Here is a 57,671-nt window from a genome sequence, read left to right as displayed (position 1 = left end):
CGATCCGGACCTCGGCCTGGATCGCGGCGACCATCGGGGCCAGGTGGGCGTCGAGCAGCGAGGCCCGGAGCACCTGGAGCAGTTCCGCCTCGTCCGCGACGACCCGCACCTCGGGCAGCCCGGCGAGCGCCAGCGGGTCGCTCGGCAGCACCGCGACCGTGGTCGAGCGGCGCAGGCCCATGGTGAGCAGCGGTCGGTGGTCCTCGAAGTGGATCAGCACGTCGGCCGGGTCGAGCAGCGGCACCCGTCGGGCCGAGGCCCAGCCGAGCGCCACGGGCAGCGCCGTCCAGTAGCTGTACGACTTCCAGGCCAGCGCGGCGCAGGCGTGCGGGGTGCCGCCCCAGCGCGAGCTGGCCGAGCGCAGGAACTCCGGCAGGAGGGTGCCGTCGACCAGGGTGGTCGCCGGGCGCCAGCCGTACTCGTCGTGCACCAGCAGGCCGGGCGCGAGACCGGGCACGTCGTCGGTGCCGAACATCGCGCGCATGGCGGCGGTGACCGGGGCCAGCGGCGCGGCGGCAATGTCGCGCTTCGGCATCACCGCTGTCACTGGACTCACCCACCCCGTCGTCGCCGTCAGCGGGCAACCCGCCCGTCGCTGAGCTAAGGCTAGCCTAACCACATCTCGCGAGATAAGGGAAGGCTCGCCTGCGTCGGATCCGGAGGGGCCGGTCACTCCGCCCGTGCGGCGTACTACCCGGTCATCGGGGCGGAAAACTCGCCCCAGTATCGACAGTCATCGCTACCTGTCAAGGCTCGCGTCGGCAAGGTGTCAGTTCCGTGTGCGCGTCGCCACAGAACGTGAAACTGATGCTCCCGGCCACGAGGAAGCTGATGACCTCACCGCTCGATCGGGCTGCCGACTCCTTCGCCGCCGAGATCGCCCGGCACCGTACGGGGCGGGGGCTGTCCAAGAAACAGCTCGCCACCCTGATGGGCTTCGACCCGTCGTACGTCAGCCACGTCGAGGGGCGCCGGCACCGCCCCACCGAGGACTTCGCGCGCCGCGCCGAGGCCGTACTGGAAGCCGGCGGCGCGATCTGGCAGCGCTTCAAGGAGTACGACGAGCTGCGGCACGCCCGGGCCGAGCGGGCCCACCGGGACCCACCCGTACCCGGGCAGTGGATGCCGCCCGGCACCGGACTGATCGTCGAGCGGGAACTCGCCACCCTCACCCACCTCGGCGACGCCTACCGCTGCGTCATCCGGCGCGAGCTGTACAACGCCGGCACCGAGCCGGTCACCCGCTACCTGGTGCGGATCGCCGTCGACCGCTACCCCAACGACCCGGGGCGCTCCAACCTGCACCACCGCGAACACCCGCTGACCTTCGCCGAGCTGCGGCTGCGGGCGTACCGGGAGGACGGGGACGAGCGGGAGGCGATGCACTGGCGGGCCAAGCACGACCGCGACGCCTTCAAGGAGCTGTGGCTGCTCTTCGAGAACGCCGACCGGCGCTTCCCCCTCTACCCGGGGGACCGGGCCACCATCGAGTACGCGTACTGCGTCGGGCACGACAAGTGGGGCCCCTGGTTCCAGCGGGCGGTCCGGCTGCCCACCCGGCAGATGGCCGTACGCCTGGACCTTCCGGCTGCGGTCGACCCGCAGGTGTGGGGCGCGGAGACCTCGCTCTCGGCGGAGGAGGGCCCGCTGCGCACGCCCGTGACCAGGCGCGAGGACGACGACCGGGTGATCTTCGACTGGGCGACCGAGGACCCGCCGCTCAACGCGCGGTACCGGTTGCAGTGGCGGTTCCGCGGCCGGCCCGACGCCGAGCCCGAGGAGGCCGGGCGGATCCGGCCCAGCGACCGGATGCGCGGCATCGGCATCGTGCAGCGCGGCGCCGACCTGCTCCGCCAGCCGGCCCGCCCGTTCGACCTGCCCCGCGAGGAACGGGAGGCCCGGGACGTCGCCGACCGCCTCGCGGCGACCCTGGTCCGCCTCGACGAACTGCACCCGTTCCGCAAGGGCGTGGGCATCGCCGCCCCGCAGCTCGGCCTAGGCCGGGCGGTGGCGGTGGTCCGGCCCCCCGACCGGTCGGCCGACCCCGTCGTGCTGCTCAACCCGCGCGTCGTCGACGCCTCTCCCGACAGCGACGAGCAGTACGAGGGGTGCCTCTCCTTCTTCGACCACCGTGGCCTGGTGCCCCGGCCGCTCCGGCTCGACGTGGAGCACGCCCAGTACGACGGCAGCCGGATCATCACCTCGTTCGAGTTCGGCATGGCCCGGCTCGTCGCCCACGAGATCGACCACTTGGAGGGGCGGCTCTACGTCGACCGGATGGCGCCGGGGGTGCCGCTGGTACCGGTCGAGGAGTACCGCGAGACCGGCCGGCCCTGGCGCTACTGACCTGCACGCCCACCCGTCCCGGCGGCACGACCACGTCCGTCCGGGTGGGAAGGACGGCCGGGCGGACGTGGTCGTGCGGGGCGGTGCCGGTCCGCCCGCTTGGGGGACCGGGGCGCGTGCCCCAGGGGGCAGGAGCACGCGCCCCGGTATGGGGGGAGGAACGCTTCTAGAGGTTGCCGAAGGTGTCGTAGCGGGTGTTCTCCGGCGGGACGCCGTCCTCGGCGAGCACCCGCAGGGTGGCCCGGACCATGCGGGCGGAACCGGAGACGTAACAGTCGTGCGCCGTCCACGGGCCGTACCGGCTGACCACGTCGGGGATGTCACCCAGTTCGCCGTCGAAGTCGGGGTCCTCGCTGCACGCCGGAGTGACCGACAGCCACGGGTGCGCGGCCACCAACTCCTGGAGCCCGGCCAGGCCGTACAGGTCCGCCGCCGTACGGGCGCCGTAGAAGACGTGCACCCAGCGGGTCCGGTTGTAGCCGGCCAGCTCCTCCACCAGCGCCTTGATCGGAGCCAGGCCGACGCCGCCCGCCACGCAGAGGATGTCCCGCTCCGAGGAGCGGTCCAGGGTCATCGACCCCATCGGCGCCGCCACCCGGAGCAGATCGCCGGGCTTGACCCGGCGGACCAGCGCCCCGGACACCCAGCCGGCGCCCTCCGGCGTACGGACGTGGAACTCCAGCAGGTTGTCGTCGTTCGGGGCGTTCGCCACCGAGTAGGTGCGCCACACCCGGGGGAGGTGGCGGGGCACCTCCACGCTCACGTACTGGCCGGCCCGCCACGACAGCGGATGCTGCAACGCCCGGCAGGTCAGCACCGCCGTGTCCCTGCCGTACCGCTCGTGGGTCAGCACCTCCGCGTGCCAGAACGGCGGGTTGTCGTCGGCCGCCGCCCCGGCCAGCATCTTCTCCGTGATCGCCGCGTACGCGTCCCGCCACGCCTGGTCGTACTCCAGGTTCCAGCCGTCGCCGGCGACACTGCGCAGCGCGTCCAGCAGCGCGACGCCCATGGTCTCGTAGTGCGCCGCCTCGACGTGGTACTTGCGGTGGTCCCGGCCCAGCGAGCGCAGGTACTCGTCGAAGCTCTCCGGGTCGCCGACCGTCTGGGCGGCGGTGACGATCGCCTCCAGGATCCGGTCGCCCTGCCCGGTCATCTCCACCGGGAAGAGCTTGCGCAGCTCGGGGTCGAGCAGGAAGAGCCGGGCGTAGAAGTGACCGCTCAGCCGCTCCCGGTGCTCCTCGACCAGGGTCCAGCTCTCCTTCAGCAGCCTTGCGAAGTCGTCCACGAGGCGCGCTCCTTCTCCTGACGGCGGATCGGGCACCCATAGAATGTCCACGGAGCGTGTCGACCGGTCGCACAGAATGTGCGATCGGCTCGTGAGGCTCGTTCGGGCGGTGCCGCCGGCCGGTGCCGCCGGCCCTCGGCGTCGGGCAGAGTGGTGCGGTGACCGTTGAGCTGCAACGCCCGGCGACCCGCCGGATGCTCGGCACCGAGACGCTGCTCGTGCTCGGCCTCTCGCTCGGCCAGTCCGCCGTCTACGCGACGGTGTCGATCGTGGCGAAGCTGACCGCCGACGGGCCGCTGTCGAAGCAGACCGCCGCGCTCAACACCTCGGTGTCACCCCGGCCGTGGCTGGACCTGACGTACCAGCTGCTCGGGATCGTCTTCGCGCTGCTGCCGGTGCTGCTCGCCGTACACCTGCTGGCGCGGGACCCCGGCGATCCGGCCCGGACGCTCGGCCTGGACGCCCGGCGGCCCGGTCAGGACCTGGCCCGCGGCGCCGGCCTGGCCGCGCTGATCGGCCTGCCCGGCCTGGCGCTGTTCTGGGCGGCGGCCCAACTCGGCGTCAACGCCACCCTGGTGCCGGCCGCGCTGCCCGACCTCTGGTGGACGGTGCCGGTGCTGATCCTCGCCGCCGTGCAGAACTCGGTGCTGGAGGAGGTGATCGTCGTCGGCTACCTGACGACCCGGCTGCGCCAGCTCCAGTGGCGGGTCGGCGCGATCGTGGCGACGAGCGCCCTGCTGCGCGGCTCGTACCACCTCTATCAGGGCTTCGGCGCCTTCCTCGGCAACGTGGTGATGGGCGTCGTGTTCAGCCTCTTCTACCTGCGCACCCGCCGGGTCATGCCGCTGGTCGTCGCGCACACGCTGCTCGACATCGTCGCCTTCCTCGGCTACGCCCTGCTGCCCAGGGAATGGTTCGACTGGCTCTGACGCCCGCCAGCCCCTCCCCCCTCCGCGGCTTCGTCCCCTCCGCGGCCTCATCCCCGCCGGGACCGCCGTCGGGTGTCCCCTCCGCGGCCCCCGTCGGGGTGCCGCCCCGGTAGATCTTGGTGGGAAAGTGCCCCTCTGGGGGCCATTTCTCACCAAGATCTACCAGCGGCCCGCGTCTATCCCCGCCGCGTTTGCTCAGCCGAGCGCAGGTTGCCGGCGATCAGCGGGGCGTGGGTCGCCGGTAGGCGGTCATCGCGCGGGCGGCGAGCCGCTCGGCCGCCGCCGCGTCCCCGGCCGCGGCCACGAGCACCGCCGCGCCGGGCAGCAGCCGGGACGCCACCCGCAGCGCCAGCCAGCCGCCCGCCTGGGCGGCCAGCGGCGCCGCCAGCCGCCACGCCGCCTCCGCCGCCCGGGGCCAGCCCGCCTCGTCGGGCGCGTCCGCCGCCCCGGCCGCCGCCAACGCGGCCCGCGCGCTCTCCGCGTCCGGGTGCACGCGGGTCAGCACCAGCAGCTCCACCGCCCGGTCCGGATGCGCCGGGTCCCGGCCGTACGCCGCCGCCAGGTGCAGCACCAGGTTGGCCTGTGCCCACAGCACGGCCGCCAGCTCGGCCACCGGCGCGAAGAGCCCCGCCAGCGCGGCGGTCGCCCCGCCCACCCCGGCCTGCCGGACGAACCGCCGGGTCGCCAGCCGCGCCAAGCCGTCCGCTCCCGCATCGGGGTACGCGTCGCGCAGCCGCTGCGCCCAGTCGCGGGCCCGCGGCCCGAACGCCTCGACGGCGGCCAGGGCCAGCAACTCCGGCGCGAACGCGGGATGCTCCACCACCCGCGCGGCGGCCAGCCGAAGGACCGTTTCCGGCGTACGCCCCGGCGGTGTCCCCGCCGCCCCGTCACCGGCGTGCCGCTCGACCACCTGCGGGGGCGCGGCGGTCGGGTCCTGGACGGGGTCCTGGACCGGGGCCTCGGCAGCGACCGTCGCCGGGGTGAGCGTCGCCGGGGCGGCCTTCTTCGCGGGCGTCGCCTTCCGGGCAGGCTCGGCCATCGCGGCCGGTGTGGCCTTCTTCGTGGCCGTCGCCTTCCTCACGGGCGCGGCCTTCCTCACGGGCGCGGCCTTCTTCACGGGCGCGGCCTTCCGGGCCGCTGTGGTCTTCCGAGGGGGCGCGCCCTTCGTCGTCGCCGGGGGCGCCGCGCCTTCCGCCGTCCCCGGCTCTGTGGCCTCCGCCGCCGTCGTGGCCGGCTCTGCGGCCTCCTTCGCCGCCGTCCCCGGTACTGCGGCCTTCTTCGCCGCTCCCGGCTCGGCGGCCTCCGCCGGCGTCGTCACGTCGGCCTGGTCTGCCGCCTTCTTTGCCGTAGGCGGTCGCGTTGGCGCGGCCTTCTTCGCGACCGCCCTCTTCCCGGGCGCCTTGCGGGTGGGGGCGGCGTCACCGCCAGAGGTCTGCGTGCCGGAGGCGGGCGGGCCGGCAGCGGTGGGGGATCCCGGCTGATCGCCGGTAGCGGCGGACGCGCCGCCGCCGGTGTGCGCGACGTCACTCCCGCCGGTCTCGTCCGCCTGGCCGGGCCGCTCTTGTGGCGTCCGTGCGGCCGTGCGGTCGGCCTGGTCAGGCTGCTCTTGTGGCGCCTGCTCGGCCGTGCGGTCGGCTTGGTCGGGCCGCTCCCGTGGCGCTTGTTCGGCCGCGCGTCCCGACTGACGGGGCAGCGGCGGATCGGCCGAGGGCGGTTGGAAGAGCACCGCAGGCGCCGGCTTCGCCCGCCGGGGGCGCTTCCCGGAATCCTCCGGCCCGGCCGGCTCCGGCGGCGCGGGGGGCGGACTGAAGGTCGCCTTCGGGGAACGTCGGCGCGCTCCCTCAGCAGGCTCTCGGCGGGTCGGCTCGCGCGGCGGCTGCTCCTGCATATCGATGGAGCGTAGTCCTGATCACGCCCGTGCACAGCAGGGAAAGCCGAGGCCGGGGGGAGTCCCGGCCTGGTTCGGGACAGCCCGTTGCGCCGGCGGAGGGGCGGACCGGGGAAGTCGCTTTGCTCCTGATGGGTGAGGCCCTGTATCCTCGGGCGCGGTGGTCTGCAGGGCCACCAGGGAGACTTCGCCTAGTCTGGTCTATGGCGCCGCACTGCTAATGCGGTTGGGGTCTTAAAGCCCCTCCCGGGTTCGAATCCCGGAGTCTCCGCGCGAAAGCCGGGTGTGTAGACTGGCCAAGCACCGAGCGCCCGTAGCTCAACGGATAGAGCATCTGACTACGGATCAGAAGGTTAGGGGTTCGAGTCCCTTCGGGCGCACAGTAGTTGAGCAGGGCAAACGCCTCGTCGGAGATCATCCGGCGGGGCGTTTTCGTGCACCCATGGGTGCACACCCTGCTGTCAACTCTGGCCAACCGTTACAGAGAGTTGCCCGAGGCGAGCTCTAGTGACGGGTTGGCGCGCCTTGGCCGTAGGATTTGGGGCGGTGGCCGCAGCGCAGCGGAGCCCCTGCCTTCGGATCTTGAGGCATCCCCCGGCGGCCTACCCCAAGCGCCTCTCTCGACCCACTCGACGCGGGCTGAGGAAGCCGGTGCGGTGCCGCTGCTGTCGCTGCAACGTCCACATCAGTCCATGTACTGCCATCGCTCCTGCAGCCCAACCGGCTAGACGTGCCGTTTCCGGTACCGGATGATTGATATCCGACATCCGAACCGCTCTCCGTGTGACGAGACGTGTTTACTCAGCGACCCAGCTGTGATGTGCTGCCACGACAACTCTCCCGGCGGCAACTTTCCAGGAGCTCCAGTGAGCGGTTCAACCAGCGTCTTCGATGCCTCGGCTTCGGCCATCGGCTACCTCTACCAACTCCGATACGCCCTCTTGGCCGGGCTCAACGAATTCGGGAACGACGCAAGCTGGAGTGTGTCGGTCGAGGTGGTTGACGACGTAGAGATCGTCGCTCCCGGCGAGAGTAGACGTTGGCAACTGAAGCATCGAGCCGGCGGTACCCGGCTCACGGATGGCAGCACCGATCTATGGAAAACGCTCCGGATCTGGAGCGAAGGGGTCAGCGACGGCTCGCTGGACCCCGCCCGTACTCGGCTACTACTGCTGACAACCTCGGAGATTCCCGACGACTCGGTGGCTCACCATCTACAGCCGGGTCCGAGCCGAGATGTCCGAAGAGCACGCGAACTGCTCGAAGCGGCGGCCGCGAAGTCGACATCCGATGCAAAGAAGAAGAGCATCGAGGCGTACTGCGGCTTGAGGGACGATCAACGACAGGCGTTGCTCTCCGCCGTCACCGTCCTCGGTGAGGGTCCCAGCATCGAGGACGTGCATCGGGATCTCCTCCAAGTCTGCCACTTCGCTGTCGGCAAGCAGGCGGCCGAATCGCTACTCAACCGCTTAGAAGGATGGTTCATACAGCGGTGCATCGAGACCATGCGGGTCGAGGTTGCGCTGCCTATCTCCGGTAGCGAGATTGATGAGAAGTTCAGTGAGTTGCGCGGCCAGTTCCGACCCTACAACCTCCCGATCGATGACGACATCGCAGAAATGACCGCGACTCGGGACGAGTACCGCGACCATACGTTCATCCGACAACTCGACTTGATCGGAGTTGGCAATCGTCGGATCGAACTTGCGGTACGGGACTACCTGCGGGCGTCCACACAGCGTTCCCGTTGGTCGCGCGAAAACTTGCTTCTTCCAGGCGAGATCGGATCTTACGAGCGGCGGTTGCGCGAGGAATGGGAGACGCACTTCGCCGTTATGCATGACGATCTCGGCGAGGAAGCGGCGGAAGAAACGAAGATCGCGGCGGCGAAGCAGATTTACGGTTGGGTGGAGACCGAATTCCGCAGGAACATCCGGCCGGAATGCCACGACCCCTTCATCTGCAAAGGTTCTTTCCATATCCTTGCGGATGACCAGCGCGTGGGATGGCACCCGGACTTCGAAGCGCGCCTTCTGGCCATCCTGGAGCCTGTGGGTGGTGCGGTGAATGCCAGCGCTTGATCTCTTGAGCCGGGAAGAACGCAATCTGTACAATCCGGCCTTCGCCGGACTCCTGATTGCCCGTGCTGTGCAGGGGCATGAGCAGGAGCACCGCTCAGGCTGTCACGTCCTTCTCGCCGTTCTAGCTCCCGTCATGGCCCTCACTGCGCCCCTTCGGACCGCGCTGCCGAAAAGTATTTCTGCGACGACGGTTAATTGGATCGAGCGTGAATCCGCAGCCAGGGTCCACCTCCAACAGGCTGCGCCTTTGCTTGGCCCACTTGTGAAGGAAGGGCTCTTGCTTGGCTTGCGGGCCGACGTGCTCGTATTGGAAGAGCAGCACTTTCTCCGTTCGACCCAGCGAGTTCCCAAGAGGATCTCCGGTGATACTCCGGAAGTTGCCCAGATCCAGAGAGCTAGCTTCTTCCTTGGCCGGTGGCTGCCCAAGGCTGGCGACCTTCATACGATTTTTACACTGCTTGGAGTCCGTCCTTGAGCTTCCAGATCAGGCATGTCGTTGTGTACGGTAGTGGCGAGCGACTGCGCAAGGTGACGTTCGAGCTCGGACAGCTAAATATCATCACGGGATCCTCCCGTAGGGGCAAAAGCGCGATCTTGACAATCATCGACTACTGCCTCGGCAGCCGTGGATATCCGGTCAAGGCGGGAGTGACGAGAGATAATTCTAGAGGTTTCGGTCTTATGATCGTGAGCGGTGACCGGGCAATGTATATCGCCCGGCCCGTGCCGGAGCGCTTGCACAAAACCGCCGAAAGTATGCACATCAGTGTTGTCTCCGATCAGGAGTCCATACCAGCATTCGATGACCTAGACTTCAACACGAACGTCGACACGGCCAAGCAGATCATCGGTGATCTGTGTGGCATCGACCGTTCGCTGCGCCTTCCAATGCCTGGCACCACCGGCCCGCTGTCTCCGAGTATCCGGCACGCGCTGTTCTTTGTCATGCAGGAACAGAACGAGATCGCTAACCAGGACGTCCTGTTCCACACTCAAGGGGATGAGCATCGCCCCAATGCAATTCGAGCTGTCATTCCCTACTTCTTGGGGGCCGTCGATACCGAGTACGCCAGCCTCACGATTAGACTACGTACCCTGAAGCGAGAGCTCCTCGCACTGCGACGGGCCCTCGATGAACGCGCGGCAGCCCTTGGTGCCACCGGCCAGGCTCGTGCGCTCCTCGCGGAGGCAGCGGCAGTTGGACTGCTCGATGAGCTGCCGCCGCAGGGACTCAACGAAGGCGAAGCTGTCGGGACGCTGCGGTCGATCTCACTCGTCGATGTCCGGTCCATTGGGCAACCGAAGGCCCAAGGCGATCAAATCACGGCACTCAACCAGCAGCGTGGGGAGCTGCGGGACCGGCTCGCCAGCTTGAACATCCAACTGACCAGGCTTCGCCGTGCAGCGAACGAGAACGACGATTTTGCGTCCGAGGCCGGCGAGCAGCGCACTCGCCTTGCGTCGCTTGGCTTCTTCGGAAACGAGGTTGGTCCTCCAGCCGGCTGCCCGGTGTGCGGTAACGACGCTCCCGGCACCGAGGATGTCTGGGCTGACATGCGCCGCGAGTTGGTGAGGCTTGACGGGGAAATCGCTGCAATTCGAACGGACACTCCCAAGATCGATCAGATGGTGGCGCTGCTGGCCGAAGAGATCCAAGAGGTCACGCATCTGCTGCGAGTCAACAAGGCTGAGATCGATGAACTGGAGGCCGGGGTTCAGGCCATCCAGAGGCTCCGCGACGCCGAGACCCGCATCGCGTTGGTTCAAGGCCGGATCGGCTTCTATCTGGAGATGCTCGACCGGCGTGGCCAGCAGCCGCCGATCCAGGACCGCACCGCCGAGATCGAGACCCAGATCGCCGAGATCGAGGCAAGGTTGGATGAAAACGGAAACCCCGACCTGCTCGCATCCTTTCTGGCGCGCATCAGCCAGAACTTGTGGGAGAAGGCCCAGCGCCTTGGAATTGAGCACTCGGCATGGCCGGTCCGCTTGGACCTCCGGCGTCTCACCGTCGTTGCCGACACCCGCAACGGCGCAGTGCCACTGGACGAGATGGGCAGCGGCGAAAACTATGTCGGCTACCACGTTGCAACCTTCCTGGCCTTGCACGAGTGGTTCGCGACGGAGAGACGACCTGTGCCTAGAGTTTTGATCATGGACCAGCCGTCGCAAGTCTGGTTTCCTTCGGACTACGCCGGTGACGGCTCGCACGTGCTGCCCGACGACGATCGAGAGGCGCTCGTCCGCATCTATCAGGCCGTCATGGAAACCATCGCGCGTCCCGAGGTGGATCTCCAAGTCATCGTCATGGAGCATGCCGACCTTGAGGAGCAATGGTTCAGCGACGCGGTCAGGTATCGATGGCGGGCTGACGGCGAGGCGCTGATTCCCGCGGATTGGATCGAGGAGGACTAGCGACCCATCCGGCTGCACGGCCTGCGATCGTCGCGAAGACGCGGGCGAGAGGACTGGGTTCTCTAGCAGAAATCGATCTTGCACCCATGGGTGCACCTTGAGGTCGGGAAGCGTGTTCCTGCGTCACGTTCCGTAGAACCTGCTACATACCGAACCCGGGCAAAACCGCATAACCCCAGGTCAGGAGCGCCTTCCCTCGCTGACTACGGATCAGAAGGTTAGGGGTTCGAGTCCCTTCGGGCGCACTTCACGACCAAGGCCGTGACCAGCGGAAACGCCGGTCACGGCCTTGATTGCTTCTGCGGGTTGGGGCAGAGCCTCCCAGGAGTTGGATGTCGCGGTTGACCTGGTCTTGCGCAGGGGGGCGAGCGGGGGTCGGGACGACAGGGCCGGGTCAGAGCGCCGGGGACAGGTGCAGGAGACGGTTGGGCGAGCCGACCCCCGGGTTGATCACGACCGGGTTGGCGACGCTGAACAGGTAGCTGGCCACCTGGGCCGGTGTCCAGGTCGGGTTGTTGCTGAGCACCCGAGCGGCGACGCCGGCGACGAGCGGTGCGGCGTGCGAGGTGCCGCTGATCGTCTGGGTCGCGGTGGTCGAGTTCCACCAGGCAGACGTGATGCGATCGCCTGGAGCGAAGATGTCCAGGCAAGGGCCGAAGTTCGACCAGCTTGCCCGGCTGTCGTTCGTCAACGTCGCGCCCACGGTCAGCGCGGCCGGCACCGACGCGGGTGAGACGGTGCAGGCGCTCACGTTCGAGTTGCCGGCCGGGACCGTTACCGTGATGCCGTCGGCGACCGCGTTCGTCACTGCGGTGTTGAGCGCGACGGTGGGGCTGGTCAGCACGCCGATGTTCGCCACGGCCGGTTGCCCGGCGAGGTGGTTGGCGATCATCCAGTTGATTCCGTTGATCAACATCGACAGCGTGCTCGGCAGGGCGCAGTCGAACACCTTGACCGCGACCGGCACGACGTTCTTGGCCGCCCCGTGGGTCGTCCCGCCGACGGTGCCGGCGACGTGGGTGCCGTGCCCGCTGCAGTCGTTGGCCGGGAGCATGCCGTCGACGGCGTCGTAGCCGTACACCGCCTGGCCGCCGAAGTCGGCATGGCCGATCTGGATCCCGCTGTCCACGATGTACGCCCGGACGCCGGTTCCGACACTTGTGAAGTTGTAGGTACCACTGAGTCCCAGCGGTGCGTCGATCCGGTCGAGGTTCCACGGCGCGTTCGTCTGGGTGGTGGCCAAGCTGGTCAGACGGTCCTGCTCCACGACCGCCACCGCCGGGTCGGCGGCCAGCCGGCGGGCCACCAACTCGGAGGTCCGTACGGAGAAGCCGTTCAGCGCGTCGCGCCAGACCTGGTCCGGGCGGAAGCCGTACCGGTCGGCGAGGCGGGACACGCCAGCCTGCCGATCGGCGACCGTACCGCCGCTGTCCTTGAGGGTGACCACGTAGCCGCCGGGCACGGGGGTGGCGTTGCCGGCGCCGAGGATCTCGCCGGTCGCCCCGGAACGCGCCTCGGTGGCGGGTGTCGCAGTGGCCGGTCCGGCAGCCACGGTGAGGAGCATGACCGTGGTGGCGAGCGTGGCCATGGCGGCCGTTCCGGCTCGACGTTCGCGGGCGAAGATCGTGTGGCGGTGGAGTCTCATCTCCCAGCCTCCCTCTGTTCCGGCCATTCCGGCGGGCGTACGACGCGCCGATTGAATCGTCCGAACGGTTTTGCCGGATCGTACAGTCGATAGATGGCTGCATTCCATCGCGGAATTCATGAATCCAATCGACGGCAGTCTTTTTCGGCGTGGAGTGAGAAGAGTTCTGACTCGATGTATCAGGGCTGCTTCCGGGGCCTCGACTGCGGCTGCTGCTGTCTGCGGGCCGCGGGTAACCTCGTCCTGGGCGCGGCCACGATCAGCCCAGCACCCCGCGCGTCAACCGGGTCACCGCCTGGTCAGCCTCGTCAGGACGCCCACGAGCGTGACCAGGGCGATGACCTGCGTGACGGCCACCGCAGTCGTCAGACTTGCTGGCGAAAGCTCGTACAGGAATCCGGCTGCGGCACCGCCGGCCAGCGCCCCTGCGCCCTGCACCGCGGCGAACACCCCGTACGCGGTCGCTCTGCGTTCCCGTGGCACGAGATCGGCGACCAGCGCCTTGACTGTGGAGTCCTGCACACCCACGGCGGCACCCCACAGCAGGACTCCCGCCGCTGCCAGCGGCAGGCCACCGGCGAACAGCAGGCCGGGCACGGCGGCGATCAGCGCCGGAAGCGCGATCAGCACCCGTGGGCCGGTCCGGTCGTAGAGAGCGCCGGTGAGGAGGGCGGCGAGCGCGCCGGCGGCCATCGCCGCCGCGTACATCAGCGGCACCGTCGCGGTCGCGACGACGCCCGCGCGAACGAGGTGGAAGCCGATCAGCCCGAAGGTCACCAGGCCCGCTGTGCACAGCGCCATCGCCGCCGCGAACCAGTGGAACATCGCCGGCAACGTCGTACGCCGCGCCGCACGGGTGGCCGGCGGGTCGGATGACGCCGAGGGGGTGCCGCCGGCCGGTGCGTTGCTCGCCGCCGGCACGTCGGTACGCGCCCGAACGGCGAGCAGCAACAGCATCGCGACGACGCCGGGCAGGGCAAGGACGGCCAGCGCCGGCCAGAGGGTCCCCGCCGCCATCGCGACGACCGCGGCGACGAGCAGCGGGCCGGCGAATGCGCCGACCTGGTCGAGTGCCTTGTGGACGCCCAGCCCTCGACCCAACCCGACGCGGCTGGCGGCGTCGGCCAACAGCGCCGACTTGGCCGGACTGCGGACCGCCTTGCCTAGCCGTTCGGCGAGGATCAACGCGGCGGCGACGGCCAGACCAGCGCCGCCCAACAGCGGCGTGAAGGCGAGCAGCGGTACGCAGACCGCGGTCAGGCCGTACCCGAAGAGGGTCAACGACCAGTACCGGCGGGTCCGGTCCGCAAGCGGCCCGGACACCAGCCGCAGCAGCAGCGCCGCCGCCTCACCGGCGCCGGTGACCAGCCCGACGACGACAGCGGACGCGCCCAGTGCGGCCAGCAGCGGCCCGTACACCGAGCGGGCACCTTCGTACACCATGTCGGCGGCCAGGCTCACCACGCCGAACCCGACGACGACCCGCCACGCCGACCTGTCGCCTGTGCCCACACCTGTCCGGGACAGCAGCGGGCTGCGGATCAGCGTCCGCTTGCCTGCGGCGCCACCAGCGGCATCCACTCCAGCGGCGTGATCCCCACCATCCACGTCCGAACGCACCTCGGCATTATCCGCAGCGGGTGGCGGCAGGAAGCAGGGCAGGTCTCGGGTGGCCGCCCCGGCGACCCTCGGCGTAGGCCGTCGTCGGCCGGTGCCGCCCTGTCCCGCGTACGCCCGATGAGCGGCCGACGGGCGGTGCCGGCCGTCGGGGCTGATACTTGGTCGATGACCAACCCTGATCTCGACCCGGAGCTGTATCCGCCGCTCGATCCTCGGGAGCCCGTGCCCGACGACGCGGCGCAACTACTTCCCGACACGCCCGACGTGCTGCCGGAAGCACCCGCCGAACCGCTTCCGGACGACGGTGACCAGGCCGGCGGGGTCCGCGAACCGGCCTGATCGGCCGCGAGGGCCGGAGGCCACCGGGACGCGGGAGAGGTGCTCGTCCACTGCTCCGGCCTGATACCGCTCGGAGGAACGTCGCGGATCGGCGACGGTCACGCCGGTGGCCGTGGCGAGCCGCGGACGGCACTACATCCAGATGTACTCCTCAGCAATGGCCCCGTCCCGCCACTTTGCCACCGTCACCATCCGGCTGCCGTCCTCGAACTCGCCCACCACGCAGGTCCACTCCCCCGATCCGAATCCGATGGGGTGCGACTTGATCTGCGGTGGCTCGCCACCGTTCTGCTGGGTGAACGCCACCATCGCGTCGATGTGCTCCTGGACGCCCCGAGTCTGCGGTTGTCCTTTCATGTCCACCAGCACGTCGTCAGTGTGATGGTGGGCGAAAATGCCGTTCCAGTCCGCCGAATTCCAACCCTTGAAGTCGAGATCGTCCATGCCCTTCAGGTTGCGGGTGACTTGGTCGTCGGTCATGACACGATCCCCTCTGGGAATGGCGATAACGTCTCCAGGCGAGGCTACAGCGACCCACGGAACGCGTCGCCGGATCGCCAATTCGCCGCGTCACCTGCGAGGGCCGTGGGAGGATGGCGACGCGATGCACTGCGGGCGCAACTTCTTGCTGAATCACCGACCATTTGTTGAGGAAGCTTCATGGCGCACATCTCGATCATCGGTGCCGGCAACATGGGACAGGCCATCACCGCCGCTCTCACCAGCGACGACAACGTGGTCGATCTGCTCGGCAAGGAGGATGCCGACAAGCCGGTCGACGGCGACATCGTCGTGCTCGCCGTGCCCTACCCTGCCGTGGATCAGGTGCTGGCCCAGCGCCCCGGCCAGTTCGACGACAAGATCGTCGTCGACATTACCAATCCGCTGGACTTCGAAACCTTCGACTCCCTGACCGTCCCTGCCGACTCCTCGGCGGCCGAGGAGATCGCCGCCAAACTGCCGAACTCCCGACTGCTCAAGGCGTTCAACACCACGTTCGCCGGCACCCTCTCCGAGGGAACCGTCGGCCCGCTGACCACCACGGTGCTGATCGCCGGTGACGACGCAGACGCCAAGGCGACCCTCGCTGGCGTGGTCACCGCCAGTGGCCTGAAGGCGATCGACGCCGGCTCGCTCAAGCGCGCTCGGGAGATGGAGTCTCTCGGCTTTCTGCAGATAAGCCTGGCGTCGAATGAGAAGGTCTCCTGGTCCGGCGGCTTCGGTATCGTCGGCTGACCCGCAGTTCCCACCCACGCCAATTGTCTGTCTGTCCTTCGCGGACATTCGGCTGCTCGGTGTCTGCTCGTCCGACGAAGCGATGCCTACCCCCCGTCGCGTCCGTCGGTCCTGATCGGCGTTGCCGTGCGCGGCGCGGCCGGTTGTCTTCCGGCCTCTGGTGCTGGGACAAGCTCGACGTGACACCCGGCAGCGTGCTCTTCATCGACGACACCACCGTCAACATCCACGCCGCCGAACGCCTCGGCATGCACACCCACCAGTTCACGGAGCCTGCCGGGACGGCCCAGGCGATCAGCCGGGTGCGACCAGGGTGGCCGAGGTCCGACGCCAGGCTCTAGCAGGCCAGACGATGCTGGGCTGGGTGATCCGGTCCAGCTCCATCCTCGGGCCGCGGCCCGTTGCCAACGGCCACACCTGGGAGAGCCACCAGCGGCGCCAGCGGACGCGGACAGCGCGTTGCCGTATGCAACAAACCTGCACGTCTCCGCACTTGCCTCGCGGGCAAGCGCTTTCCTAGCCTGTGTTTCATCGATGTTTCGATCCCTGACCGGGCTGAGGGTACGGACACGAAGCCGCATGCGGTGTCGGGCCGTGCAGGCAGTGCCCCGCACCGTGCTCACTCCTGAGGAGTCCAACAGTGCGAACCACAGTGCGACACAAGCTTCTTGCCGGCGGCACCGCCGTGGCTGCCGCAGCCGCGCTCGCCTTGGCGCTGCCGATGACCCAGGCGTCGGGTGCGGCTGGCGGCCCCAGTCCCGCATCGGCCGGCGCCAACGCGACCAACCTCAGCCTCGGGGCGGGCTCCGACGGCTCGAGCAAGGCCAGCGGCACCAGCTACGGCAACGTGCTCGACGGCAGCATGGGCACCTACTGGTCGCCGGCCGGCTCGACCGGCCGCATCTCGATCAAGTGGGGCACCGCCACCACGGTGGCCTCGATCAACATCCGGGAGGCGGCCGGCGCCGTCGGGGTCATCGGCTCCTGGCGGGTCGTCAACAACGACACCGGAGCCACGCTGGCCAGCGGTACCGGGGCCGGGGCCATCAACTTCGCCGCCACGTCGCTGCGCAAGATCAACTTTGAGATCACCGGCTCGACCGGTACGCCGAGGGTCGCCGAGTTCGAGACGTACGCCTCGGGCGCGACCACCCCGCCGACGACTCCGCCGCCGACCACGCCCCCGCCCACCACGCCCCCGCCCACCACTCCGCCGCCGACCACTCCGCCGCCGTCGAGCGGCACGCTGTACGTGGCGCCGACCGGCACCGACAGCGCGGCCGGCACGGAGGCGAACCCGACGACGCTCGCCTCCGCGATCACCCGGATCGCCGCCGGCGGCACGATCTACCTGCGCGGCGGCACCTACCGCTACTCGCAGACCATCACCATCGGCCAGGGCAACAACGGCACGTCGGGCGCGCGCAAGAACCTCTTCGCCTACCCGAACGAGACCCCGGTGCTGAACTTCTCGGCCCAGAGTGAGGACCCGGCGAACCGTGGCCTCGCGGTGGGCGGTTCGTACTGGCACATCCGCGGCATCGTCGTGGAGCGGGCCGGGGACAACGGCATCCTGCTCGGCGGCAACAACAACATCATCGAGCGTACGGTGACCCGCCACAACCGGGACTCGGGGCTCCAGCTCTCGCGGCTGGTGGCCAACGCGCCCCGCGACCAGTGGCCGTCCAACAACCTCGTGGTGAGCACCGTGTCGCACGACAACGTCGACTCCGACGGTGAGGACGCCGACGGTTTCGCCCCGAAGCTCACCGTCGGCTCCGGCAACGTCTTCCGCTACACCGTGGCCCACAACAACATCGACGACGGCTACGACCTCTACACGAAGAGCGACACCGGGGCCATCGGCGCGGTGACCATCGAGTCCTCCCTCGCCTACGACAACGGCACCCTCAGCAACGGCGGCCAGGCCGGGGCCGGCGACCGCAACGGTTACAAGCTCGGTGGCGAGGACATCGGGGTGAACCACATCGTCCGGGGCAACATCGCCTACGACAACGGCAAGCACGGATTCACCTACAACCGCAATCTGGGCACGATGCAGGTGTCGAACAACGCCAGCATCGGCAACACCGAACGCAACTTCACCTTCGACGGCGGCTCCTCGGTGTTCCGGAACAACACCTCGTGCGACAGCGGCGCGAACGACAAGATCGTCGGCAACTCCGACAGCTCGAACCAGTTCTGGTCCGGCACCAACGGATCCCGGTGCGCCCAGTACTCCGGCGCCCTGGGCTGGTCCTTCGCGTCCGACGGTCGCCTCGTGGTGACCTTCGGCGGCAGGGTCGTCACGCCGTAACGAGCGGTACGACGCCGGCGTCACCGCAGCGGTGACGCCGGCGTTCCGACCCGTGCGGCCCGGCCGTGGCCGGGCTCGACCGCGGGAGTGCGTCGTGCGGGTGGTTCCCGCCAGGAGCCCGCCGGCGCGACCGAGGACACCGCGCCGGTAGGTAGGCATCGATATGTTTACATGTCTCTATCGGCTCGTGTATGAAGGCTGCAAGCACGTCTGGGTGCTGGTTCCTCGGGAGGAGCGACGATGAAACATGCCATGCGCCGCCTACGAACGGCGGCGGTCGCGCTGGGCGCCTGCACACTCGGGCTGAGTCTGATGTCGGCACCCGCCGCCGAGGCGTACTCGGTGCAACCTCTCGCGCCGCAATCCGAACGGGCACCCGAATCGGAGCAGTTCTCGGCGGAGGGCGTCACCACGGTCGGTGAACTCCGCACCGTCACCGGCACGCTCTCCTCCGCCGGCGACGCCCGGACGCAGGTCATCCGGCACCCCGGCGCGTCGTACGTCAAGGTGCACTTCAGCGCGTTGCGACTGGCCCACGGCGACTACGTCACCGTGGCGAGCCCCGACGGCCGGGAGAGCTACCGGTACGACCGCTACCTGAACCGGGCGACCGGCGCGGACTACACCACCGACGGACAGCCGGGCTTCTGGGCGATGTCGGTGGAGGGCGACACCGCGGTGGTGACGATGCACAGCAGCCGTGCCTCCCGTGGCAACGTCGCGACCATCGACCGGTTCTGGCGCGGCTACGACCGCGCGGAGATCGCGCAGCACAACCTCTCCACGCAGTCCGTCTGCAGCACCGACGCCCGCCGCGACGTGGTCTGCTACCAGAACAGCCACCCCACCGAGTACGCCCGCGGCAGGGCGGTGGCGCGGCTGCTGATCAGCGGCGGCGGTATGTGCACCACCTGGCGGGTCGGCAACACCAACCGCATGCTGACCAACAAGCACTGCTTCTCGACGCAGGCCGCCGTCAGCGGCAGCGAGATGCAGTTCAACTACCAGTGCGCCACCTGCGGCGGCTCGAACCCCGGCGCCGGCACCAAGGTGAGCGGGGCGACCCTCTACAAGGTGAGCAGCGGCGGCTCCAGCGAGCTGGACTACGCCCTGTACTCGGTGAACAACTTCACCAGCATCCAGAGCTTCGGCACGCTGTACCTGGCGACGACCGCCACCACCACCGGCACGCGGATGTACATCCCGGGGCACGGTGACGGCAGCCCGAAGCGACTCTCGATCTTCGAGGACACCCAGAACGGTGCGACGTGCACCGTGAAGAACGCGAACTACAACGCCTCGAACATCAGCTACAGCTGCGACACCTCCGGCGGCAACTCGGGCTCGCCGGTGCTGAACTCCAGCCACCGGGTGATCGCCCTGCACCACCTCGGCGGCTGCCCGTCGAACCAGGGCGCGAAGGCGCACCTGATCTACAACCAGATCGCCAACCTGATCGACAACAACGGCTGACGACGACTGACGACGACGGGCCGTCGGGGCGCGACACGCACCCCGGCGGCCCGTCCGCTCGCTCGCTCATCGCCCCGGCACGCGCCGCGCGACCACGGTGGACACGTCAGGCCGGCACCGGTTGATCGAACTGGGTGCGGTACAGCTCGGCGTACCGGCCGCCCCGGGCCAGCAGGTCGGGGTGCCGGCCGCGTTCCACGATCCGGCCCTGTTCGAGCACCAGGATCTGGTCGGCGGAGCGGATCGTGGAGAGCCGGTGTGCGATGACCACGCTGGTCCGCCCGGTCAACGCCTCACCCAGCGCCGCCTGCACCGCCGCCTCGGACGTCGAGTCGAGGTGTGCGGTGGCCTCGTCGAGGATCACCACACGGGGGCGGGAGAGCAGCAGCCGGGCGATGGTGAGCCGCTGACGTTCGCCGCCGGAGAGGCGGTACCCCCGCTCGCCCACGACCGTCTCCAGGCCGTCCGGCAGCGAGCGGATCAGGTCGGCCAGCCGCGCGCGACGCAGCACGTCCCACAGGTCGTCCTCATTGGCGTCCGGTCGGGCGTAGAGCAGGTTGGCGCGGATGGTGTCGTGCAGCAGGTGACCGTCCTGCGTGACCACCCCGAGGGCGTCCCGGACCGAGTCGCCGGTCAGGTCGCGGACGTCGCGCCCGGCGAGCCGGACGGCGCCCTCCTCCACGTCGTACAGGCGCGGCAGCAGTTGCGCGATGGTGGACTTGCCCGCGCCCGACGAGCCGACCAGGGCGACCATCTGTCCGGGCTCGGCGCGGAACGAGATCCCGTGCAGCACCTCCTCGCCGCCGCGGGTGTCGAGCTTCGCCACGTCCTCCAGCGAGGCCAGGGATACCTTCTCGGCAGACGGGTACCCGAAGCGGACGTCGTCGAACTCCACCGCCACCGGCCCGTCGGGCAGTGGCCGGGCGTCCGGCTTGTCCTCGATCATCGGCTTGAGGTCCAGGATCTCGAAGACCCGCTCGAAGCTGACCAGCGCGCTCATGATCTCCACCCGCGCGCTGGCGAGCGAGGTCAGCGGCGCGTACAGGCGCGACAGCAGCAGGGCGAGCGCGACGACCGCGCCGGCGTCGAGTTGCCCTCCGATGGCGTACACGCCGCCCAGGCCGTACACCAGGGCCAGCGCGAGGGAACCGACCACCGTGAGGGCCGTGATGAAGACGGTCTGCAACATGGCGGTACGCACGCCGATGTCGCGCACGCGCCGCGCGCGGGCGGCGAACTCGGCGGACTCCTCCGCCGGTCGCCCGTAGAGCTTGACCAGGGTGGCGCCGGGCGCGGAGAACTTCTCGGTCATCCGGGTGCTCATCGCCGCGTTGAGGTCGGCAGCCTCCCGTTCGAGCCGGGCGAGCTTCCGGCCCATCCGCCGCGCGGGCAGCACGAAGATCGGCAGCAGCACCAGCGCCAGCAGGGTGATCTGCCAGGAGAAGGTCAGCATCACCGCGAGCGTCAGCAGCAGCGTCACCGCGTTGCCGACCACGCCCGAGAGCGTGTCGCTGAACGCCTGCTGCGCCCCGATCACGTCGTTGTTGAGGCGCGAGACCAGGGCGCCGGTGCGGGTCCGGGTGAAGAACGCGACGGGCATCCGCTGCACGTGGTCGAAGACGGCGGTCCGCAGGTCGAGGATCAGGCCCTCGCCGATCCGCGCCGACTGGTAGCGGGTGAGCAGCCCCAGCCCGGCCTCGGCGAGCGCGATCAGGGCGATCGCCACGGCCAACCGCACCACCGTCGCCGTGTCGGTGCCGGAGACGATCGCGTCGACCACCCGCCCGGCCAGCACCGGTGCGGCGACGGTCAGCACCGCGGCCACCACGCTGCCCGCCAGGAACCACGCGAGCAGGCGGCGGTGCGGGCGGGCGAAGGCGCCGATCCGCCTCAGGGTCGCCTTGGAGAAGGGCCGCTGGTCACGCTGATGCATCGCGTGGTGCAGGGACATCCACGCGGTGACTTCCATGCTCATGCCGCGAACCTAGGACCTGCAGCGCGGTTGAGGTCAAGCGAATTCGTCCCCTGTGGAATGCGGGAGCGCGGGGCGGTCGGAGGGGCGCGTCCCTCCGACACTCCACGGCGGCGGTGTCCCTCCGCTCGCGGACACCGCCACACTGGGATACTCTCCGTGCTGCTTCAGTCACGATGTCGTCGTTCGAAGGGGAACCCATGGTGAACCGTGAGCCGGTCGCGGAACCGTCCTTTGCCAGCGAAGGCTCCAAGCCGATGCCCTGGTCGCAGGCGCGTGAGCGGCTGACGGAGGCGGGCGAGTTCTTCCTGTGCACGGTCCGGCCGGACGGCCGGCCGCACGCCGTGCCGCTGCTGGCCATGTGGCTCGACCAGAGCATGTACTTCTGCTCCAGCGAGACCGCCCACAAGGTCGACAACCTGGCCGCCAACCCGCACTGCGTCCTCACCGTCGCCAGTCCGGAGCTGGACCTGTCGATCGAGGGCACGGCATCCCGGGTCAGCGACTCGGCGACGCTCAAGCGCGTCGCCGAGGCGTACGGGGAGAAGTACGGCTGGGAGGTGACCCCGGTCGACGGTGGGATCGACGGCGACGGGATCGGCCCGTCGCCGTACATCGTCTTCGAGGTGGCCCCGGCCAAGGTCATCGGCATGGACAAGGGCTCCGGCTTCAGCGCGACCCGGTGGCGGTTCGACTGAGCGTGCCGGCCGGGGGTGTCGGCTGAGCGCCGAGGCGTGCCGGGCGGGGGGTGCGGTGCAGCCACCAGTAGGCGATGGCGAGGTTCACCAGCACGCTGAGCCACCCGCCCGCCTCGGCGGCGACGACCGGGTTCATGGACAGCCCGGTCGCCATGCTGAACAGGAAGAGCACCCGTCCCCACATGGTCTGCAGGGCGAAGGCGAAGCTGTAGACCATCCACTTCCGGTGCTCGGCGTAGCGGCGCTGACGGGCCGCGCGGAATCCGAGCACCGTCGTGGCGATCCATCCCACGGAGGCCAGCGCGCTGCCGAGCAGCCCGTTCGGCACCGCGGCGAACGGCATGAGGACGAGCGCGAGCAGCGCGGACGGGATGGCGCCGGCGAAGACGTACAGCCGCCCGCTGAGCCGGTGCACCCTCGGGTACCGCAGGCGCAGCCACGGCCAGGCCTGGAGGCACAACGTCACCAGCGCGATGGTGCCGAAGAGGATGTGCACCACCAGGACGGCGTAGTGCGACGCGAAGCCGTCGTTCAGCACCACCCGTGACTGGCTCGGGTCGAGACCGAGGTACGGCGGCAGGACGAACAGCAGGAAGGCCCCGTTCAGCGCGACCAGTGGCACGATCCACGGTCGTCTCCACCACGGCACGGACGGTCCCCGGGCACCCGCCTTGCGCACCGGCGGTCGGGACTGTTCGGCCTGCCGCGTCGGGCTGCCTGCCTCCTCCACGTACTGGGTCACGGTTGGATTCCTCCCAGGTCCGGACCGGGCTCTCCGCGCCGGTCTGTCTCGACCCCCATGTGCCGTTTTCACGGTAGAGTCCGACAACCCGTCATATTTCTTTCAACGTGCTGGCCTTGCCATTGGTCCGCTCCGTGGGGCGGCGTACGGAGATGGGCGCGGGCGCGATGCCCCCGGGGCGCGACGCCGCTCGACGTCGGGGCGGGCGGTCGCCGGGTTGGTATCCTTCGCCGTGCCGGCCCACCTGGCCCGGCTCGACCCCGCTCCGCGCGTCACCGATGTCCCGGGGCCGGCCGTCGGCGACACCGAGCAGCTCAGCACAGTCGAGAGCCGAGGCGATGATGACCACCTTCAGTTGGTCGGAACTTCGGCGCGATCCCATCCACGAGGACGACCACCTGCTCGTGCTCGACAAGCCGCCGGGCATCTCCGTGATGGGTGAGCGGCACGCCGAGTCCCTGACCGACCTGGCCGCCGCCGCCGGGGAGCCGGTGCACTGGGTGCACCGCATCGACAAGGTCACCTCGGGGCTGCTGCTGCTGGCCAGGACGCCGTCGGCGCACGCCTCGCTGACCCGGCAGTTCGCCAGCCGGGGCGCCGACAAGCGCTATCTGGCCTGGGTCGAGGGGGCGCGGCTGCCCGAGACCGGCACCATCGACCTGCCGCTGCGGCCGGGCCGCAAGGGCACCATCCGGATCGCGGGCGAGCGCGAGGCCATCCGCTACGACGCCGACCGCCGCCGCTTCGCGCTGCCGGAGTCGGCCGTCGACCGGTCCAAGCCCTCCTACGAGTCCCGTACCGACTTCGCCACGGCGCTGGTCAGCGGCGACCGTACGCTGCTGGTGCTCAAGCCGGTCACCGGCCGGCGTCACCAGATCCGGGTCCACCTGGCGTGGCTCGGCTTCCCGATCGTCGGCGACCCGCTGTTCCACCGCGGGCAGGCGGACCAGCGGACGTACCTGCACTCGTGGGGCTGCGAGATCACCTGCGACTGGCGGGACGAGCCGCGTACCCGGTTCTGGGCCGCGCCCGGCGAGGAGTTCCTCGACGTCTTCGCCGACGGCCGGAAGCCCCGGCTCGACGACGCCCTCGACGCGCTGACTGCCTGACCGTCCCACCCCGCCACCGGCGTCCCTGGTCGAAGCAGTCGCCGGAAGTTCCAGCGGCGGCAGACCGGAGGTGTCGTTTCCGACAGATCCGGCCCCTTGTTCCCGCTCGCCATAGCGGCGCGGCGGGCCCGACCATTAGGCTCGATTGCTGAGTGGAGCAGTCGGACATCGTCTCCACTCGATGCCGGGTTGCGAGTATTGGCTGGTTGCGGCACCGAAGGGCAGGACGGAGTGACCCGAGACGGCGAGCCAGGGGCCGACTTCGCCGAACGCGAGGACAGCAGACGCGTGGCGTACGAGGTGACCGGCGCGCCCGACGGCTTCCCCGTCTTCCTGCTCCACGGCACGCCCGGCAGCCGCCGTGGCCCGAAGCCGCGCGGCATCGTCCTCTACCGCATGGGCGTCCGGCTGATCGCCTACGACCGACCCGGCTACGGCGACTCCGACCGGCGCGAGGACCGCGACGTCGCCGACGCCGCCCGCGACGTGGAGGCGATCGCCGACCACCTGGGCGTGGAGCAGTTCGCCGTCGTCGGCCGCTCCGGCGGCGGCCCGCACGCCCTCGCCTGCGCGGCCGACGCCCGGCTGCGCGGCCGGGTGACCCGGGTGGCCGTGCTGGTCAGCCTCGCCCCGTGGAACGCCATCGAACTGGACTGGGTCGGCGGCATGAACACCGGCAACGTGCGCGGGTTCGGGGTCGGCAGCCCCGACACCGCCGCGGTGGTGGAGGAGATCCGCCAGCGCGCCGAGCGGGCCGCCGCGGACCCGCGGCTGCTCCTGGCGGACCTGAGGACGGAGATGAGCGCGGCGGACCGCCGGGCCGTCAACGACCCGGCGCTGCGCCGGCTCATCACCGACACCTACGCGGAGGCGCTCCGCTCCGGGCCGTACGGGTGGATCGACGACGTGCTGGCGTTCCGCCGCCCCTGGGCGTTCGACCTGTCGGCGATCGACACCGCGGCGACGCCGGTGCGGCTGTGGCACGGCGCCGACGACAACTTCGCCCCGGTCAGCCACGGTCGTTGGCTGGCCGCGCAGATACCCGGCGCCGAGATGGACGTCCGGCCCGGGGCGGCGCACTTCGACGCGGTCGAGGAGTTGCCGCGCATCCTGCGTTGGCTCGTCGACCCCGACGCGGCGCTCGGCGCCGACCTGCTGATCGGCGCCCGGCCCGGTCAGTAGGGGTGCGGGTCGAGCACCCGGCGCACGTACCGCCCGTCGCGGAGCACCACGACGCTGGGGTGGTGCTGCCCGATCCGGTTGGCGAGCCGGTCGGCGAGCCGCATCCGTCCGATGCTCACCCGCCCGCCGGACAGCGCCTGCTGGGCGGTCTCCAGGTTGCCCCGGCTGCGCAGCGTGTCCGGGTGCTCGGCCCCGAGCACCTCGGTCAACTGCTCCACCACGGCCCGCAGCCGGTCGCGTCCCTTCTCCGTCTCCCCGGCGAGGATGGTGAAGACCGCGACGTTGTTGGCCGCCGCCATGGCGAACGGGTGCCGGTCGCCGAGCGCGGCGAACACCTCCCGCGTCGTCGTCTCGGTGAGCGACCGGCCGGTGCCCGTGTCGCCGGCGTCCCACAGGGCCACGCCCAGGTTGATCCGGCAGACCAGCGAGTACGGGTGATCGGCGCCGAACAGCCGGACGAACATCTGCTCCACCTCGCCCAGCTCCGTCAGCGCCTGCGCGCTCTGCCCCTGCAACATCAGGTTCGCCGTCCGGCTGAGCCAGCTGAACAGGGTGTCGGGGCTGGTCGGCCCCTGGGTGGCCAGCAGCCGCTGGTAGGTCTCGTCGAGCAACTGGGCCGCCTCGGCGATCTCCCCGGTGCTGCGCAGCGACACGGCCAGGTTGGCCTGCGCGGTGAGCAGGTCCCGGGAGTGCTCGCCGAAGAGGTTCCGGTAACCCGTCACCGTCTCCCGCAGCAGCGCCACGGAACCCTCGTAGTCGCCGGTCTCCCGCAGGTCGCGGGCGAGGTTGTTGGCCGACGCCAGGGTGTGCGGATGCTCCGGCCCGAGGACGACCCGCAGCCGGCGGTTGGTGGCCCCGTCGCCGTCGAGGGCCTTGTCGAACATCCCCATCAGCCGGTAGGACGCGGCCAGGTTGTTCGCCGCCGTCAGGGTGCGCCGGTGGTCCTCGCCGAAGACCTCGACCGACGCGGCGTACGTCCGCAGGTCACGATCCAGCGCCTCCCGGTAGCGGCCCAGGGTACGCAGGTCGGCCCCGTAGCCGCCGGCGGTCATGAGCGTGTGCGGGTGGCTGTCGCCGATCAGCTCCTCCTGCTGGCGCAGGGTGTCCTCGTCCAGGCGGTGGGCCTCCTCGAAGCGCCCGAGGCTGCGCAGCACGTTCGCCCAGTTGAACCGCAGGTGCAGCAGCTGGACGCGCAGCTTGCGGTGCTCCGTCCCGTCCGGCGGCAACTCCGCCAGCAGCGCCGACCACACGGCCTCGGTCTCCCGCGCGTACCGCTCGCCCTGCTCGAAGCCGCCGTTGACGTAGATGTAGCGGACCCGGTCGATGACGAGCTGTCGGACGTTGTCGTCCCGGCAGGAGATCGCGTCGGAGCCGTCGAGGTGCGGCCAGAGCATCCGGAACCGCTGCCGGTTCGCCGGGTCCTCCACCTCGCCCGGCGGTCGCGACCCGGCGAGGATGCGGTGCACCTCGTGCTTGGCGGTGACCAGTTCGTCGTCGGACATGCGGGCGCGCAGGGCGTTCTGCAACAGCCGGTGCACCTGCACCCGGTGGGCGTGCGGGTCGAGCTTGATCAGCGCGAGCTTGTTCATCCGCTGCACCAGCGCCGCCGCGATGTCGCGTTCGGACACCCGGTCGGCGACCCGGGCGGCGACCACCGGGTCGTGCGGGGCGATGACCTGGGCCACCTGGTCGCCGTAGAGCAGTTCGAGGGAGATCTCCGGGGCGAGCACCGACGCGAGCTGGAGCAGCCGGTACGCCCCCGGGGAGCCCTGCCTCAGCCGTTGCAGCGGGAGGTCCCAGACCTCCGTCTCCAGGCCGGTGCGGCGCAGCCCGGCCAGGTACTCGTCGACCGGCGTCCGGGTGTCGGCCAGCCACGCCCCGACCGTCGCGACGAAGATCGGCACGTTCTCCACGGCGTCGGCGACCTGCTCGGCCTCGGCGACGCTCATCAGGTGCTCGCCCAGCCGGGCGCGCAGGTGCGCCACGCTCTCCGCCCGCTCGAACGCCTCCACGTCCACCGCCCGCGCCAGGTCGCCCCAGTCCGGGTTGCGGGTGGTGACCAGCACGTGGCCGTTGCCCTGCGGCAGGTAGGGCCGGACGTCCTCGTACTGGTCCGCGTTGTCGAAGATGAGCAGCCAGTGCGGCGGGGGGCTGCCGTCGGGGCGGCGCTCGGTCTGGCCCAGCCGCTGCCGCAGGGCGCGGTTGGTCTCCGGGATGGTCGTCTGGGCCGGCAGGCCCAGCTCGTCGCTGAGCTCCGTCATGATCACGTCGACGAACTGCGGCGGGTCGGCGGCCACCCACCAGATGATGTCGTACGCGCCCCGGAACCGGTGCGCGTACTCGATGGCGAGCTGCGTCTTGCCGAGACCGGGACCGCCCCGCAGCGCGACCGGGGTGCCGCCCCCGCCCGCCGCCTTCAGCTCCTCCCGGAGCCTGCGCAGCAGGTCCTCGCGCCCGGTGAAGCGGGCATTGCGGGCCGGCGCGTTGAAGACCGTGGCGCGCACCCCCGGGAAGCGGGCGGGACGCAGGCCGGTCGCGCCCGCCGTGCGTCCCACCAGCTTCAGCAGGTGGGACGCCGCGTCCTCGGCGGTGAGGTCGTGCACGGCCGTCCAGCTGCCGACCGGGACGTCCGGCACCGGCGGGGTGTCGTCGACGTGCACGGCCAGCCAGCTCGGCGCGCCCCGGTCGCCGTCGGTGTCGGGGCGGGCGCGCCGGGCCGCCAGGTAGGCCCGGGAGACCAGCCGGACCTCCCGGAAGGCCGGGCCCGTCGGCTCGGGCGCCGGCCCGTCCAGGGGGGCGGTGACGACCCGCAGGTCGGCCGAGTTCAGCACGGCCTGCGCCCACTCCGCCCAGACCTGGTCCTCGGGCACGTGCCGCAGCACGATCAGCTCGTCCACGACCGTCGGCTTACGCTCGAAGCGCTGCACCGTCCGGCGGCGCAACTGGTCGTCCATCCGGGGCAGACCGGTGATCCTGCCGTTGGTGATGTGGCTGGTCAGCGTCTCGTACGCGGACAGCAGCGTGGTCCGGCCGCCCGGCTCGTCGCCGAACGTCGCCAGCGTCTCCTCGTAGGCGTAGTACGCGCGGTAGGGCACCTCGACGGTCAGCCAGTACGCCTGCCGCTCGCTGTCGGTCATGCCGCCCGGCAGGCCGGCGAACTTCTGCATGGCCAGCGACCGGCCGGCGTCCCGCTTGCTCTTCTCCCCGTCGTCGACGCGCATCGGCACGGGCAGCACCCGCCGCGCCCGGCGTCCCTCGTAGTCGCGGACCCGGGCGGCCACCGCCGCGGCGCCGTCGATGCCCTGGTCGCTGAGGGTGAAGCAGTCGATCAGGACGTCGGGCAGGTGGATGGTGCAGATCTCGGCGACGTCGCTGATCCCGGTGCGGCTGTCGATGAGGGCGTAGTCGTAGTGCCGCTTCATGTCCTCGCGCAGCGCGTCGAAGAACTGCGCGCCGCCGAGCCGGTTGTAGAAGTTGTCCCAGTTGAGGCCGGTCACGTTGGTCGCGTAGTCGGGGTTGTGCCGCCCGGCCAGCAGCAGGTCGAGGCTGCCGCCGCCGGGGAACTCCCAACCCACCGAGAACGCGTAGCGGTGGACCCGGGCGTACTCCCGGTGCCAGTCGCCCGGCCGGGAGTCGGCGCCGGTCTCCTCGCGCCGGCGCCCGTTCTCCCACTCGTAGTCCAGGATCAGGTCCATCACGCCCCCGGTGGTGGCGACCTGCTCCGGGTCGAGGAACGGGGCGTAGAACCGGTGCAGGCCGGGAGACTCCAGGTCCCAGTCGGCGACGAGCACCCGCTGGCCGTTCGCGGCGAGGATCCACGCGGTGTTGGCCAGCGCCATGGTGCGGCCCGTACCGCCCTTGTAGGAGTAGAAGGTGACGACCTGCCCTTCGCGCGATGGCGTCATCGCTCGTCCTTCCCTCGCGTCGTGTCGAACGGCCGCGTCGGCGGCAGGCCCGGACCGGTGACCGGCGGGCCGTCGGACGGCCGGGACGGCCGCAGTGTCGGCTTCGGAGCGGCCGGGCCGTCGGGCGGGTACACCGGACCGTGCCGGAGGAACTGCTTGCGGGCCTCGGTCACCAGCAGCGGCGCGCAGCGCTCGAACTCGTCGATCGCGCGTGCCGGCAGCACCCGGGGGAATCCGGCGTCCTGCAACGTACCGGCGATCGACTCGGGCGCCGACTCGCCACGCTCGTGGTCGGCGGCGATGACCAACGGGACGACCCAGCGCGGCAGGCCGTCCAGCGCGGCCCGGGCGGCGACGGCACCGGTCGCGGCGTCCACCAGCACGACGGTGGGGCTCTCCGGCGCCAGGGCGCGGGCCGCCGCCAGGTCGACTACCCGGGTGGGCAGACCCAGCCGCTCGCCGGTCGCGGCGACGTAGTCGGCCACCGCCAGCTCGTGCTGCCCGGCGTACGGCCGCCACCGCGCGTGCTCGGTGAGGGTGGTGACCACCAGCGCCGGGCCGCCGCCGTCGGTGACCGGGTGGCTGGACAACGTCGCCGCCCGGGAACGGGCCAGCGGCTGTGTCTCGGTCACCGTGACGATGCGCGCCGCCAGCGCCGCGAGGACGCTCTCGTACTGGCGGCGGTAGGCGCTGAGCTTGCAGAGGGCGCGCAGCCCGTTCTCGGCGTAGTCGGCCCGGTCGTCGGCGTCGTGGACCAGGTCGAGGGCCTGCGTCGTCTCGGGCCGGTCGCCCCAGGACGGCAGGGGCAACCACAGCACCGGCAACAGGTGCCGCTCGGCCCGCGCCGGGGCGAGCCGGGTGAGCCGGCTGCGGAACGACTCGCGCTCGCCCAGCGCCCACGCGTTGCGGAAGTAGTTCGGCGAGTGCAGGGGCACGAAGACGTGCGTGAGGCTGAGCGCCTCGGTGAGGGTCTGCCTGAGGTCGGCCCCGGGGCTGACCTGACCGTCGAAGAAGCCGGCGTCGAGGTCGCCGCTCCTCGTGGCGCCGCGCCGCACGGCGGCGGCCAGGTCGTGGAAGAACCGGCTGACCCAGTAGTCGGTGTCCGGCCGGGACGCGGCCGACAGCGGCACCGAGTGGGCGTAGCTGAGGAAGAAGTAGGTCTCCCGGCGCGCGACGGCACGGGCTCCCGTGAGGTCAGACCACGTCATGTCCGACCTCCTCGAACGTCTCGCGCAACTGCCGTACGTCCGTCGGGACCTCTGCCCGTACCCAATGGTTCTGGTAGGCCCGGGCGATCCGCTGCGCGAGCCGCCAGACCACCGCGTCGTAGGCGTCCTTGCCGTTCTTGCCGAGGCTCAACAGGCCGTAGATGCCCTCGTCGTGGTACTGCGGGGCGATGTCCGAGGGCAACCGGGTCGGGGTGAACATCTGCCGCCGCGACACCACCTCCGGCAGCCGTCGACGGTCCACCACCGACCAGTTGACCGGGATGACCGGTGTCTCCCCGGCGGACGGCTCGGCGCCAGGCCGCTGCAGGACCTGCCGCCGGGCGAACGCGTCCCACTCCTTGGCGCACCAGGCGCTGTTCAGGTACTGCGGCGAGATCAACGGGATGAAGACCTGGCACTGGCCGGCGGCGAAGGCCAGGTCCTCGGTCCACACCTGTCCGCCGTCGAGCATCCGGTCCATGAATCCGGCCGTCCGTCCCGGGCCGAGGCCGAGCAGCTCGACGACGTGGTCGGACAGGTCGACGAAGAGCTGGAAGACCTTCTGGTTGGTGTCGCGCGGGGGTGCCGCCACCCGGTTCTTCGTGCGGGCGTAGCTGAGGAAGAACACGGGGGCGCTCTCGTCCTCCCCGTACGTATCCTCTGCCACTTACCGCTCCCGACCGGTGCAGCGACTCCCAGCCGTCCACAGTATCGACAGCCGCCAACCCGTCGCTGCCCCGTTCGTCACCGGCGGTGCTCATCCATCCACCCTCGGGCGAAGTCGACGGCCACCCGGAGACCCACGAGCCGGGCGTCGGCGCCGCCGACCCGCCCGGTGCGCACCGGCCCGGCGCCCGTCAGGGCCCGGCCGATCAGCGGGAAGTCGGAGTCGTGGAGGTCCGGGGCCCGGAAGTCGCGCCGGACCCGCCGCCCGGCGGCGTCGCGCACGTAGCACCGGTACGCCCGGTCGGCCGGCGGGCGGCGCAGCCGGTACTCGGCCAGGTGGAACGCCGTGCAGACCGACCAGTCGACGCCGAGCAGCAGCACCGCGGCGTCGGCGGCGTGGAGCGCGCCGAGGGGCGAGCGTTCGCCGAGGTGGCAGTCGAGGTCGTGGACGGCGGTGAGCCGGGCCGCGTCGGGGCCGAGGGCGGCGAAGGAGGTCTGCGGGTGGCGGCTCCGGGACGCCCCCGGCTGTCGGCGTACGTGCTCGGCGAAGACCCCCATGCCCTCGGCGGGGGTGCGCTCCGGGTCGAACGGCACGATGGCCGCCTCCGCCGCCGCGACCCCGGCGGCGCCCATGCCGGCGGTCGCCGCCCGGAACGCCCGCGAGGTGGTGGAGTTGCCGGCTGTCTGCGCCGGTACGACCACCGTGCCCGAGCCGCCCAGCACGTCCCTCAGGGCGGCCAGCAGCGTGGTGGGACCGCCCGCCACCCGACCGAGGCGGGACAGGGCGCAGTGCACCAGCACGGTGGACCCCGGCCGCAGTCCCAGCGCGCGCAGGTCCGCCGTCAGCGTGGCCCGCCGGAGCGGGCCGGCGGTCACGGCCATCTGTCCACCGTGGCGCGCATCCCCCCGACGAACCGCTCGCCGGCGGCGGTCAGGACGCCGAGGTCGAGCAGGGCGTCGAGGGCCCCGTCGGTCCAGTCCCGGTAGCGGCGGAAGTGGCCCCCGGCGGCCGGCCCGGGGCGGTGGCGCCACACGTCGGCGACCGCCAGATGGGCGTAGACGCCGTGCAGCACGCCCTCCACCGGGCGCGGGTCGTCCCGCCACGGCACGCGCAGCGTCCGGGTGTCGTCGCGGTCGAACAGGTCGCAGACGTCCAGCACCGCGCTGAGCTTGAGGTGCTGCACCTCGTGCACCAGCAGCACGGCGAGGGTGGCGTCGTCGGGTACGGCCGTGACGGCCACGGCGCCGAAGGCGGCGCCGGCGGCGGCGCTGCGGAACCGGCCGGTCGGCTCCGCGCGCAGCGGCACGACGGCCCGCAGCAGGGTGCGGACCCCCGCCGTGTAGCTGGTGGCCTCGGCGTCGATCCGCCGCACCGCCCCCTCCAGCCGCCGCGTCCACCCCAGCGCGGCGGCGCCGGAGAGCCGTGGCTCGACCGGCAGGTTGTAGCCGTCCCGGTGCGGATCGGTGTCCTCCAACAGCAGCCGGTTGCCGCCGAGCCGGACGGCACGCACCGGCAGCCAGCCGTCCGGCCCGTCCTCCCGGGCCGGGTCGCCGTCGTGGCCCGGGAGGACGGCGATCCGCCGGCCGGCGAGCCGGACGTCGCCGTCGTCGACGACGAGCCTGACGACGCCCCGCTCGGCACCGGCCGCGAGCGCGCCCAGCGTCGGCAGGCTGACCACCCCGTCGCGCACCGGGACGGGCAGGTCGGCCCGGACCCGGGCGCGGACGGCGGCGGCCGCCGCCACGCAGGCCAGGTAGGACAGCTCGGCCGTCCCGTCCCGGCAGCGCCGGGCCCAGCGGCGCACGAAGGGGTGGGCCAGCACGGCGCGGACGGCGTCGGGGTGCGCGTCGTCCAGGTGGACCAGCAGCCGCCACCCGTCGGCCGCCACCGGGTCGCCCGCGGCCCGCTCGCTGAGCGCGACCAGCAGGGCGCGCACCAGCGCCAGGTGGACGGCGGCGAGTTGCGCGGCCGAGCCCGCCGTGCCCGCGCCGGTCGCCAGGTCGTCGAGGACGCGCGGGTGCAGCGAGTCGGTGGGCCGGGCGGGTGCGTCGGCGACCGGTGCCGCCGTCACGACCCGGACGAGTTCCAGCAGGTCCGGGCAGTAGACGGACGGGTTGTCGAAGCCGTCCCCGGCGCGGTACCGGTGGGCGTAGAGCCCGCCGCCGCAGTGCCCGACCACCGGGCACGCGCGGCAGGTCGCGCAGAGACCGTCGAGACCGGTCTGCCGTACGGCGATCGCCGGGTGGGCCGCGGCGTCGTCCACCCGGTGGCGGAAGACGTCCAGGCCGGTGGCCGCGGCGCCGTCGAAGGCGGACTTGAGCGAGTCGACCTGCTCGAAGGTGCCGTCGGTCTCGACGACGACCAGGTCGGCCGGGCCGAGCCCGACCGCCTCGCTGCGGCTGCCGTGCCCGGACGCGGTGGAGAGCAGGGACTCCAGCAGGCGGATCGGCACCGGACGCCCGTCGGCCAGCCAGCGCCGGTGGACGGCCAGCAGCCAGTCGGCGTACGGAGTGGCGAGGCCGTCGGGCCGGGCGGGCGGGTTGTCCCAGTTGGCGTGCGGCAGCAGGAAGTCGACGTGCGGCGGCTCCTCGGCCAGCAGCGCCTCGTACACCCGGATCGGGTCGTTGGCGAGGTCGACGGTGCAGAGGATGCCCGCGTAGCTGCTGCGGTACGCGGGGCTGCGCAGCAGCGACAGCGCCCGCAGCACCTGGCGGTGGCTGCTCGACCCGTTGGCGTGGCGGCGGTGCCGGTCGTTGGCGGCCCGGTCGCCGTCGAGCGAGATCCCCACCTTTACGTCGTGGGCGACCAGCACGTCGCAGGTCGCCGGGGTGAGCAGCACGCCGTTGGTCTGCATCCGCAGGTCGAGCCGGGCCACCGGGCCGATGACGCGTCGCAGGGTGGCGGCGGTGGAGTCGAGCCGGGCGGTGCCGGCGAGCAGGGGCTCACCGCCGTGCAGGACCACCCGTACGACGCCGAGCCGGTGCGCCGCCGCGTGCTCCGCGATCCGCTCCGCGACGGCCGTCACCGTGGCGGGAGCCATCACCCGGGGCTGGCGCCGCCAGGACTGGTCGGGGTGTTCGTAGACGTAGCAGTGGTCGCAGGCGAGGTCGCAGCGGCTGGCCAGCTTCAGCACGTACTGCGTCAGCGGGGCGACCTGCCCGGTCGGCCGACCGCCCGGCCCGGCTGGCTCAGATCGCAGAGATGAAGGCCGCGACATCGACACGGGCCGGGCGATCCTCCCTGCGGCTGGTCACGCGGGCGACGGAGCGGGCCCGGCCGAGCGGGATCCGGCCGAGCGGGGTACGCCGGAGGTCGTCCAGTGGCGGCAGGGTCGGATCGGGCTGGCATGCGGTGCGATCCACGTCGGTTCCCCCATTTGGATTCGGGAGTGGACGGACGACCGCCCACGACGACGGTCAACGGCGACTATCGACGATGCTATATGGCACAACCTGTGATGTCACGGCTGCGCAGCGCCATCCTGCTCGATCATCTTCGCCATCCAGCCCTCGTTCGACAGCGAGATGATGCGCTCCGCCTCGGCGACGAACGCGTCGTCGTCGGCCCAGCCCAGCCCGGCCTCGCGGACCGTGCGCAGCCGGGTCAGCTGGTCGGCGGTGCGGGCGTACTCGATCTGGTGGTGCTCGTACTGCTGGGCTGAGCCGTAGCCGACCAACGCCGTGGTCACGGCCGCCGCGACACCGATCCAGGCGGTGAGGCCGAGGTTGTCGCCGAGCACCCCGACCGTCGCTGAGACCAGGGCGGCGGCGATCGTCAGCCCCGTCGCCGCGTACCGGACCCGCCGCGCGGCGCGGGCCGTCCGGCGGGCCGCCGGCAGGTAGTAGCCGTCGACCTGCCGCTGCAACCGTTCCGTCACGTACGTGGCCACGTCCGAGACGGCTGGCAGCGGACGGTCGGCCGGCGGCGCGTCCAGGGTGCGGCCGACCAGGTCACCGGCGTCGTCCATGAGCGCGTCGAACCGGCCGAGCAGGACGGCGTCCCGGTCCGCGCCGCCGAACGGGGCGACCCCGGCGAGGTAGCGGTAGGTGTCCGCCTTCAGCGCCTCGGAGACCGAGCGGAGCCGGGTCCACGCGTGTACCGCGTCCCGGGAGGACCACCGGGCCGCCAGCGGCACCACGAGCAGCGCCGCCGCCGCGACGATCGCGAGCGCCCGCCCCACACCGGGGTGGGCGTGCCCGAGCTGGTTGGCGAGGGTGCCGCACACGGCGGCCCCCACGGTGAGCGCGGCGATGGTCAACCGCGCACGGGTGATCGCACGCTTGGCCTCGCCGGACGCCCGTGACCAGGCAGCCTGCCGCTGCCAGATCGTCGCGACCGCTGCCGGGACATCGAAGTTCGCCACAATCCGATGGTAGGACGGCCGCGCCCGCGCCAGGGGGACCCGAAATGGCCGTTGCGATCTGCGGGTCAGCGGGGCAGGAAGCTGTCGTACGCCTCGTCGTACCAGTCGGCCTCGTTGTGCCGGCGGAGCGCGCCGTTCACCCGGGTCAGCATCAGCCAGTTGTCGTTGAGCACCAACGCCGCGTCCTCGGGCCGGCTGGCCAGCACCCGGCCCACGGTACGCAGCATGTGCGGCTTGCCCTTGTCCGTAAGCGTGTCCTTGCGCATGTGGAAGCCGATGTCGACGTAGGTCTCCGGCTCCCACTCCCACTGGACGCCACCGTCATCTTCCGCGCCGTAGTACCCGTGACTGCCCGACGTGATGCTGACGACATACCCGCACTCCTCGTTCAGGTTGGCACTGAGCAGGCGGTTCCCGGCCGGCGTGGGTGTCTCGGCGGCACCCGGAGCGGCGAGTCCGGCCACGAGCTCCAACGGGATGTCACCGGCCAGCGTCAGTCGGTAGGTGATGGACATGTGTGGCGCCTTCCCTCAGTTCCGCCGGACGATTTCGACGATCGTGCCGTTCCGTGTGACCGCCACCAGTTCCTCCAACGCTGGTACCGGCCAGTCGTCGAACTGCTTCTGCAGGGCAGCGAGGTCTCCCCGCCAATCCTGGAGGTTCAGCACCACTCGCTGCGTCTGGGCGTCCGTGATCTTCCTCGTGACCGCGCTTCCGATGGCTCGGACTGAGGTGGTGGGACCGGGAGAGTAGCAATCGAAGATGAGCCCTTCGATCAGGTAATCCGGCGACCTTTCCGGATCGACGACGTCGCCGGTGTTCCGCCGGGCTGTTGCGATCTCCTGTTTCGTCGGGTTCTGGTGCACCCGGTAGCCCTGGTGGGCAATCTTGTCGGCGGTCTCGTTCTCCAGTTCCAGGCTGCGGCGTTCCGTTGGTCTCTCCTTCGCCGGGATTCGGGTGCGTGGTCCGGTCGGTGCGCCGCCGAGGGAGCCGGTGGCGGGCCTGGTCCAGAACGCAAGACCGGGTGTGGGGCCCTCGTGCTCGGGGTCGTGGTCGGCGGTGTCGGTGTCGTCCGCCGGGGAGGCGCTGGGGGCGGGTGCTGTGGCGGTGGGGCTGGACGGTGTGCTGCCGCCAGCCCCGGTCAGTTTCCCGCCGACCCCAGCTGTCGGGCCTCGGCGATCGCCGTCTCGACCGCCTGCCGGGCGGTGGAGGTGCGTTGGGCGACCAGGCTCAGGACCTGCGTGATGCTCTCCAGGGACTGCACGAGCGGGCCGGGCTGGCCGCCGTGCAGGACGGTGGTGACGAGTTGTCGTGTCTCGCGGACCTGCGCGGCGGTGGCGGCGGCAGCGTCGCGGATGCCGTCGCACGCGTTGCGCACCGGTGCCAGGCCGGTGATCGTCTCGTGCGGGCTGGCCTCCTGCGGAACGGCCGCGGTGGCCTTCGTGGCCTCGGTGATCGTCGTGGCGACGCTGCCCAGGCCGGCCCTGATTTCCGAGATGGCGTCGCGGACCCGGGCCAGGCCGGCCGCCACGGCGGCGAATCCGGCGGTGGCGGCCCGCAGAGCCACCTCCTGTGCCTGGTTGTCGGCGGCGGCGGCCAGCCCCTGCGCCCTGTCGACGCCGGTCGTCAGCGCGCGGAGCTCTGCGGTGATCTTCTCGATGTGCGACACGCGACCGACTTCCCGATCGACGACAGTGGAGGCGATCGACGCTACCGCCCCCGGACGCCGTGGGGCGTCCGGGGGCGGGTCGTGGGGGATCGATCAGATTAGGATCTTGAACATGTTCCAGCCGCTGCCGGCCCTGACCGGGGCGGCGAAGGAACCGTCACCGCGGCCGGCGTGCAGCCACAGGACGCCGTTGGCGTCCCGGGAGACCACGTCGTTGCGGGTGTCCTCGTTCAGGTCGCCGATGGGTACGACCGCGTTGTAGGCGCTCCAGCCGGTGGAAACCTGCGCCCGGCCGCTCCAGCCCTTGTTGCCGTTGCTGAAGTACCGGTACATGGTGCCGGTGGTGTCGATGCCGAGGAGGTCGCCGTGGCCGTCGCCGTTGAGGTCGCCGGCGCCGATGACGCGGGGGTACGTTCCCCAGCCGGAGCCGACCTGGACGCGGGGGTTGATGCCGCCGGTGCCGGTGGTGGTGTAGAGCCAGAGCTTGCCGTCGGTGTCGATGCCGAGGATGTCGTCGTGGCCGTCGTTGTCGACGTCGCCCGGGGCGAGGATCGACCGGTACAACATCCACCCCGCACCCAGGCTGACCGTCTGCGCGCCACCGAATCCCAGGTAGCCGGTGCCCCGATACGCCTTCATGCCGCCATTGCCGTCCCGCACGAGCAGATCGGGATACGCGTCGCCGTCGTAGTCGCCGAACGGCACCAGGGCCGAGGTCCGGGCGGCGCCGGAGCAGCTGAGACACCAGTCCTCGGTGTATCCGTTGCTGTAGAGCTGGCCGGGAGCGGCCCCCGAGGATTGGGTGCCGTACCAGTGGCCCTCACCGGTGGACTTCACGCCGAGCAGGCCCGGCCCGCCGAGGCAGCTGTAGCCGCGGACGGGGAAGGTGCCGCAGCCGACGAGCATCTCGCCGGAGCCGACCGTGGCGGGTGCCGCGGAGTCGGTGGGCGTGCCGCTCAGCGTCCACGTGTACGCCCCGTTGAGCGCCGGCTGCCCCGAGGAGAGCCGGCCGTCCCACCGTAGGTCGACGTACGTCCGGGCCATCGCACCGGAGGCGCGGTGGACCACCTCGCCCGTCCACTTGCGGGAGATCGAGAGCTGCCAGGTCCAGAGCGGGCGGGTCAGCCCCACACCCGCCTGCCACGGGTACGTGTCGGTACGCGGGTTCGTCATCTCCTGCGCCCACACGCTGCCGAGCTGGGGTGCGGTGCCAGGCACCCCGGCGTCGACCACGTGCACGGCGCGGTCGGCGTCGACGTACGCGACGCCGGAGCCGTGCCGGTCGACGGTCCAGGTGACGTCCCGGCCGTCGGCCGGCGTGCCGGCGGGCAGGTCGGCGAGCTTCACCGGGGTCTGGAGGGCGCCGTCGTGGAAGGCGGTCATCACCAGGCTGGCGGTGGCGCCGTCGTGCCGGACGAGGAAGCCGTCGCCGAGCAGCGCCGGCCCCGACGGCACGGTGAGATTCCTGCCCGCCTTCAGGTCGTGGACGCCCGCGGGGCCGGTGGGGCCGCAGGCCCACCAGAGCCAGCTGGCGCTGGTCTGCACCTCGGTCGGCACGCAGCCCGCGCCGGTGGCGACGGTGCGGGTGGTCTTTCCGCTCGACAGGTCGATCGCCGTCAGCTGGCCGGCGGTGGCCGTCGCCGTCCATAGCGTGCCGAACCAGAGGGCGGCTCCGGTCTTCGGCATGGTCCGGACCACCTGGTCCGTCGTGATGTTGACGACGTGCTGGTCGTTCGAGACACCGTCGCCGACGAGAAGCCACGGGCCCGCGGCGTCGAGGATCCGACCGTTCCGGGTGGGCAACGTGGTCTGGTCGTACCCGGCCCTGCCGTCGTGCACCGTCACCGCGGTGTCCACCGTGCCGGTCGTCAGGTAGGCGGCGCCGCGGTCGGTTCCGTCGACGAGGCGTACGCAGCTCGAACCCGTCGCGCACGGCACCGGAGTCCCCCGCAGGATCGCCCTGGTCCCGGGCGTGATTCCGGGGTCGGGGAAGACCGGGTGGTCGAAGGAGACGTACTCGGTCGCGCCGGTCTTCGGCGACACCTGGGACTGGACGTGCCGGAGCAGGCCGCGTCGGTAGCTGATCCCGGCGTTCTCCACCGGGTCCCGCACCGGGAGCAGCGGCGCGACCGTGGGGGTCTGGCCGGGTCGCCCCGTGATCCGCTGCACCGCCCAGTCACCGGGGCCCGAACCGCCGACGACCAGGGCCGTGCCGTCCGGGGCCTGGACGAGCCCCCGGAGGCCCCAGGAGATCTTCGGCAGCAGCGTGGGGCGGGGCGCGGTGGTCTGCACCGGCAGGTAGGTCGCCGGGAAGTACTCGCCCGTGTCGTCGACCTGACTCCGGCTGATCACCACGCCGCCGTCGACGACGACCGTCCGGAGGAGACTGTCCTGCGGGACCGTCACCAGCCGGGCCGAGGTGTCAGCGCCGCTGGTCAGGCCGCTGCGGGAGTAGAGGTGGTACAGGCCGCTGCTGGACATCCAGCCAAGGGTGTCGCCGGAGAGGCGCCAGAAGGTCGACGGGACGCCGTTCGGGATCCGCTTCACGGTGGCGGTGGCGAGGTCGAGCAGGCCCATCCGCTGCGTACCGTCGGCCAGGTAGCCGACCACCACCGAGCTCTCGTCGCCGACCGGCGGCAACCCGCTGGGCTTGGCATCGCTCGGGATGCCGGTCACCGGCGTGGTCGTCGAGGTGCCGTCGGCAGCGAAGGTGCGCAGCTCCAGGTTCACGCCGGTGAGCGGTGGCTTGCGCAGCAGCATCCGTTGGCCGTACACGCCGTAGAGAGCGTGGTCGGCGGGGATCTCCCACTGCTGCCAGCTCTGGTCGGCGAGGTCGAGCACGCTGACCTTGCCAGGTGCCGGCCTGGCCGGCACCTGGGCCGTGGTGGAGACGCTGTCGCCGCCGGCCGGCTTGAGCGTCGACGCCTGGACGCCCGCCAGGTCCCCGACCACGACGGTCGTGCCGGTGTCGTAACGGGTCCACAGGTAGTCGGTCGACTTGTTGTGCGAGTGCAGGAAGCCGGTGCGGCCGGCGAAGTACACCGCCTCGAAGGCGGGCGCCGTCGCGTCCTTGCGCGGGATGACGGAGATCTCGCGGGGTGCGGTGCCGGGGTCGGCGGTGGCCGGCGCGGCCGGCACGGTCAGCAGGCCGAGGGCGAGGGTGGTCGCCAGGGCGCCTGCCGGGATACTGCGGCCCAAAGAAATCCTCCTGGACGGGGGCTGCGCGAAGATGTGCGCAGCGTACCGACAGGCAGGACCGTGAATGTGCCGCCGATCGGCTGACCCTCGCGCGGACGGAGGGGCAGCCGGTCGGCCCGGAACCGCACGAGGTCCGCGGTTCCGGGCCGGACTCCGGTCGTACGACCGCTCAGGTCGACGTGGCCGTGGCCTTGCGGTGCCGCTCGGCCCGGCGGCGCACCTGCGTGTACGCGCTGGTCAGCCCCATCGCCCGGCGGACCTCGACGAGCGTCTGCCGCACCTCGTGGCGGGTCCGTTCCGTGCCCTCGAAGATCAACTGGTCGACCAGCCCAGGCTCGGCCTCGATCCGGGCCCGGCGCTCCCGGATCGGGTCCAGGAACCGGTCGAGCGCGACGGCAAGTTTCTCCTTCACCTCCACGTCGCCGACCCGCCCGGCCCGGTAGCGCTCCTTGAGGTCGTCGACCTGCGCCCGATCGGGGTTGAAGATGTCGTGGTACGCGAAGACCGGGTTCCCCTCGACGGTGCCGGGCACGTCGGCGCGGATCCGGTTCGGGTCGGTGTACATGCCCAGCACCGCACGGCGGACCGTCGCCGAATCGGCGGAGAGCACGATCGCGTTGCCCAGGCTCTTGCTCATCTTCGCCCGGCCGTCAGTGCCGACCAGGGTCGGCGTTTCCGACGCGATCGTCTCGGGCACGGGGAACACCTCCCCGTAGAGGTGGTTGAAGCGCCGGGCGATCTCCCGCGTCACCTCCACGTGCGCCGCGTTGTCCTTGCCGACCGGAACGACCTGCCCCTTCACGCAGAGGATGTCGGCGGCCTGGAGCACCGGGTACCCGAGCAGGCCGTAGGGCATCTCCTCCTTGCCGGCGTCGCGGGCCATGTCCTTGAGCGAGGGCACGCGTTCCAGCCGGGGCACCGTGACCAGGTTCTGGAAGAGGGTGTTCAGGTCGCCGACCTCCGGGATGGCCGACTGGAGGTAGAAGGTGGCCCGCGCCGGGTCGACGCCGGCGGCCAGGATGTCGGTGACCATCTCCCGGGCGTTGCCCGCGACCCGCTCGATGTCCTCGCGGGTGTTCCGCGTGGTGAGCATGTGCAGGTCGGCGATGATGAAGAAGCTCTCGTAGCGCTGGTGCAGCCGCACCCGGTTGGCGATGCTGCCGACGTAGTGGCCGAGGTGCAGCCGCCCGGTGGGACGGTCCCCGGTGAGCATCCGTGCAACGGACATGGTGGTACGCCTTTCGTGCCTGGTGGACGAGGTGTGCGCGGGCGCGCGTCGACCGGGGATGTCATCCCGGGTCGGTCAGGGTCGGCTCAGTGAGCCGAACGCCATCGCGCGCCGTCGCGGAACCGCAGTCCACCGGCACGAAGTACGTCGATCATCCGCTCGCGGCCGTCGTCGGAGCGGGTCGGAGAGGTGGTCACGACACCGAGCGGGAGGCCGTCGACCGGGTCGACGACCTCCGGCGCGTAGCTGATCGGCCGGACCATGCCCCCCACGGTAGCCGATCCGACCGTGCCCGTGCCCGCGCTCAGCCCTGCCGGTAGGTCTCCCGGTAAGGGCCGCCGATCCGCCCGTCGGTGGCCTCCACCCGGTAGCCGACCAGGTCGAGCGGGGTGCCGGGGCCGGGGGCGCCCGGTCCGTCGCCGCCGGCTCCAACTTGTCCGGCGGGACGGCCTCGGTGTTGGCGCCTGGAGTACCCCGCTGGCGAGGGCGGACGGGTCGTCACATCGGCCACCATCAGCGACTCGCCCTATCAGGGCACTCGATCGATGTCAACATCGATCCTGTATGGACAACTGATGTGCTTCGAGTTAATTTGAGTCCCCGCTGCGCAGGCTGAGTGGCCGATCAGTCTAAAAGCGCTGGCCGTGGAGCGATAAGGGCTGGTTGGCGGGACTGTTGGCGTCCATGAACGAGGCAGCACAGATAGCGGTAACAGCCATGAATCCAATGACACTTCCTTCGTCGGTTTCCGTGGTTCAGGAAAACCGGCTGCTCCGCGAAATTCGTGCGCGCCGAGCCGGCCTCGAGACCTATTCCTATCTGGTCCAGACAGTGCTCGAGGTGGACGCCTCGGTGGATCTGGCCGCGATAGAGGCCGCCCTCACCAGGGTCGCCGAGCGACACGACGTGCTGCGCACCGCCTTCGTCCTGCCGGAGGAGGGCGAGGAGATCGCCGTCGCCGTCGCCCCGGCGGTACGCCCGCGGCTCACCGCGACCCACCTGGCCGGTCTCTCCGCCGAGGAGCGCATCGAGCAGGCGACCACCGTCCAGAACGAACTGCTGGTCAGCCAGGTCGAGCTGACCAGGGCCCCGCTCTGGCACGGCCGGGTGCTCACCTTCGACGAGCACCCGACCCTGGTGATCCTGGTCGTCGAGCACATGGTCTGCGACGGGCACTCGCGGGCCGTCCTGGCCGAGGATTTCGCCGCCGAACTCGACCGGCACCGTAGCGGGGTGACGGCCCCGCGGCCCCGACCCGACCAGTACGCCACCTGGGTCGACTGGCAGCGCCGGATGCTGGCCGGACCGGAGGGCGAGGAGCTGATCGGGTTCTGGCGGGAACACCTGGCCGGGACGGTGCCGTTTCCCCCGTTGAACGCGCCGGAGGGAGACCCGGAGGCGCCCACCGAGTGGGCCGCCGAGCGGGTCGAGTTCGCCGGCGAGCAACGGGACGGACTGCTGGCGCTGGCGCGCAGCCAGGGGTTGACCGCGTACATGGTGTATCTGGCCCTGATCGTGGACGCGTGGGCGCGGGTGACCGGCCAGCACGACTTCGTCGTGCACTCCCCCTGCGCCAACCGGACCACCGACGTGTCTGAGCGGGTCGTGGGGTGGCTCGCCCACTCCATCCCGATGCGATGGCACGACCTCCCCCGGCAGACCCCGTCCGAGCTGTTCCGGTCGGTGCGGAGCCTGGTCCGGGACACCATGTCCTACCAGGACCTGCCGCTGCCCATGATGACCAGGACCTTCCAGCCCGACAGCCACGGGCGGGCCCGTCGGCGCGAGCGGCTGTACTACTCCTACCTCCTCCAGCAGACGCAGGAGTGGGCCATGGAATCGGGCGGAAAAGTGCGCCTCATCGATCTCCCGGAACAGGATCCGACGTCGGATTCTGATTTGTCGATTATTGTGCGGGACGTGCCGGAACGTACCACCGTCTCGATCGAGTTCAACCCGAGGCAGATCGCCGCCGGATTCATCGCGGAATTCGCCGAGGCCGTCCGGGAATCGATGCTGAAAGCGTCCTCGACGCGCCCGTCCTGATGGAACAGAACAGGAATGCCGGAATCATGGAAGCTCGGTTTTTGTCCGCAGTGGCCGCGCTCGGCGGTGACTATCTCGTCTCCGAGAGCCTGCCCGCGCCGATGCTCCCGAACGTGGAGCATCACATCACCGGCCGTAACACGGTGACCGTCCAGGAGTACTACCTGGAGACGCTGCTGGCCGAGATGACCGTTACGGAGGGCGGGGGCGAACGACTCGCCTTCGTCAACAAGTCGTTCCCACACAGCCGGTACGACATGATGGTCCTCGCCTCCAGCGACGTGCCGCACTGCGCGGTCACCGACATGCGGCGGAAGACCCTGGACACCGTCTTCGCGCTGGCCCGCCGGTTCGTCTCGTTCGTCAGCAGGCCGGACGTCTCGGCCCGCTACGGCCTCGACGGCGGCCACTTCCACCTGGCGTTCAACTTCAACCGCGAGACGATCGACCGCGAGAACAGCATGTTCTACGACAAGCGGTTCCACCTGCACCTGAACTACTGGCCGGCGCGGGACGTGACCCCCAGCCCGCCCCGCCGGCTCGGCGAGATCCGCAACGCCGTCCTGCGCCGCCGACTGCTCGACCCGATCTCCTTCCTGGCCCCGCAGGTGCTCCATGACAAGCTCGGCGGCAAGGTCGGCCCGCTGGCGCTGCTCGAACCGTCGGCGGAACGCGACGTCGCGCAGCAGCTCCCGCCCGGCGTAAAGGTACGGCTGGCCGGCTGGGACCAGCTCGACGACGGCACGCTCGCCCAGGTGCTCACCGAACTGCACACCGCCGCCGACGAGGCGTACCGGGAGATCTTCGAGTGCGTCACCGGGACGCCGTTCCGGGCCGAGCCGTGGTGGCGGCCCACGATCCGGCCGCTGCCGGCGGTGTCCGCCGCGCTGGACGGGGTGAGCTGGCTGTCCCCGGAGTCCCGGCAGGGTCTGCTCGACCTCGTGCGGAGCCTGCGCAACACGACGCCGGACGCCATCGAGGCGATCAAGGCGTCGGAGCGGCGGCAGGTCGGCGAGCTGGCGGTGGCCTCACTGGACTACTCGGTCTCGGTCCTCTCCGCCAGTCCCCGGGACCTGCCGCTGGACCAGCGCTCCGACATCTACCTGGTGGTCCACTTCAAGCTCTTCTCGGACATCGGCGGGGCCGGTCTCACCTGGCTGCCAGGGGTGCCGATCGTGCGGGTCAACCGCTCGTCGGACAACCTGCTCAGCGCCGAGGAGGTCGCCCAGCGCCGCGCCTTCCAGGACGATTTCCTGCGCAGCGCCGGGGGAGAGCTGGACGAACCCGCGCTCATCGCGCCCGACGCGTTCCGGGACCACCGGTGAGGCTGCTCTCCGCCGTCCGGGCCCAGGTGCCCGACGGTCCCGCCCGCATCCTGGCGGTCAACCAGTTCATCAGCTCCGTCGGGCTGGGCGCCTTCATCACCGGCAGCGCGCTGTTCTACGTACGCTTCATCGGCCTGACCCCGGCGCAGGTCGGCATCGGCGCCTCGGTGGCCGGCGTGTGCGGCCTGCTCCTCACCGTGCCGATGGGCCGGCTGGCGGACCGGATCGGACCGCGAGAGCTGGGCATCGGGCTGGCGCTCGCCGAGGCGGCGCTGGTACTGGCGTACGTCTGGATCGGTACCTTCGCCGCGTTTCTGGTGGTCATCTCGCTGCTGGCGGCGGTGGAGAAGTCCGCGGGGGTGGTCCGCAACGCGATGCTTGTCGGCCTCCTCGGCCGCGAGGGTCGGATCGCCATCAAGGCGTTGATGCGTTCGCTGTTCAACGCGGGCTTCTCCGTCGGCGCCCTGCTGGCCGCGCTGCCACTGCACTCGGACAGCCGCCTCGGCTACCTGACCCTGGTGATCGGTTACTCGGCGGCGACCTTCGTCACCGCGCTGCTGATGCTGCGGCTGCCCCGGGTCGCGGCACCCCACGCCGGGCACGGGAAACAGCCGTGGACCGCGGTCCGCGACTGGCGCTACCTCGGTCTGGCGGTCACCTGCGGCTCCATCGCCGTGCACAACAGCGTGCTGGTCGTGGCGCTGCCCCTGTGGATCTCCGGGTCGACCCGGGCCCCGCTGAGCGTCTACTCGGTCCTGCTCGTCCTCAACACGGTGATGGTGGTGGCCCTCCAGGTCCGCTGCGCCCGGGGGGCGACGACGGTGGCGGGCTCGGTCGGGCTGATCCGCCGGGGCGGCCTGGTGCTGGTGCTGGCCTGCGCACTCTTCGCGGCGGCCCGCTTCGGCCCGCGGGAGGTGTCCGTCGCGGCCCTGGTCGCCGGGGTCGTCACACTCACCCTGGCCGAGCTGTGGATCGCCGCCGGCTCCTGGACGTTGAGTTTCGAACTCGCCGACCCGGGGGCGCCCGGCGAGTACCAGGGGGCGTTCGCGCTCGGCATGAGCGTGGAGAGCGTGCTCGGACCGGTGCTGGCCGTCGGCGTGGTGACCGCGCTGGGGGTGCCGGGCTGGGCGTTGCTGGCCGGCTGGTTCCTCGCTCTCGCGGTCGTGGTGCAGCTCCTCGTCCGCGCCCAACGCGGCAGCCGGCCGCCGGAGGTCGCCGCCGAGCCGGTGCCGGTACCGGTACCGGTCCGCTGACCTGACCCGTCCCACCCGAGACACGCCGACCGCCCATCCCGGTCCGGCGTCGATGAAGCCTGCCCGAAAGGTGGCCACGTTGGATACCGAGACGTTCGAACCGCGTACCGTGCTCGCGCTCGTCGAGGCCCGGCTCGTCGAGGCGCCGGACGCCGTCGCCGTCGAGGACGACGCCGGCAAGCTCAGCTACGAGCAGCTCTGGTCGCTCGCCACCCGGTGGGCGGACCGGCTGGTCGCCGGCGGCTGCGGCCCGGGCAGCCCGGTCGCGGTCATGCTGCCGCGCGGTCGCGACCAGGTGGCGATCGAACTGGCCGCCTGGCTGACCGGTGCCGCGTACGTGCCGATCGACCCGTCGACCCCGGCCGAGCGGGTCCGGGTCGTCACCGCCAAGGCGAACTGCGCCCTGCTGGCCCGGGACGGCGGCCCGGGGCACGGTCCGACGCTGGAGCCGGTCGGCACCGCGGCCCGGCCCGGCCCGGACGGCTACGCCGACGTGGCGTACATCGTCTTCACCTCCGGCTCGACCGGAGAGCCGAAGGGCGTGGCGGTGGGGCACGCCAGCCTCGCCAACCTGGTGGCCTGGCACCTCGCCACGTACGACCTGGGCCCGGCCGACCGGGTGACCGCGTTCGCCGGCACCGGGTTCGACGCGTCGGTGTGGGAGATCTGGTCGACGCTGGCCGCCGGCGCGGCCCTGGTGCTGCCGCTGGAGAGCGACACCCGGGACGTCGACAGCGTCGCCGAACACATCGCCGCGTCCTCGACCACCGCCTGCTTCCTCAGCACTCCGTTGGCCGAGCGGCTGCTCCGGACGCCGAACCGGCCCACCTCGCTGCGGCTGCTGCTCACCGGCGGCGACCGGCTGCACATCTGGCCGGACCCGGACTTCCCGGCGGCGGTGCACAACCACTACGGCCCGACCGAGGCGACCGTGGTGACCACCGCGACGGGCGATCTGCGCCGGATGACGCAGGACGGCCTGCCGCCGATCGGCCGGGGTGTCGGCGGCGCCGAGCTGCGCCTGGTGGACGCCGCCGGCAGGACCGTCACGGCCCCCGGCGAGCCCGGCGAGCTCTGGATCGGCGGCGTGATCGTGGCGCTCGGCTACGTCGGCCCGGAGGCCGGCGCCGACGCTTTCGTGACCGAGGCGGGCGCGGGCCGCTGGTACCGCTCCGGGGACCTCTGCACCTGGGACGCTGCCGGTGAGCTGTACTTCGTCGGGCGGGCGGACCGCCAGGTGAAGCTGCGCGGCCAGCGGATCGAGCTCGGCGAGATCGAGCAGGTGCTGTGTGGCGTCCCGGGGGTGTCGCAGGCCGCCGTCGTGGTGGTGGACCGCCAGGGCGACCTGGAACTCGCCGCCTTCGTGGTCGGCGCGGTCGGGGGGGTGCCGGCCGGCCACCTCGCGGACCGGTTGCCGGCCGCGATGGTGCCCCGCCGCGTCGAGACGTGCGACGCACTGCCGTTAACCCCCAACGGCAAGATCGACTATGCGGAGCTGACCCGCCGGGCCGCCGCGGCGGAGATCGTCCCCGCCGCCTGGGTCGAGCAGGAGTACGCCACCGAGGTCGAGCGGGTCATCGCCGGCATCTGGGCCCGAGTGCTCGGCGAGCCGACCGTCCGGCGCGACGACGACTTCTTCGTCATCGGCGGCCACTCGATGACCGCGTCCGAGGTCGTCACCGAGGTCCGCACCACCTTCCAGATCCCGCTGCATCTGCGCGTGCTGCTGCGCTTCCCGACGCTGCACGAGTTCTCGGCGCAGATCGAGGCGCTGGTCAGCCCGGCCGCTACCGCGAAAGACGAGGTCGACAACCGATGATCACCACCACCACCCGGCACCATTCCTGGAAGAAGATCAACTATCGGCGTACGGGGACGCTGCTGGCCGCGGAGTTCCTGCACGGCCTCTACCAGCGCCACGACCCGTTCCTCAACCCGTTCCGGTTCGCCAACACCCTGGTCGTCTTCCGGCCCTGGATGGCCACCAGCTTCGCGCCCGAGCAGGAGTGGGACCGGCTCGCCGCCCGCTTCGGCGGCCGCATTTTGGCCAGCCCCGACACGATGTTCGGCGAACTCGACCGGGTGCTGGCCAACCCGCGCGCCCGGTCGACCGCGCTGGCCGGTCGGCTGGAGACCCTCCCCGTCGACGGCTTGACCGACGAGGAACTGGCCGAACTCCTCGTCGAGACCCACCACGTGCCGCTCGGTGAGATCTACGAGGTCAACCTCGTCCAGGTCGAACACGCCCTGCACGCAGTCGCCAAGAGCCTCATCCGGCGGGACCAGGGCGACGACGAGTTGCTGGCCCGGCTGGTCGCGTCCTCCGTACCCACCGTCGGCGGCGAGTCCGAACGGCGGTTCGTCGCCCTCGTCGCGCAGGCCCGGCAGGCCACCGCGCCCGACGAGGCCGAACTCGCCCGGGCCCTCGACGACCTGGCCCGCGAGCACGAGGAACTCGGCTCCGGCTACGGCGCCGACACCCTCACCACCGAGCAGATCACGCAGCGGTTCCGGCAGTACCTGGCCCTCAGCGACGAGGAGTTCACCCAGCGCGAGGCCGCCCTCGCGGAGCAGTCCCGCCCGGCCACGCCCACCGTCGAGGTCGCGCCCGACCTGCGGCGGGTGCTCGACTTCCTGACCCGCACCGGCGAGGTCCGTGACCGAAACAAGCGCCTGCTCGGGCGGATCACCCGGCACCGGATGCGACTGCTGGAGTCGGTGGCGCGCCGCCGGCGTACGGAACTGGAGGCGCTGCGCCTCTACAGCCTGGAGGAACTGCTGCGGCTGCTCGGCGAGGGCGTCGAACTGCCGGACCAGGTCCTCGACCGACGCCGCGCCTCCGGGGTGGTCTTCCAACGCGCCGAGAACTTCGCCCTGGCCGACAGCGCCGACCTGCCGCACTCGGTGCTCGGCGCCACCGACCTGACCCGGGGCCGGGCGGCCGTGGTGCGCGGCACCTGCGCGTCGCCCGGCTCGCACACCAGCACCGTCCGCATCGTCAGCTCCGCCGCCGATCTGGAGCGGATGTCGGTCGGCGACGTGCTCGTCGCCGTCGGCACCGACTTCGACCTGCTGCTGCTGCTCCAGATGGCCGGCGCCATCATCACCGAGGAGGGCGGTCTGCTCAGCCACGCCGCCGTGATCGCCCGGGAACTGGAGATTCCCTGCCTGATCGGGGTCACCGACGCCTGCACGATCTTCGCCGACGGCGAGCAGGTCACCGTCCGGGCCACCGAGGGCCACGTCGAGATTCACGCCGTCGCGGCCGCGCCGGCCGCCGCGCCAGCGAACCGCACCGGCGGTACGGCTGGCGGCGGGCACCTGCTGCCGCTCACCGCCGGGATGGACCCGCACCGGGCCGGCCGGAAGGCGACCGGACTGGCCTGGCTCGCGTCGCTGGGCGTACCGACGCCGGGCCCCGCCTTCGTGCTCCCGTCCGAGGTCTGCGGCAAGGTCGCCGACGACCTGGCGGCGGGCTCCCGGTCGACGGCCGTCGAGGTGGCCGAGGACATCCTCGGCGCGCTGCCCGGCCGGACGCTGTCGCTGCGGTCCAGCTCGCTGATCGAGGACACCGAGGAGGGCACCGCCGCCGGCATCTACCACTCCGAGGTCGGCATTCGGCCCGACGTGGAGTCGGTGGTCGAGGCGCTGACCGTCGTGCTGAACAGCCGGACCGCGGAACGAGCCCAGGCCTACCACCGGCGCAGCGGCCGCTCGGCGGACGCCCCGCTGGCTGTCCTCGTCGCGCCGTACCGCACGTTCACCTACCAGGGGACCGCGTTCTCGCACAGCCCGTGGAGCGCGGACCACGTGGCGGTCGAGTACTTCGAGTCGCCCGGCACCGGCGGCTGCCCGAGCGAGGGCGGCACGATGGTGCACCTGCGCCGGGACGCCCTCGCCAGCACCGACGGTGCGACCACCGTCCCCCACCTCCAGGCCATGCTGCGCGAGGTCGCGGCGGCGAGCGTGCGGATCGCCGCCGAGCTGGGTGGACCGGCCGAGGTCGAGTGGGGCATCGACGCTGAGGGCCTCACGTTCGTGCAGGCCCGCAGCGTTCAGCCGGGCACCACGAGCACCACCCCAGGCGGGCAGCGGTGACCGCCGGGCGCATCGCCGTCGTGCACGGCCTGGGCTCGGCGACCCTCACGGAGATCGCGATGGCGGCCGAGGGCCTCGCCGAACTCGTCTTCGTCCTCGGCGCCGACCCACGTTCCGCCGACATCGACGGTTTGGCCGCGGAACTCGGTCACGTCGTACGCCTCGACGACGGCGTCGCCGTCGAGGCCACCCACGCCGAACTGTCCGCCCTGGACGTGACCGGCGTGGTGACCTTCTGCGACCTGGGCATCCCCGTCGCGGCGGACATCGCCGCCCGGCTCGGGCTGCCCTGCCACACGCCCACCACCGCGGCCGCCCTCGTCGACAAGCTGCGCCAGCGGCGCGCGCTCAACGCGGCGGGGGTCGCCCCGGTGGCGGTGGCCCCGCTCGACGTGGACAACCCGACGGCCGCCCTGCGCCAGGTGGGCGTCCCGGCGGTGCTCAAGCCCCGGCGCGGCGCGGCGAGCGTCAACACCGTGCTGATCCACGGGCCGACGGAGCTGACCGACACCCTGGACCGGCTGCGCGCCGCCGGCGTACCCCTGCGGGACGCCTTCCTACTGGAGGAGTACCTCCCGGACGGCCCCACCGCGCCCGGCCTGGCCAGCTACCTGTCGGTGGAGACGGCCTGCCGGGACGGGGTCTACCTGCACCTGGCGGTCACCGACCGGCTGCCGTCGGCGAGCGGATTCCGGGAGACCGGCGCGAGCCTGCCGGCGCGGCTCGCGCCGGAGCCGGCGCGCGGCGTCCGGGACCTGGCCGAGGCCGCGCTGCGGGCGCTCGGCGTCCGACACGGTCTGACCCACACCGAGATCAAGCTGACCCCCGCCGGCCCACGGATCCTCGAGGTCAACGGCCGGCTCGGCGGCAACATCCACCGGCTGATCACCCACGTCAGCGACACCTCGCCCATCCGGCTCGCGCTGGAGGTCAGCCTGGGCCGGCCGGACGCCCTGGTGCCGCCGACGTATCACGGCGCGGCCGGGACGCTCTTCGTCGCGCCGCCCCATGACGCGGTCCGCGTGCGGTTCGCCCGCGGCCGGCGGGAGCTGCTGACCGAACCCGGAATCTGGGCGGTCGACGACCACTGCGCCGACGACGCCCCGGTCGATCTCGGCAAGGGGACGCTGGCACACGCCCGCACGGTGTGGGTGGACGCGGCGGACCACGAGCGGCTCCGACACGACCTGCCTCGGCTGGTCCGGCTGGCCGCCGATTCGGTCGCCTGGACCCGGGAACCGATGCCTGCGGGGTCACGGTCATGACCCTGCTGCTGGTACGCCACGCCCTAACCCGGCAGGAGCCGGGTCGGCCGGTGGCGGAATGGGATCTCGACCCGAGCGGCGAGGCGGCGATGGTGGCGCTGGCCCAGCTGCCCGTGTGGTCCGGAACGAGGTTGTTCGCCTCGACCGAGGACAAGGCTGTCCGCACCGCGCTGGCGTTGCCCGGCGACGGGCCGGTCACCCGGGTCGCCGACCTCGGCGAGATCCGGCGGGGCGGCTGGACCGACGACTACGCCCGGCGCGCCGCCGACCACTTCATCCACCCGATGCGGCCGTCCGCGCCCGGCTGGGAGACCGCCGACGACGGGTTCCGCCGGTTCGACGCGGCGATGCGGCGCATCGTGGCGGCCACGCCCGGCCCACTGGCCGTGGTCAGCCACGGGCTGGTGCTCACCGGCTGGCTGAGCCGGATCGCCGACCTCGACCGGACCGACCTGGACTTCTGGCGGGAGCTCCGGTTCCCCGACGCGTTCCTGCTCAGCACCGAGGGGGTCGCGCGCTGGCTCGGCGGGGACACCGACCGACGCCCAACGGTCACCAGGGTGACCGACGCGGCCGGGGTGACCGGCGGGAGCGCGGAACGGTGACGGACACCCGGGACGTGGTCCGCCGGGTCCGGCGTGAACTGGGCGCGGTCTCCGACGAGTTGGCTGTCGCCGACCGTACGGACGTGGCGCACGTCGTCGTCATCGCCTCGGCGTCGCGCAGCGGCAGCAGTCTCCTGTTCCACCTGCTGCGCAGCACCGGGGCGTTCGTCTCGCTCGACGGCGAGCACTCGCACCTGTACCGGCTGTACGGGCTGGGGGCGCCCGTCCGGGTCGGTGCGCACGACGGCTGCGCGGACCGACCTACCGACGACGTGGCGGACACCTTCGCGCGCGAACTGCTGAGCGACACGACGGGCAGCGAACTTGCCCGCCCGACGAGCGTGGACGGGTTCGCCGACGTGGTGGTCCGGCGACTCGCCGGCCAGTGGTCGACGCTCCTGCCGCCCGTCGACCACCTGCTGCCGCTCGTCCGGCGGCGCGTCGCCGCAGAGGCCGGACAGGACCGGTTCGACCCACAACGGCTGCTGCTGAACGTCCTAGCGGAGCTGCGCGGCCAGGGATGCGCGGTGAACCCCTGGTACTACGACATCGACGCCGACCGGATCCGGGCGGCGTTCCCCGGGCTGGAACGACCGTCCGGGCCGCCGGTGCCCGACGTCGTCGAGGAGCCGCCGTTCATCGTGCCGGTGCCGGCCCGCCCGGTCACCATGACCGACCTCTCCAGACGGCCGCTCCTGCTCAAGGCGTCGGTCGACGCGTACCGGCTGCCGTTGCTGACCACCCTCTTCCCGAAGGCGGACATCCGCGTCGTCCACCTGGTGCGCAATCCGGCGGCCACGGTGAACGGGCTGATCGACGGATGGCTCAGCCACGGCTTCTTCTCGTACCCGATCCCGCCGTCCGAGGCGACCCTGCACATCGACGGGTACTCCCACCTGCCCTGGGGTGACTCGTGGTGGAACTTCGACCTGCCGCCCCGCTGGGAGGAGGTGCGGGACGCCTCGCTGCCGGAGGTCTGCGCGATGCAGTGGGCGCAGGCCCACGACTCGATCCTGACGGATGTGGCGGGACTCCCGTTCCCGGTCACCACCGTCCGGGCCGAGCGCATGCTGAGCTCCTTCGACGAGCAGCGGCGCGTCGTCGCGGATCTGCTGGCGGCGGTCGGCGCCGGGCCGGCGACGCTGCCGCGGCCCGCCCCGCTGGTGATGGCGACGGAACGTCCCCGCCCCGCCCGCTGGACCGAACGCCATTCGCTGCTGGCACCGGTGATCCGCTCGCCCCGGGTGGTCGAGCTGGCCCGGCGACTGGACCTCGGCGGACCCGACGACGAGGGCTGGACGTGACCGGCGTCGACGCTCCCGCGGCGTACCACGGCTCGGGCTTCCGGCCCCGGGCGGACCACCACGCCCGGGAGATCGAGGACGGGGAGCACTGGACCCCGGTCGGCGCGGACACCGAGTGGCGACCGCTGCGGCACGCTCTGCTCATCAAGCCGGACGTCAGCTGGCCGGACCCGGCCGACTGGAACGCCATCCAGTACCTGGAGCCGGTCGACTTCCGGCGGCTGGCCGCCGAGATCGACGCCTACGCCGACGGGTTGCGGGCTGTCGGGGTGCGGGTCACCGTCGCCGCACCGCGGCCCCGGACGACCCGTCCTCTCTACAACGTCGTCTTCGCGCGCGACCAGCTCCTGGCCACGCCCGAAGGCGTGGTCGTCGCCCGGATGGGCAGCGAGCCACGGGCCGGCGAGGAACTGTCGGTGCTGCGGATCCTGGCGGAGCTGGGCGCCCCGGTCCTGCGGGCCATCTCGGGCGATGCCGTCTTCGAGGGGGCCGACGGACTCTGGCTGCGTCCCGACCGGCTGCTGGTCGGGACCGGCAACCGGACCAACCGGTCCGGGCTGGAGATCCTGCGCCGGACCATGGCCGAACAGGCGGTCGAGGTCTACGAGGTGCCACTCCCGTCGAGCGTGCAGCACCTGCTCGGGATGGTGCAGTTCGTCGGCGCGCACGACGTGGTCGTCCGCGCCGAGATCTGCCCGCCGGTCCTGCCGCAGCTGCTGCGCCAGGCCGGCCTCACGGTGCACCGCTGGCCGGAACACCCGGAGGTCAGCCGGGGCCAGGGGATGAACTTCGTCGTCGTCGACCACATGCGGGTCGTCATGCTGGCCGACCGGCCCTGGGTGCGGCGCGCCCTCGCCGACATCGGCGTCGAGGTCGTGCACGAGGTCCACGCCGACGAGCTGCTGAAGGCGGCGGGCGGTCTGGCCTGCGCCACCGCGGTCCTGCGGAGGGACCGCCTTCGATCGGAAAACGATCAGGGAGGTACGTTCAATGGCTGAGACGACGAGGTCCGACCACCAACCGGTGCACGGCGATCTGGCGGAGCGGGTCAGGCAGGGTCAGGCCCTGCTCGCCTGCGGTGCCGGCACCGCAGGACGGCTGGCCGGCACCGGGGAGACGGAGTGGCTCCGCAGTCTCGACGGGGTCGACCTGCTCGCATGTCCCACCGTGGAGCAGGCCCAGAAACTTGCCGCCGACCACGGCCTGTCCCATCAGACCATCCTCGACCAGGTCGTCATCCTGGCCAGCGCCGCCGAGGACGAGGGGGCCGCGGAGGTCGAGCGGGTGCACGGCACGCTCTTCGACCTCATCGGCACCTGCTACGACACCCTGATCGACCGGGAGCGCAACCGCTCGAACATCGCCGAGCTGTACGGGATCCTCCAGATCTGCGACGGCCACCGGGGACCGGTGCTGGACTTCGGCTGCGGCACCGGCATCTCGATGAGCGTCGCCGGCCGACCGGACGAGATGTACGGCTGGGACCGCAGCGCGCAGATGCGGTCCATCGCGGCCACCTCCGGGCTGCGGATCGTGCACGTGGCCAGCGCCGAGGGGCTGCCCGAGCAGGCCTTCGCCGGCGCGCTCGCCTCGTACGTCTTCGACCTGCCCACGGCTCCGGACGCCGTCGGTCCGCTGCTGCGGTCGTTGCGACCGGGCGGGGCGCTGGTGGCCAACTTCCACCGGGACAAGAACCTGGCGCAGGTCACCCGGGATGCGGCGGACCACGGCGGGCAGGTCACCGTCCACCGGCGCGACGACCGGCACGGCAGCATGCTCTCCATCCGGCGCGTGGCGGACTGAGGCCCGCGGAAAAGACGCAGGCCCTGCTCCGGACCGGGGCCTGCGGAACAACGCGGCCATTTCCGGTGCACTTAAATGTCCCGGTGCGAAGTACGTCATAATCGTCGATCGTCGATGAACGGCGCGACCCTACCGCAGGTGGGGGCGGCGGAAGCTGGGTGAACACACATTTGGCGGCAACGCGGAGTGTCCACCCGGCACATTCGTTCCGTCACTTCGGGCCGACCATTCTTGTCCCGCATCTGTCGTAAGGAAAAAGGGGGACACGGATGTACCACACCATTCGTCGGGTCGGGGTCGTTCTCGCCGTCGCGCTCGGGCTCGTCGCCGGGGCCGGCGCCGTCGCGCAGGCGGCCGTCGTCAACCCGGTCACGCCGCAGTCGCTCTGCGGGCTCGGATACACGGTTCTCGATCAGGACCCGATCCGGCACGCGGAGACCGGTGTGCGGCTCGGCAGCGTCTACCTGCTGCACAACCCGCTGGTCGGCTACGGCTGCACGGTCACCGTCAAGTCCGCCTACGTGGGCACGCTGACCCGCACCCAGGTCTACCTCGCCGCCCAGTACCTGCCCACCCAGACCGACGACGGCGACAGGCTCTGGGCGGCCGGGCCCGCCCGGGCGTACGTCAGGGGCGGTTGCATCATCTGGGGCGGTTTCATGGCCGACCCGAGCGGCACGATCCATTACCACGACCGGGCGAACCCTGCGATCGGTGGCATCGGCACCTGCTTCTGAAGGTTTGTTCGGGAGGTCCGCGATCATGCGGGCCTCCCGTTTTCGGGAACCCGTCCGAATCGCCCGCCGCAGTCTCGGAATGGCACGAGGAAACGCTTACCGGTCACCGTCCTCTTCGACTTTCGAGAGAGCCCCGTGCAGGAGGAATCGCCCGACGGACGGCCACCAGTTCGGCAGCGGCCCGCACCAACTCCCAGCCGCCGAGGCACTGCCCGTCAAGCCGCACGGCGTACGGAAAGCGCTGCGCCGCGCCCCCGGCGTGAGCGCCCGACAAGGCGCCGGCGGCGGCCGTTCCTCGGCGGCGGCAGGTCCACTGACCTGCGCCTCGACCGCTGGTCCGCCAGCTCCCGCTGGCATACTCGGCAGCCATGGTGCTGTCGCGCGGCTGGGCGCTCTTCCTCACCGGGGTCGGAATCTGGACCTGGGTGATCTGGCCGAGGTTCGCCGTCGCCATCTGGAAGGACCCGCGGTCCTGGTCCACGGGCAGGGTCGGGGAGTTTCCGGCCACCGGCTTCCTCTGGATCCATGCCCTGCTGATCGCGGCGTCCCTGCTCATCGGCACCATCGTCGGTGTGCTCGGCGTCCGAGCCTGGCGGGCGTCCGGCCGGCGGGCCGACCGCCAGGCACCCTGACGGACGCTCCACCGTCACCGGGCTGCTCCGCAGTGCACCCCAGGTCCACTACTACCGGGCAGCTCCACCGGGTCCCCGGAGGTCCGTCACTACCGACTGCTCCACCGGGCCCCGAGGTCAACTGCCACCGGGCGGTTCCACCGCACACCAGAGTTCCGCGACACGCCGCGCCACATTCACTGCCACCAGGCCGCTCCAGGGTCGCGGGGGATACTGGCGGCGCCTGGCGCGCTGACACCTTCGCCGGCATCCCTGCGGCAGGCATGTGCAGATGAGGCGTACTGCGGCGGGTGCGGGCTTCGGAAGGCGACGGGCGCTGGGTGCGGGCTTCGGAAGGCGACGGGCGCTGCCTGTGACGGTGGTGTCTTGGCTGCCGGGCGAAGCGCGGCAAGGTGCCCTGGTTGCGGGGGACAAGCGCCGCACCGGCGCTGAGCAGGCGACATAGCAAGCGGAAGATGATGTGACCGGGGACGCTACCCCCGGATTTGACGTTCAAACCCGCAGACGCGTAACTTTCTCTCTGCCAGCGCGGAACGGGGCAAACAGGGCGAAGGTCCTGAGGCGCCGAATCGAACTGGCCCGGGTCGGACGGATCGAATCCTGGACGACACGGCCCCGGGCGGGGCTCACCGGATCTGCCGCGAGGCGGATTTGGCGCAGCGAAGCCGACCGGGTAAGGTTCACGGCCGGCAGGGAACCGGGCGAGCTCGCGGGAAACCGCAGAGCGGCCGGTCTGCCAAATCCGATGATCAACGTGGCGGTTCGCTGCTGCGTGCGCTCGTCGGAGCCAACCCGTACGAAGCACGACAGACCGGGACAAACGGTTTGACACGGCGGAGACGGTGAGGTAAAGTAGTAAAAGTGCCCGGCGCGAGAGCGCCGGACACGGTGAACGAAATGCCCCGGGTCGGGTGCTCCACGGTGTGGGGTTTCTGGGCGGTGTGTGGTTGTTCTTTGAGAACTCAACAGGGTGCTTGATAAGCCAGTGCCAATTATGATTTATACCCCGGGCTGGCAGACCATTTATGGTTTGTTGGTCTTGGATTCCTTTGGCAACACTTTTTGTTGTCGGGACAGTTTTTCAACAA

The 57,671-nt window shown here is 71.3% G+C and carries 46 protein-coding genes and 2 tRNA genes (1 of these 48 running past the window's edge); 28 read left to right on the top strand and 20 right to left on the bottom strand.

Annotation, left to right across the window (positions count from 1 at the left end):
• Positions 1-535, bottom strand: partial view of an IucA/IucC family C-terminal-domain containing protein gene (locus ACPXCB_RS12820; RefSeq protein WP_425875469.1) — the 5' portion only. The gene continues 248 nt to the left of window position 1, outside the view; 535 of the gene's 783 nt are visible here — the first part of the coding sequence; the start codon lies at positions 533-535; its stop codon lies off the left edge, out of view.
• Positions 536-828: 293 nt separating this feature from the next.
• Between ACPXCB_RS12820 and ACPXCB_RS12815 the strand changes: the two genes are divergently transcribed.
• Complete coding sequence (locus ACPXCB_RS12815) at positions 829-2,346, top strand: peptide deformylase (RefSeq protein ID WP_425875467.1); 1,518 nt, start codon at positions 829-831, stop codon at positions 2,344-2,346.
• A gap of 166 nt (positions 2,347-2,512) precedes the next feature.
• Here the strand turns inward: ACPXCB_RS12815 and ACPXCB_RS12810 are convergent, their stop codons facing one another.
• Positions 2,513-3,631 (bottom strand): globin domain-containing protein, encoded by a 1,119-nt coding sequence (locus tag ACPXCB_RS12810; RefSeq protein WP_425875107.1) that lies wholly within the window; start codon positions 3,629-3,631, stop codon positions 2,513-2,515.
• 158 nt (positions 3,632-3,789) lie between these two features.
• On the opposite strand from ACPXCB_RS12810, the gene ACPXCB_RS12805 reads away from it, so the two are divergent.
• Positions 3,790-4,560: a CPBP family intramembrane glutamic endopeptidase gene (locus ACPXCB_RS12805; protein WP_425875105.1), complete on the top strand. Its 771-nt coding sequence runs from the start codon at positions 3,790-3,792 to the stop codon at positions 4,558-4,560.
• A gap of 220 nt (positions 4,561-4,780) precedes the next feature.
• Here the strand turns inward: ACPXCB_RS12805 and ACPXCB_RS12800 are convergent, their stop codons facing one another.
• Positions 4,781-5,599 carry a hypothetical protein gene (locus ACPXCB_RS12800; RefSeq protein ID WP_425875103.1) on the bottom strand — a complete coding sequence of 273 codons (819 nt, stop codon included), beginning with the start codon at positions 5,597-5,599 and terminating at the stop codon, positions 4,781-4,783.
• 10 nt (positions 5,600-5,609) lie between these two features.
• Here ACPXCB_RS12800 and ACPXCB_RS12795 point away from each other — a divergent pair, with 10 nt between their 5' ends.
• The 6 genes from ACPXCB_RS12795 to ACPXCB_RS12770 all read left to right on the top strand — a co-directional run bounded on the left by ACPXCB_RS12795 (position 5,610) and on the right by ACPXCB_RS12770 (position 10,944).
• Entirely contained in the window at positions 5,610-6,041 is a 432-nt protein-coding gene (locus tag ACPXCB_RS12795) for a hypothetical protein (protein ID WP_425875101.1), read from the top strand.
• Between the two features lie 587 nt (positions 6,042-6,628).
• Positions 6,629-6,719, top strand: a tRNA-Ser gene (locus ACPXCB_RS12790).
• Between the two features lie 36 nt (positions 6,720-6,755).
• A tRNA-Arg gene (locus tag ACPXCB_RS12785) sits at positions 6,756-6,828 on the top strand.
• A 486-nt stretch (positions 6,829-7,314) separates the two neighbouring features.
• A complete protein-coding gene (locus ACPXCB_RS12780; RefSeq protein ID WP_425875099.1) occupies positions 7,315-8,529 on the top strand; it encodes an ABC-three component system protein in 1,215 nt (404 codons plus the stop codon).
• Complete coding sequence (locus ACPXCB_RS12775; RefSeq protein WP_425875097.1) at positions 8,516-9,004, top strand: three component ABC system middle component; 489 nt, start codon at positions 8,516-8,518, stop codon at positions 9,002-9,004. Before ACPXCB_RS12780 ends, ACPXCB_RS12775 begins: the two co-directional genes overlap by 14 nt.
• Positions 9,001-10,944 carry a DUF3732 domain-containing protein gene (locus ACPXCB_RS12770; RefSeq protein WP_425875095.1) on the top strand — a complete coding sequence of 648 codons (1,944 nt, stop codon included), beginning with the start codon at positions 9,001-9,003 and terminating at the stop codon, positions 10,942-10,944. Before ACPXCB_RS12775 ends, ACPXCB_RS12770 begins: the two co-directional genes overlap by 4 nt.
• A 394-nt stretch (positions 10,945-11,338) precedes the next feature.
• On the opposite strand, the gene ACPXCB_RS12765 is transcribed toward ACPXCB_RS12770, so the two are convergent.
• Positions 11,339-12,589, bottom strand: coding sequence for a S8 family serine peptidase (locus tag ACPXCB_RS12765; RefSeq protein ID WP_425875465.1), 1,251 nt, complete (start codon positions 12,587-12,589; stop codon positions 11,339-11,341).
• A 288-nt stretch (positions 12,590-12,877) separates the two neighbouring features.
• Positions 12,878-14,134, bottom strand: a complete 1,257-nt coding sequence (locus ACPXCB_RS12760) for an MFS transporter (protein WP_425875463.1) — start codon at positions 14,132-14,134, stop codon at positions 12,878-12,880.
• Positions 14,135-14,374: 240 nt separating this feature from the next.
• On the opposite strand from ACPXCB_RS12760, the gene ACPXCB_RS12755 reads away from it, so the two are divergent.
• Positions 14,375-14,548: a hypothetical protein gene (locus ACPXCB_RS12755; RefSeq protein WP_425875093.1), complete on the top strand. Its 174-nt coding sequence runs from the start codon at positions 14,375-14,377 to the stop codon at positions 14,546-14,548.
• Between the two features lie 132 nt (positions 14,549-14,680).
• Here the strand turns inward: ACPXCB_RS12755 and ACPXCB_RS12750 are convergent, their stop codons facing one another.
• The gene (locus ACPXCB_RS12750) at positions 14,681-15,028 is read right to left on the bottom strand and encodes a hypothetical protein (RefSeq protein ID WP_425875091.1); all 348 of its coding nucleotides are present in this window, start codon (positions 15,026-15,028) and stop codon (positions 14,681-14,683) included.
• 180 nt (positions 15,029-15,208) lie between these two features.
• Here ACPXCB_RS12750 and ACPXCB_RS12745 point away from each other — a divergent pair, with 180 nt between their 5' ends.
• The 4 genes from ACPXCB_RS12745 (at position 15,209) to ACPXCB_RS12730 (ending at position 19,574) form a co-directional block, all read left to right on the top strand.
• Positions 15,209-15,784, top strand: a complete 576-nt coding sequence (locus ACPXCB_RS12745; RefSeq protein WP_425875089.1) for an NADPH-dependent F420 reductase — start codon at positions 15,209-15,211, stop codon at positions 15,782-15,784.
• Positions 15,785-15,963: 179 nt separating this feature from the next.
• Positions 15,964-16,125 carry a hypothetical protein gene (locus ACPXCB_RS12740; RefSeq protein WP_425875087.1) on the top strand — a complete coding sequence of 54 codons (162 nt, stop codon included), beginning with the start codon at positions 15,964-15,966 and terminating at the stop codon, positions 16,123-16,125.
• Positions 16,126-16,424: 299 nt separating this feature from the next.
• The gene (locus tag ACPXCB_RS12735) at positions 16,425-18,101 is read left to right on the top strand and encodes a cellulose-binding protein (RefSeq protein WP_425875085.1); all 1,677 of its coding nucleotides are present in this window, start codon (positions 16,425-16,427) and stop codon (positions 18,099-18,101) included.
• A gap of 240 nt (positions 18,102-18,341) precedes the next feature.
• Positions 18,342-19,574: a trypsin-like serine peptidase gene (locus ACPXCB_RS12730; protein ID WP_425875083.1), complete on the top strand. Its 1,233-nt coding sequence runs from the start codon at positions 18,342-18,344 to the stop codon at positions 19,572-19,574.
• Between the two features lie 106 nt (positions 19,575-19,680).
• Here ACPXCB_RS12730 and ACPXCB_RS12725 read toward each other — a convergent pair whose 3' ends face one another.
• A complete protein-coding gene (locus ACPXCB_RS12725) occupies positions 19,681-21,549 on the bottom strand; it encodes an ABC transporter ATP-binding protein (protein ID WP_425875081.1) in 1,869 nt (622 codons plus the stop codon).
• 197 nt (positions 21,550-21,746) lie between these two features.
• On the opposite strand from ACPXCB_RS12725, the gene ACPXCB_RS12720 reads away from it, so the two are divergent.
• Entirely contained in the window at positions 21,747-22,244 is a 498-nt protein-coding gene (locus ACPXCB_RS12720; RefSeq protein ID WP_425875079.1) for a pyridoxamine 5'-phosphate oxidase family protein, read from the top strand.
• Here ACPXCB_RS12720 and ACPXCB_RS12715 read toward each other — a convergent pair.
• Positions 22,216-22,986, bottom strand: a complete 771-nt coding sequence (locus ACPXCB_RS12715) for a DUF2306 domain-containing protein (RefSeq protein WP_425875077.1) — start codon at positions 22,984-22,986, stop codon at positions 22,216-22,218. The genes ACPXCB_RS12720 and ACPXCB_RS12715 overlap by 29 nt on opposite strands.
• A gap of 341 nt (positions 22,987-23,327) precedes the next feature.
• Here ACPXCB_RS12715 and ACPXCB_RS12710 point away from each other — a divergent pair, with 341 nt between their 5' ends.
• Entirely contained in the window at positions 23,328-24,095 is a 768-nt protein-coding gene (locus tag ACPXCB_RS12710; protein WP_425875075.1) for an RluA family pseudouridine synthase, read from the top strand.
• Positions 24,096-24,326: 231 nt separating this feature from the next.
• A complete protein-coding gene (locus ACPXCB_RS12705) occupies positions 24,327-25,277 on the top strand; it encodes an alpha/beta fold hydrolase (protein ID WP_425875073.1) in 951 nt (316 codons plus the stop codon).
• On the opposite strand, the gene fxsT is transcribed toward ACPXCB_RS12705, so the two are convergent.
• The 12 genes from fxsT to ACPXCB_RS12645 form a co-directional block, all read right to left on the bottom strand.
• On the bottom strand, positions 25,271-29,182 hold the full coding sequence (gene fxsT, locus ACPXCB_RS12700) for an FxSxx-COOH system tetratricopeptide repeat protein (protein ID WP_425875071.1): 3,912 nt from the start codon (positions 29,180-29,182) through the stop codon (positions 25,271-25,273). The two genes, ACPXCB_RS12705 and fxsT, sit on opposite strands and share 7 nt — an antisense overlap.
• The gene (locus ACPXCB_RS12695) at positions 29,179-30,390 is read right to left on the bottom strand and encodes a TIR-like protein FxsC (protein WP_425875069.1); all 1,212 of its coding nucleotides are present in this window, start codon (positions 30,388-30,390) and stop codon (positions 29,179-29,181) included. Before ACPXCB_RS12695 ends, fxsT begins: the two co-directional genes overlap by 4 nt.
• Positions 30,377-31,057, bottom strand: coding sequence for a TIR-like protein FxsC (locus tag ACPXCB_RS12690; RefSeq protein WP_425875067.1), 681 nt, complete (start codon positions 31,055-31,057; stop codon positions 30,377-30,379). Before ACPXCB_RS12690 ends, ACPXCB_RS12695 begins: the two co-directional genes overlap by 14 nt.
• A 77-nt stretch (positions 31,058-31,134) precedes the next feature.
• The gene (locus ACPXCB_RS12685; protein ID WP_425875065.1) at positions 31,135-31,938 is read right to left on the bottom strand and encodes an aminoglycoside N(3)-acetyltransferase; all 804 of its coding nucleotides are present in this window, start codon (positions 31,936-31,938) and stop codon (positions 31,135-31,137) included.
• Entirely contained in the window at positions 31,929-34,274 is a 2,346-nt protein-coding gene (locus ACPXCB_RS12680; protein ID WP_425875461.1) for an FxsB family cyclophane-forming radical SAM/SPASM peptide maturase, read from the bottom strand. Before ACPXCB_RS12680 ends, ACPXCB_RS12685 begins: the two co-directional genes overlap by 10 nt.
• Positions 34,275-34,517: 243 nt before the next feature.
• Entirely contained in the window at positions 34,518-35,420 is a 903-nt protein-coding gene (locus ACPXCB_RS12675; RefSeq protein ID WP_425875063.1) for a DUF4231 domain-containing protein, read from the bottom strand.
• Between the two features lie 65 nt (positions 35,421-35,485).
• Entirely contained in the window at positions 35,486-35,935 is a 450-nt protein-coding gene (locus ACPXCB_RS12670; protein WP_425875061.1) for a SitI3 family protein, read from the bottom strand.
• Positions 35,936-35,950: 15 nt separating this feature from the next.
• On the bottom strand, positions 35,951-36,373 hold the full coding sequence (locus ACPXCB_RS12665) for a hypothetical protein (RefSeq protein ID WP_425875459.1): 423 nt from the start codon (positions 36,371-36,373) through the stop codon (positions 35,951-35,953).
• Positions 36,374-36,561: 188 nt separating this feature from the next.
• On the bottom strand, positions 36,562-37,089 hold the full coding sequence (locus ACPXCB_RS12660) for a DUF6244 family protein (RefSeq protein WP_425875059.1): 528 nt from the start codon (positions 37,087-37,089) through the stop codon (positions 36,562-36,564).
• A 93-nt stretch (positions 37,090-37,182) separates the two neighbouring features.
• Positions 37,183-40,287: an FG-GAP repeat domain-containing protein gene (locus tag ACPXCB_RS12655; protein ID WP_425875058.1), complete on the bottom strand. Its 3,105-nt coding sequence runs from the start codon at positions 40,285-40,287 to the stop codon at positions 37,183-37,185.
• A 169-nt stretch (positions 40,288-40,456) separates the two neighbouring features.
• A complete protein-coding gene (trpS, locus tag ACPXCB_RS12650; RefSeq protein WP_425875056.1) occupies positions 40,457-41,515 on the bottom strand; it encodes a tryptophan--tRNA ligase in 1,059 nt (352 codons plus the stop codon).
• A gap of 86 nt (positions 41,516-41,601) precedes the next feature.
• Positions 41,602-41,778, bottom strand: a complete 177-nt coding sequence (locus ACPXCB_RS12645; RefSeq protein ID WP_425875054.1) for a hypothetical protein — start codon at positions 41,776-41,778, stop codon at positions 41,602-41,604.
• A gap of 421 nt (positions 41,779-42,199) precedes the next feature.
• On the opposite strand from ACPXCB_RS12645, the gene ACPXCB_RS12640 reads away from it, so the two are divergent.
• The 12 genes from ACPXCB_RS12640 to ACPXCB_RS12585 all read left to right on the top strand — a co-directional run bounded on the left by ACPXCB_RS12640 (position 42,200) and on the right by ACPXCB_RS12585 (position 56,583).
• On the top strand, positions 42,200-43,561 hold the full coding sequence (locus ACPXCB_RS12640) for a condensation domain-containing protein (protein WP_425875053.1): 1,362 nt from the start codon (positions 42,200-42,202) through the stop codon (positions 43,559-43,561).
• A 26-nt stretch (positions 43,562-43,587) separates the two neighbouring features.
• A complete protein-coding gene (locus tag ACPXCB_RS12635; protein ID WP_425875051.1) occupies positions 43,588-44,886 on the top strand; it encodes a hypothetical protein in 1,299 nt (432 codons plus the stop codon).
• Entirely contained in the window at positions 44,883-46,139 is a 1,257-nt protein-coding gene (locus tag ACPXCB_RS12630; protein ID WP_425875049.1) for an MFS transporter, read from the top strand. Before ACPXCB_RS12635 ends, ACPXCB_RS12630 begins: the two co-directional genes overlap by 4 nt.
• A 79-nt stretch (positions 46,140-46,218) precedes the next feature.
• Positions 46,219-47,958: a non-ribosomal peptide synthetase gene (locus ACPXCB_RS12625; RefSeq protein ID WP_425875047.1), complete on the top strand. Its 1,740-nt coding sequence runs from the start codon at positions 46,219-46,221 to the stop codon at positions 47,956-47,958.
• On the top strand, positions 47,955-50,237 hold the full coding sequence (locus tag ACPXCB_RS12620; RefSeq protein WP_425875045.1) for a PEP-utilizing enzyme: 2,283 nt from the start codon (positions 47,955-47,957) through the stop codon (positions 50,235-50,237). Before ACPXCB_RS12625 ends, ACPXCB_RS12620 begins: the two co-directional genes overlap by 4 nt.
• Entirely contained in the window at positions 50,234-51,502 is a 1,269-nt protein-coding gene (locus tag ACPXCB_RS12615) for an ATP-grasp domain-containing protein (RefSeq protein ID WP_425875043.1), read from the top strand. Before ACPXCB_RS12620 ends, ACPXCB_RS12615 begins: the two co-directional genes overlap by 4 nt.
• Entirely contained in the window at positions 51,499-52,107 is a 609-nt protein-coding gene (locus ACPXCB_RS12610) for a histidine phosphatase family protein (RefSeq protein WP_425875041.1), read from the top strand. The genes ACPXCB_RS12615 and ACPXCB_RS12610 overlap by 4 nt, the downstream gene beginning before the upstream one ends.
• A complete protein-coding gene (locus ACPXCB_RS12605; protein ID WP_425875039.1) occupies positions 52,104-53,411 on the top strand; it encodes a hypothetical protein in 1,308 nt (435 codons plus the stop codon). Before ACPXCB_RS12610 ends, ACPXCB_RS12605 begins: the two co-directional genes overlap by 4 nt.
• The gene (locus tag ACPXCB_RS12600) at positions 53,408-54,409 is read left to right on the top strand and encodes a dimethylarginine dimethylaminohydrolase family protein (RefSeq protein WP_425875038.1); all 1,002 of its coding nucleotides are present in this window, start codon (positions 53,408-53,410) and stop codon (positions 54,407-54,409) included. The genes ACPXCB_RS12605 and ACPXCB_RS12600 overlap by 4 nt, the downstream gene beginning before the upstream one ends.
• Positions 54,402-55,214 carry a methyltransferase domain-containing protein gene (locus ACPXCB_RS12595; RefSeq protein WP_425875036.1) on the top strand — a complete coding sequence of 271 codons (813 nt, stop codon included), beginning with the start codon at positions 54,402-54,404 and terminating at the stop codon, positions 55,212-55,214. Before ACPXCB_RS12600 ends, ACPXCB_RS12595 begins: the two co-directional genes overlap by 8 nt.
• A gap of 269 nt (positions 55,215-55,483) precedes the next feature.
• Positions 55,484-55,951 (top strand): hypothetical protein, encoded by a 468-nt coding sequence (locus ACPXCB_RS12590; RefSeq protein WP_425875034.1) that lies wholly within the window; start codon positions 55,484-55,486, stop codon positions 55,949-55,951.
• Between the two features lie 368 nt (positions 55,952-56,319).
• Positions 56,320-56,583: an SCO4848 family membrane protein gene (locus tag ACPXCB_RS12585; RefSeq protein WP_425875032.1), complete on the top strand. Its 264-nt coding sequence runs from the start codon at positions 56,320-56,322 to the stop codon at positions 56,581-56,583.
• Positions 56,584-57,671 lie beyond the last annotated feature (1,088 nt).

This window comes from Micromonospora sp. DT62 (genome assembly GCF_049847285.1).
Taxonomy (GTDB): Bacteria; Actinomycetota; Actinomycetes; order Mycobacteriales; family Micromonosporaceae; genus Micromonospora; species Micromonospora reichwaldensis.
The sequence above is the reverse complement of the archived record's forward strand: the minus strand, read 5'-3'. Positions and strand labels throughout refer to the sequence as shown.

Bases quoted from the DNA above. Each gene is read 5' to 3' on its own strand.
- ACPXCB_RS12800 (WP_425875103.1), bottom strand. From the start codon at position 5,599: ATGGCCGAGCCTGCCCGGAAGGCGACGCCCGCGAAGAAGGCCGCCCCG.
- ACPXCB_RS12775 (WP_425875097.1), top strand. From the start codon at position 8,516: ATGCCAGCGCTTGATCTCTTGAGCCGGGAAGAACGCAATCTGTACAAT.
- ACPXCB_RS12765 (WP_425875465.1), bottom strand. From the start codon at position 12,589: ATGAGACTCCACCGCCACACGATCTTCGCCCGCGAACGTCGAGCCGGA.
- ACPXCB_RS12755 (WP_425875093.1), top strand. From the start codon at position 14,375: ATGACCAACCCTGATCTCGACCCGGAGCTGTATCCGCCGCTCGATCCT.
- ACPXCB_RS12750 (WP_425875091.1), bottom strand. From the start codon at position 15,028: ATGACCGACGACCAAGTCACCCGCAACCTGAAGGGCATGGACGATCTC.
- ACPXCB_RS12745 (WP_425875089.1), top strand. From the start codon at position 15,209: ATGGCGCACATCTCGATCATCGGTGCCGGCAACATGGGACAGGCCATC.
- ACPXCB_RS12730 (WP_425875083.1), top strand. From the start codon at position 18,342: ATGAAACATGCCATGCGCCGCCTACGAACGGCGGCGGTCGCGCTGGGC.
- ACPXCB_RS12725 (WP_425875081.1), bottom strand. From the start codon at position 21,549: ATGAGCATGGAAGTCACCGCGTGGATGTCCCTGCACCACGCGATGCAT.
- ACPXCB_RS12720 (WP_425875079.1), top strand. From the start codon at position 21,747: ATGGTGAACCGTGAGCCGGTCGCGGAACCGTCCTTTGCCAGCGAAGGC.
- ACPXCB_RS12710 (WP_425875075.1), top strand. From the start codon at position 23,328: ATGACCACCTTCAGTTGGTCGGAACTTCGGCGCGATCCCATCCACGAG.
- fxsT (WP_425875071.1), bottom strand. From the start codon at position 29,182: ATGACGCCATCGCGCGAAGGGCAGGTCGTCACCTTCTACTCCTACAAG.
- ACPXCB_RS12695 (WP_425875069.1), bottom strand. From the start codon at position 30,390: ATGACGTGGTCTGACCTCACGGGAGCCCGTGCCGTCGCGCGCCGGGAG.
- ACPXCB_RS12685 (WP_425875065.1), bottom strand. From the start codon at position 31,938: ATGGCCGTGACCGCCGGCCCGCTCCGGCGGGCCACGCTGACGGCGGAC.
- ACPXCB_RS12680 (WP_425875461.1), bottom strand. From the start codon at position 34,274: ATGTCGCGGCCTTCATCTCTGCGATCTGAGCCAGCCGGGCCGGGCGGT.
- ACPXCB_RS12670 (WP_425875061.1), bottom strand. From the start codon at position 35,935: ATGTCCATCACCTACCGACTGACGCTGGCCGGTGACATCCCGTTGGAG.
- trpS (WP_425875056.1), bottom strand. From the start codon at position 41,515: ATGTCCGTTGCACGGATGCTCACCGGGGACCGTCCCACCGGGCGGCTG.
- ACPXCB_RS12645 (WP_425875054.1), bottom strand. From the start codon at position 41,778: ATGGTCCGGCCGATCAGCTACGCGCCGGAGGTCGTCGACCCGGTCGAC.
- ACPXCB_RS12640 (WP_425875053.1), top strand. From the start codon at position 42,200: ATGAACGAGGCAGCACAGATAGCGGTAACAGCCATGAATCCAATGACA.
- ACPXCB_RS12635 (WP_425875051.1), top strand. From the start codon at position 43,588: ATGGAAGCTCGGTTTTTGTCCGCAGTGGCCGCGCTCGGCGGTGACTAT.
- ACPXCB_RS12620 (WP_425875045.1), top strand. From the start codon at position 47,955: ATGATCACCACCACCACCCGGCACCATTCCTGGAAGAAGATCAACTAT.
- ACPXCB_RS12610 (WP_425875041.1), top strand. From the start codon at position 51,499: ATGACCCTGCTGCTGGTACGCCACGCCCTAACCCGGCAGGAGCCGGGT.
- ACPXCB_RS12595 (WP_425875036.1), top strand. From the start codon at position 54,402: ATGGCTGAGACGACGAGGTCCGACCACCAACCGGTGCACGGCGATCTG.
- ACPXCB_RS12590 (WP_425875034.1), top strand. From the start codon at position 55,484: ATGTACCACACCATTCGTCGGGTCGGGGTCGTTCTCGCCGTCGCGCTC.
- ACPXCB_RS12585 (WP_425875032.1), top strand. From the start codon at position 56,320: ATGGTGCTGTCGCGCGGCTGGGCGCTCTTCCTCACCGGGGTCGGAATC.